This is a genomic window from Delftia sp. 60, assembly GCF_002754395.1.
Classification (GTDB): Bacteria; Pseudomonadota; Gammaproteobacteria; order Burkholderiales; family Burkholderiaceae_C; genus Comamonas; species Comamonas acidovorans.
The window spans coordinates 350,996-405,631 of record NZ_PEFD01000001.1 but is presented as its reverse complement, the minus strand read 5'-3'; the positions used below and the strand labels follow the sequence as shown (position 1 = coordinate 405,631).

The following is a 54,636-nucleotide window of genomic DNA, read 5'->3' as shown; positions in this document are numbered from 1 at the left end:
TCGTGCGCTGCTGGGGCTGGCCGCCCCGCGTGTCACTGTGGAAGTGCATCTGGCCAACGGCCTGCCGTCGTTCACGCTGGTGGGTCTGGCCGATGTCGAGGTCAAGGAAGCGCGTGAACGCGTGCGCTCGGCGCTGCTGAATTCCGGGCTGGAGTTCCCGAGCAACAAACGCATCATCGTCAACCTGGCACCCGCCGACCTGCCCAAGGATTCGGGGCGCTTCGACCTGCCGATTGCGCTGGGCATTCTCGCGGCCAGCGGCCAGATCAATGGCGATGCACTGGCCGAGTATGAATTCGCAGGCGAGCTGTCGCTGTCGGGCGCGCTGCGGCCCGTGCGCGGCGCGCTGGCCACGGCCCTGGCCCTGCACCGCCAGCAGGACGGCGCCCGCCTGGTGCTGCCGCCGGGCAGCGCGCAGGAGGCGGCCTTCGTGCCATCAGCCCAGGTGTTCTGCGCGCACCACCTGCTGGACGTGGTGCGCCGCTTCATCACTCGCTCGGCCAATGCCCTGGTGCAGGCGGAGCAGGACACGGACGGTGCCTGCTGCAGCGACGAAAGCGAGGACACCGGCGAGACCGACGAAACCGACGCCTTGCCGGCAGCAGGCGACACCCAGACATGCTCCGGCCCGGGCTGGCATGCGGTGCAGCCGCAGCCCGCTGCCCCAGTGCGCAGCAGCCTGGACCTGGCCGAGGTGCGCGGCCAGGCGCAGGCGCGGCGCGCGCTGGAAATTGCTGCGGCCGGAGGCCACGGCCTGCTGCTGGTGGGGCCGCCGGGCTCGGGCAAGTCCATGCTGGCCCAGCGCTTTGCCGACCTGCTGCCGCCCATGAGCGATGACGAGGCGCTGGAGGCCGCCGCCATCGCCAGCCTGGCCGGCCGCTTCACGCCCGAGCGCTGGCGCCAGCGCCCCACGGCCAGCCCGCATCACACGGCCAGCGCCGTGGCCCTGGTCGGAGGAGGCTCGCCACCGCGTCCTGGCGAAATCTCACAGTCCCACCACGGCGTGCTCTTCCTCGATGAATTCCCCGAGTTCGCGCGCAGTGCGCTGGAGGCGCTGCGCGAGCCGCTGGAGACCGGCCAGATCACCATCGCCAGAGCCGCCCAGCGCTGCGAATTTCCCGCGCGCTTTCAGCTCGTCGCGGCCATGAATCCCTGCCCCTGCGGTCACTGGGGGTCGACGGTGCAGCGCTGCCGCTGCACGCCCGACAAGGTGGCGCGCTACCAGGCGCGCATCAGCGGCCCGCTGCTGGATCGCATCGACCTGCATGTGGAAGTCGGCGCCCTGCCCCCGCAGGAGCTGCTGGCCGCGCGCTCGGGCGAAACCAGCGAGGCCGTGCGCGAGCGCGTGATCCAGGCCCGCGCGCTGGCCGTGCAGCGCCAGGGCAGCGCCAACCACCAGCTCCAGGGCCAGGCCCTGGACGACCACCTGGGCCTATCGCCCGAGGCCCTGACCTTCGCCCACAAGGCCGCCGCACGCCTGGGCTGGTCGGCCCGCAGCACCCACCGCGCGCTCAAGGTAGCGCGCACCATTGCCGACCTGGCCGGCAGCGCGGCAGTGGAGACGGGGCATGTGGCCGAGGCCATGCAGTATCGGAGGGTGTTGCGGCTGCCGTCATGAGCCGGCAGGCACCAGGCCTTGCGCATCGACAGCCGCAACATCCTGGTCGATCCCCAACACCTCCACGCAGGCATGCAGCGCAGGCGACCAGCCCTGGCGCGCGGGCACGACGAACCAGGTTTCCACGCGGGCGACTTCCTGGGCGAGTGCGCCGGGCAGGGCCGTGATGTGCACGCCGAAGCGGTGCTGCTGGGCCTGGACCACGCTGCGCGGCAGCAGGCCGTAGCCCATGCCGGCGGCCACGCAGCCGAGGATGGCATCCAGCGATCCCATTTCCATGATGCGTGCGGCCACGCCGCGCGCGGCCAGCAGCAGTTCGATGCGCTGGCGGTAGCTGCAGCCCTGGCGGAAGGCCAGGAAGGGCACGGCGCTGAGCTGGGCGGCATCGGGAAAGCGCGGCAGCGCGAAAGCCGTGACCAGGACCAGTTCTTCCTCGAAGACGCGCCAGCCCTGCAGGCGGGACTGGGGCGGCATGCCGGAGACGAAGGCGCAGTCCAGCCGCCCGGCAAGCAGGTCGGCCAGCAGCTCGGCCGTGGTGGCCGTGCGCAGCTCCAGGTCCAGGCCGGGCTGGGCCTGGTGCAGGCGCGCCAGCAGCGGCGGCAGGCGCAGCGCGGCCGTGGTTTCCATGGAGCCTATGCGCAGCGCGCCGGCGGCCCGGGAGCTGCCCTGCAGCAGCGCCAGCGCCTCGTCATGGTCGGCCAGCATGCGCCGCGCGTATTGCTCCAGCAGGCGGCCGGCAGGCGTGGCGTGCACGGGTGCGCTGCGCTCCAGCAGTTGCACGCCGGCCTCGTCCTCGAGCTTTTTCACATGGGCCGTCACGTTGGACTGCACGGTGTGCAGTTGCTGCGCGGCAGCGCCGAAGCTGCCGCTGTCGCAGACGGCCAGGAACATGCGCAGGGACTTCAGTTGCATCGCGGCTCCAGTGACATCCATCTTCAATCGAGATCAACGCCATCATTTTGAATCATTGGACATGATGGGCGGCAGCGCCTAATGTATGCCCATCCTCCCCGCATGGCGCCCACTCCCGTGATCCAACGCAACGAAACTTCCCTGCTGCTGACCGGCTTCATGGCCACGCTCAGCGGTGTCGGCCTGGCGCGCTTTGCCTACACGGCGCTGATGCCGCAGATGGTGCATGCCGGCTGGTTCAGCGGCGAGCAGGTGGCCTACCTGGGTGCGGCCAACCTGCTGGGCTATCTGATCGGGGCGCTGGCCGCCGCGCCGCTGGCCGAACGCCTGGGCGCGCTGCGCGTGCTGCTGTGGTGCTGGGTGGCCCTGGCGCTGAGCTTTGCGGCCTGCGCCTGGCCGCTGCCCATGCCCTGGTTCTTTGCCTGGCGCTGTATCTCGGGCATTGGCGGCGCCATCCTGATGGTGCTGGGCCCCTCGGTGGCCCTGGCGGCCACGCCCCTGCTGCGGCGTGCGGCCCTGGGACCGCTGATGTTCTGCGGCATAGGTGCCGGCGCCCTGCTGTCGGCCACGCTGATACCGCTGCTGGCGCGCCAGAGCCTGGGCGCCGTCTGGTGGGCGCTGGCGGCGGTCTGCGCCTGGGCCGGTTGGCTGGGCTGGCGCCATGTGCGGCGGCTGCCGGTGCCTGCGCCCATTGCCATCACGCCCCATGCCCGGCCCGTGCCCGCCGCGCCCCTGTGGACGCTGCCCGTGGTGCTGGTGATGCTGGCCTATATGACGGACGCCTTCGGCTTTGTGCCGCACACGGTGTTCTGGGTGGACTACCTGGCGCGCGAGCTGCAGTTGGGCGATGCCTATGCCTCCACGCAGTGGGCCGTGTTCGGCCTGGGAGCCATTGCCGGGCCGCTGGTGGCCTCGCTGTGCGCCACGCGCTTTGGCTGGTGGGGCACGACCACGGGCGCCTATGCGGTCAAGACACTGGCCATTGCCATGCCGCTGTTCTGGGTGGGATTTGCGGGGCATGCGACCTCGTCCTTTCTGGTGGGCGCGCTGTCGCCGGGCATGGCGGCCATCACCTCGGGCTACCTGATGCAGCTGATCGGCCCCGTGCAGCACAAGCGCATGTGGGGCTATGCCACGGCGGCCTTTGCGCTGATGCAGGCCGTGTCGGGGTATTTCATGGCCTGGAGCTATGCGGGCCTGGGCTCGTACCAGCGCCTGTTCGTCATCGGCAGCGTGTCGCTGCTGCTGGGCACGCTCATGATCGCCGCCAGCCGCGCCAGCGCGCGCCGGCAGGCCGCCGCATGAGTGCGCGGATTCGAGACAGGAAACAAGGAGTCGTATGAGCACCGCAAAGACCGCGTGGATGGCCCGACTGGGCATGCGCCATCCCATCATCCAGGCCCCCATGGCCGGCACGTCCACGCCCGCGCTGGCGGCTGCCGTCACCGAGGCCGGCGGCCTGGGCTCGCTGGGCATTGGCGCCAGCGGAACGGAGCAGGCGCGCCAGCAGATCGTGCAGACGCGCGCGCTGACCTCGGGCGCCTTCAACGTCAACCTGTTCTGCCACCGGCCGGCCCAGGCCGATGCGCAGCGCGAGGCCGCCTGGCTGGCCCATCTGGCGCCCGAGTTCGCGCGCTTCGGCGCCGCGCCGCCTGCCACGCTCAACGAGATCTACGCCACCGCCGTCGGCAACGCGGCGCTGCAGGCCATGCTGCTGCAGGAGCGGCCCGCCGTGGTGAGCTTTCATTTCGGGCTGCCTGAGCAGGGCTTCATCGACGCGCTGCGCGCGGCCGGCGTCGTGACCCTGGCCAGCGCCACGTCGCTGGACGAGGCGCGCCAAGTGGAGCAGGCCGGTGTCGATGCCATCGTGGCCCAGGGCGTGGAGGCCGGGGGGCACCGCGGCACGTTCGATCCCGCGCAGGACCGCATGATGGGCACCTTCGCCCTGGTGCGCGTACTGGCCCGCAACACGGCCCTGCCGGTGATCGCGGCGGGCGGCATCATGGATGGCGAGGGCATTGCGGCCGCGCTGGGCCTGGGCGCCTGTGCGGCGCAGCTGGGCACGGCCTTCATCCTCTGCCCTGAATCGGCCGCCAGCCCGGCCTTCCGTGCCGAGCTGCGCAGCGAACGCGCCCACCACACGGGCATCACCGCCGCCATCTCGGGCCGGCCGGCGCGCGGCATGGTCAACCGACTGCATGCGCTGGGCGCCAGCCATGGCCAGCCCCTGCCCGACTACCCGCGCGTCTACGACGCAGGCAAGGCGCTGCACCAGGCGGCGTCCGCCCAAGGCAGCTCCGACTACGCAGCCCACTGGGCCGGCCAGGGTGCGCCGCTGGCGCGCGAGATGCCGGCCGCTGCGCTGGTGCAGACGCTGGCCGGCGAATTGGCGCGCGCTCAGAGGGCCTGATCGCTCAGGCAGGCATGTCCAGCGCCGCCAACCCCTGCTCCAGGTCGGCGATGAGGTCGCGCGGCGACTCCAGGCCGATGTGCAGGCGCACCACGGGCCCGCGCGCACTCCAGTCGGTGACGCTGCGCGCCTGCGCCATGTGCGCGGCCGTCGCCAGGCTCTCGTAGCCGCCCCAGGAGGCGCCGATGCCGAAGAGGCGCAGGCCGTCGATGAAGCGGTCCACGGCGGCCTCAGCGGTGCCTGGCTGCAGCTCCAGCGACACCAGGCCGTTGGTGCCCTGGCAGTCGCGCAGCCACAGCGCATGGCCGGGGTGCGTGGGCAGCGCGGGGCAGAACACGGTGGCCACGGCCGGGTGCTGCTGCAGCCAGTGCGCCACCTCCAGCGCATGCGCCTCGTGCATCTGCAGCCGTGCGGCCAGCGAGCGCATGCCGCGCAGCACCAGCCAGGCATCGTCGGGGCTGACCGCCATGCCGAAGGCATCGCAGCGCGCGGCCAGCGGCTCCCAGGCGGCCTCGGTGGTGGCCACGGTGCCCATCATCACGTCGGAGTGGCCCGACAGGTACTTGGTGGCTGCCATCACCGAGACATCGGCCCCCAGCGCCAGCGGCCGGTACTGGCAGCCCGATCCCCAGGTGTTGTCGGCCACGACCAGGGCGCCGCGCGCATGGGCCATGGCCGCCAGCGCGGGCAGGTCGCACATCTCGTAGACCAGCGATCCCGGGCATTCGGCATAGACCATGCGGGTGTTGGGGCGCATGCGCGCCTGGGCGTCGCTGCCATCGGCCGCGAAGAAGTCGTACTCGATGCCGTAGGGCCGCAGCCATTGCCCGGCCAGGTGGCGCACGGGCTGGTAGGCGCTGTCGGTCAGCAGCACATGGTCGCCGGGGCGCAGGTAGCTGAGCAGGGCCATGCCGATGGCCGCCAGGCCGGTGGGCAGCAGCCGCGTGCGGTGGGCTCCTTCCAGCTCGCTGACGGCGTCTTCCAGCGCAAAGCCGGTGGGTGTTCCGCGCGCGCCGTAGCTGAAGATGCGCTCGCCGGCGCGGCGCTCGCGCATCTCGCGCTGCTGTGCCGTGCTCTCGAACAGCACGGTGCTGGCGCGCACCAGGGGCGGGTTGACGGCCGTGCCGCCCGCATAGGCCGGGCGCTTGCCCGCATGCAGCAGCCGGGTCTGCAGGTCCAGCGCGGGGGCGCCAGGCACGGGGGCGTGTTCGGCAGCCATCAGTCGATCTTCGCGCCCGAGAGCTTGACCACGCGCGACCAGCGCTCCATGTCCTGGCGCAGCTGGGCGGCAAAGGCCTCGGGCGTATTGGCCACGACTTCGCTGCCGCCATCGACGACGAGCTTGGTCACTTCCGGCAGTTGCAGGGTGCGCACGATGGCGTCGTGCAGATAGGCCACGCGCTCGGGCGGCGTGCCGGCGGGGGCGAAGAAGCCGTACCAGTCCTCGAAGCGCGCATTGCGCAGGCCCAGTTCTTCCAGCGTGGGCACCTTGCCGAACACGCCGATGCGGCGCGGGCTGGTGACGGCCAGCGCACGCACCTGGCCCGCCTGGATCATGCCGGCCACGGACGAGGTGGAGGTGATCAGCACATCGACCTGCTGGCCCAGCAGATCGTTGATGGCCGGTCCCGCGCCCTTGTAGGGCACATGGGTCATGGGCACGCCGTTTTCCTTGGACAGCACCACGCCCACCAGGTGCGACAGCGTGCCGTTGCCGGGCGTGGCATAGGTGACGCGGCCCGGCTCGCCCTTGCTGCGCGCCACCAGGTCGGCAAAGCTCTTGAGGGGCGAGGCCGAGGCGACCACGATGGCCAGCGGCGCCGCGTTGATCTGCGTGATGGGCACGAAGTTCTTGAGCGGATCGAAGCCCGGCGCGCTGTAGAGCGCGGGGTTCACCGCCATCAGCGAGACCTGGCCCGTGAGCACGGTGTAGCCATCGGGCTTGGCCTCAGCTACGGCCTTGGCGCCGATGTTGCCGCCCGCACCGCCCCGGTTTTCCACCACGGAGGGCTGGCCCGTGGCCTCGGTCAGGCGCGTGGTGACCCAGCGTGTGCTGGCGTCGTTGCCGCCGCCCGGCGGGAAGGGCGAGATGAAGCGGATCGGCTGGGCCGGATAGCCGTTGCGCGCAGCCAGCGGCTCGGCCGTGGCCTGCGAGAGCATGGCCAGGGCCGCGAGGCCGGCGGCCAGCATCCTGGCCAGGGTGGGGATTGCGAACATGTCTTGTCTCCTGTCGTTATGTGATCTGATTTATGTCGCTCTACGGCAAGTCAGCGATATATGGCGCTGCCTTTGCAACTGACGTGACTTTGGCCAGGGGCACCAAGCAAGGGCCGCCCCCGCAGCGAGGGTGCCGTCCCCCTCCCGCGCAGCGAGAGAGGGGGAAGCGGCGAAGCCGCTCAGGGGGAGCTTCATGCACTCGGCAGGCGGAAGGCGGCCAGTTCCTGCGCGTCCAGTTGGGGCACCAGGCCCGTCTCCCAGGCCAGGTAGCGGCGTGCCGCTTCCTTGTTGCCGTCGTGGCGGTCGTGCACGAAGAACAGGTAGTCGATGCACTCGGCGTCGGTGGGGCTGTCGGGCGTGGCCTCGACGGGCAGGCCGGCCTGCTGCCATGCGGCCAGGCCGCCTTCGAGCAGCAGCGGCGCGGCGCCCTGCAGTTCCAGCGCGGCCCATTGCGCCATGCCGGGCTCGTCGGCCACCAGCACGATCTGGCGCGTCTCGCCGGCCAGATCGCTGGCAAGGCACGGGCGGATGGACCAGCGGGCCCCGGCGATGTGGCCTGCGCGGTACTTCATGCCCGCGCGCAGATCGACCACGGCCACCTCGCCCTGGCGCATGCGTTCGTGCAGGGCCTGCGCCGTGATGCCTGCCAGTGCGGGGACCTGGGGCGGCTGGGCCGGTGCCAGGTCCAGGCCGCTTTGCAGGCCGCCCCGCAGCACGCAGGCGTCATGGCCGAGCTGGCGCAGCCAGCTGGCCACCACGGGGGCGCGCACGCCATCGCTGTCGAACAGCACCAGGCGCGCACCGCGCACGCCCACGTACTGGTCGCCGGCCTGCATGAGCTGGCCGCCGGGCGTGTGCTGGGCACCGGGCAGCGAACCGGCCTTGAATTCCTCGGGCGTGCGCACATCGCACAGGAACAGCGTGCGCGCAGCATCCTGGCTCCAGGCGCGCACGGTGTCGGCATCGACCTCGGGCACGTCGAAGCGTTCGGCCAGGGCGCGGGCCTGGGCTTGCAGCGCGCTGCTGGCCGAGTCGTCGCCATAGCGCTGCGTGCCGCCGTGCTCCAGCGGCAGGTCGGCCAGGTACCAGCCCTGGGTGCCGTTCTCCAGCGCGTAGACGGGGTTGGGAATGCCCAGGTTGATCAAGGTCTGCGCGCCGATGATGGAGCGCGTGCGGCCCGCGCAATTGACCACGATGGGCGTGGCCGCATCGGGCACCAGGCGGCTCACGCGCAGCGCCAGCTCGCCATTGGGGCAGCAGATGGCGCCGGGGATGTTCATCTTGTGGAACTCGGAGACGGGCCGGCCGTCCAGCACCACCAGGGGCAGGCCCGCCGCCTGGCGCGCCGCCAGCTGCTGGGCCGTGATGCGCGGCGTGCCATAGGCGTGTTCGGCCAGCTCGCCAAAGGTCTTGGAGGGCAGGTTCACGCCAGCGAACAGCGTGTAGCCCGCAGCGCTCCAGGCCTTGGCACCGCCTTCGAGCACGGCGACCTGGGTATAGCCCAGGGCTTCGAGGCGGCGCGCGGCGCGCTCGGCCACGCCCGCGCTGGCATCGCCCTCGCCACCGTCGTAGGTGACGACGCGCACCTGCCGGCGCGGCACCAGGCGGGGCACATCCAGCTCCAGCCGGCTGTAGGGCAGGGGCGTGGCGTAGAACAGGTGCGATTCGCCGTACTGGCCGTGCTCGCGCACGTCGAGCAGCGCGATCTCCTGGCCGTCGTGCAGCCAGGATTTGAGGGTGTGGGCGTCAATGGATGCGGTCATTGCATGCGGTCCGGGAAAAAGATCGGCAAGGAATTTCGGGCAAAGCCCTGCCACGCGCGCCCCGTGGGGCGCGCTGCGGCATGGACAGTGAAAAGGCAGGAAGCGGGAGATAGCGGCCGGAAGGCCTGGGCTCAGCGGCGCGTCTGCACGCCGATGGCCATGGTCTGGCAGGTGCCGGTGGCCAGGTCGTAGCTGGTGCGCTCGTTGAGCGTCTCCAGCGCGCGGCCGTACATGTGCAGGTGGCGGATGACCTGCTCGCCCTGGATCTCCACGGAGTGGATGTCCTCGGGCATGAGGGCGATGCCCTGGCCTGGCGCCACCACCACGAGATCCGTCTCGCGCAGCGTGCCCTTGCCGGGGACGGAGCCGTCGTCGGTGCGCTCGTAGACGCGGTTGTGTTCCGTGCCTTCCACGGCGGCAATGCAGGCCCAGGTCGTGTGGTTGTGCGGCACGATGCGCTTGCCCGGGCGCATGACGTTGAGGTACAGCGCATAGCTCTGGTCGGCGTCCTCGGCAATCAGGTAGCGCGCCTGGTGCTCGCCCTCTTCGGGCGCAGCGTAGTCGGCCTGCTGCCAGAAGTCGCGGCGCGCGGCCAGGCCCAGCAGTTGCTGGAGCACGGCGTCCAGGCTGGCGCGCGTGGCCGCGTCCTCGCCAATGGCCTGCTTCATGCTGTCGATGGCTGCTGTCACGGCGGCGCTGCGCTGTTCGATGATGGTGTTGTTGTTGGTGGTGGTGTTCAAAGGAGGCTCCTTGTCGTCGTTGAAGTCCACTGTAGTGAGGCGCCCCGCCCGCAACAATCCACGCATGCCCAATAAATACTTCAATAAAATTGAAGTATGGAGACGCTTGACCTGGACCTGCTGCGCACCCTGGCCGCCATTGCCAGCCACGACAGCTTTGCCGCCGCCGCCGTGCAGATGGGGCGCACGCAATCGGCCATCACCCAGCAGATGCAGCGGCTGGAGGAGAAGATCGGCCACGCGCTGTTCGAGAAGCAGGGCCGGCAAAAACGCCTCACCGATCATGGCCAGCGCCTGCTGGGCTATGCGCGCCACATGCTGGCCATCCACGACGAGGCGCTGCGCAACCTGCAGCACCGCCAGGTGCAGGGCCTGGTGCGCATTGGCGCACCCCACGACGCGGCCGACAACATGCTGCCGCCCGTGCTGCAGGAGATCGCGCTGAACTTTCCGGGCATGCAGATCGACATCCATGTGGGGCGCAGCCCGTTCCTGATGGAGTCGCTCAAGCAGGGCGAGCTGGACCTGGCCATCTCCAACCGGGAGGATGAGGGCTTCGAGGGCTTTGCCCTGCGCTCCACACCCACGGTGTGGCTGTGCGGCGCGGGCTATGCCCATGACCCGGGCAAGCCCGTGCCCCTGGTCATGGCCGACGGGCCCAGCATCTTCCGCCGCTTGGGCTGCGATGCGCTGGATGCGGCCGGCATTGCCTGGACGCCGCGCCACACCTGCACCAGCCTGGTGGGCATACGCGCGGCGCTACGCGCCGGCCTGGGCGTGACGGCACGCGGCGTGGAGCAGCTCGACCCGGGCCTGCGCGTGCTGGGCGCGGGCGACGGCATGCCGCCGCTGCCGGACCTGGCCTACCGCCTGTACATCCGCAGCCATGTGATCAGCCCCGTGACACGCCAGATCTTCGAGAACCTGCAGGCCCGCATGCGCCAGCCGGCGGGCTGAGCGCCGGGGCGCTTGGCGCGCGGCAGCGCTGGATGTGGCGGCGCTGGATGTGGCGGCGCACTTGACTGCACCGCTTGTAATGGGACTTATTCTCAAATAACATCCGCGCCACCGCCGCCCCCTCCGGCCGGCGTTTTTCGAGCCTTTCCAGGCCCCGTGCCATGCCATCTCCCACTCTTGCCCGCACCCATGACTGGTTCCGTGACTGGTTCCGTGACTACGGGCCGCTGATCTCCCGCATCCTCGCCGCGCTGTTTGGCGGCTACGCCGTGGCGGCGCTGGCCAGCGTGGCCGTGCTGGCCCTGCCCGCAGACCGCACGCAGGCGGCGATCTCGGGCACCTTGCTGAGCTTTGCCGTCTATGCGGGCGCGGTGATCTGGGTGTTTGCCGTGCGCAGCGCCCGGCGCGCCTGGGCCGGGCTGCTGGTCGCCGCCCTGGTGCTCGCGCCTGCCGCGTGGTGGACCTGGGGCAAGGGGCTGGGCGCATGAACACGAACACCACGAACACGGCCGGCAAGTCTGCCAAGCCCGCGAAAGCCGCCAAGGCGCCCGGCATCCGCCAGACCATGTCCGATCTGCACACCTGGGTCGGCCTGCTCCTGGGCTGGTTCCTCTACGCCATGTTCCTCACGGGCACGGTGAGCTATTTCAGGAACGAGATCACGCAGTGGATGCAGCCCGAGCAGCCGCACCAGAGCCAGGCGAGCGAGCCCGCGCTGGTGGCCCAGCGGATCGGCGACGCCATGGCGCATGTGGCGCCGCAAAGCCCGCAATGGCTGATCAACCTGCCCGATGAACGCAGCACGGTGGCCACGGTGTTCTGGAGCCCGCCGCAGACCGAAAAGGGCGCCAGGCGCCGCTTCGAGAACGGCCGCTTCGACCCGGCCACCGGCACGCGCCTCGAAGGCCCGGTGCGCGAGACGCGCGGCGGCGAGTTCTTCTACCGCTTCCACTTCCAGTTCCACTACATGCCCGTGCTCTGGGGCCGCTATCTGGCGGGGCTGTGCGCCATGTTCATGCTGGTGGCCATCGTCAGCGGGGTGATCACGCACAAGAAGATCTTTGCCGACTTCTTCACCTTCCGCTGGGGCAAGGGCCAGCGCTCCTGGCTGGACGCGCACAACGCGCTGTCCGTGCTGGGCCTGCCCTTTCACCTGATGATCACGTACACCGGCCTGGTGACCCTGGCCCTGATGTACATGCCCTGGGCCAATCTGGCCACGACCATGACGCCCGAGCAGCGCGTGGTGGCCGGCCAGCAGCTCAGTGCCTTTGTTCCCGCTGGCAAGCCCTCGGGCCAGGCCGCGCCCCTGGCACCGCTGGCCGACATGGTCCGCCAGGCCGAGCAGCGCTGGGGCGCGGGCCAGGTGGAACGCCTGAACGTCAACCTGCCCGGCGATGCCAATGCGCGCGTGACCGCCATCCGCGGCGAGAACGGCCGCGTCTCCATCAGCCCGCAGTTCATGATGTTCGACGGCGTCAGCGGCCAGCTGCTGCAGGCACAGGACAGCGTGGGCGCCGCCGCCGAGACGCGCGGCGTGCTCTATGCGCTGCACATGGGCCGCTTCGGCGACCTGCCCACGCGCTGGCTGTACTTCATCGTCAGCCTTGCGGGCACGGCCATGGTCGGCACGGGACTGGTGCTGTGGAACGTGAAGCGGCGCAGCAAGCTGCCCGACCCGGAAAGGCCGCATTTCGGCTTCCGGCTCGTGGAACGGCTGAACATCGCCACCATCGCCGGCCTGTCCATCGGCATGGCCGGCATGCTCTGGGCCAACCGCCTGCTGCCGGTGGAGATGGCGCAGCGCGCCGAGTGGGAGGTGCACGCCATGTTCATCGCCTGGGGCGCCACCCTGTTCTGGGCGATGGGCCGGCCCGCCAAGCGGGCCTGGATCGAGTTGCTGTGGGCCGGCGCCGCCGCCCTGGCCCTGCTGCCCGTGGTCAACGCGCTGACCACGGATCGCGGCCTCTTGGCCAGCCTGCGCGCGGGCGACTGGGTGTTTGCCGGCATGGACCTCATGCTGCTGGCCCTGGCCGCACTGCATGCCCATCTGGCCCTGCGCACCCAGCGCCACCAGCCCAAGGCCAAACCGGTGCGCGCCGCCCGGCCCGCGCCCAAGGCAGCCACTGCAGCAGCGGAGACCAGCGCATGAGCATGGCCCATCTGTTCTGTCAGCTGCTGGCCCTGGGCGCCTTCGCCTGCCTGGCCCTGGCCATGGACCGCCACCAGAGCGACCTGTTCGGCAAGGAACTGCCATCTGCCCACACACGGCGCCTGCGCGCGGCCGGCTGGGTGCTGCTGGCGCTGTCGCTGTGGGCGGCGCTGCAGGTGGAGCCCTGGTCGCTGGGGCTGGTGGCCTGGTTCGGCCACATCGCCGCAGCAGCGGCCATCGTGCTGCTGTCCATGGTGGCGCGCGAGCGCCTGCGCTGACGGCCCTCCCGGCGCCTTCAGAGAAACATGCCCCCCGACGCCTCGATGCGCTGGCCCTGCACCCAGCCCATGCCGGGCTGCAGCAGGGCGGCCATCACGGGGCCGATGTCGTCGGGCTGGCCCACGCGGCCCAGCGCCGTCTGGCTGGCCAGGGCGGCGCCCATCTGCGCATCGTCGCGCACACGGCCACCGCCAAAATCCGTGGCAATCGCGCCCGGCGCCAACGTGTTGACGCGAATGCCGCGCGCCCCCAGCTCGCGCGCCAGGTAGCGCGTCAGCACCTCCACCCCGCCCTTCATGGATGCATAGGCCGCATAGCCCGGCTGGGTGAAGCGCGTGAGCCCGCTGGACAGGTGGATGATGCTGCCGCCGTCGCGCAGCAGGGGCAGCAGGTGCTGGCTCAGGAAGAACGGCGCCTTCAGGTGGATGGCGACCAATTCATCGAACTGCGCCTCGGTGGTGGTGGCGAATGGCGCGTTGATGCCGATGCCGGCGTTGTGCACCAGCGCATCAAGGCGGTCGGCCTGCCAGGTATCGGCCAGCGCCTGGCGCACGCGGGCCGCAAAGTCCGCAAAGCCCGCGCTGCGCGCCACGTCCAGCTGCAGGGCGGCGGCCCGCCCACCCAGCGCCTCGATGGCGGCCACGGCGGCCTGGGCCTCGTCGGCACGCTCACGGTAGGTCAGCACCACGTCCAAGCCCTGGCGCGCCAGGTGCTCGGCCGTATTGCGGCCCAGGCCGCGGCTGCCGCCCGTGACGAGGACGATGCGGCGGACGGCAGGGGAAGAAGCGGTCGAAGGAGAAACTGTCATGGCGGACCTCGTTAGGTGGTTTGCAATGAAAGCGACTGTATTGAAGGTCGATTTTTGGATAAATTGGCTTTTTCTGATTTATTTGTTCGCCCCATGCAAACAATCAAGCTTCTGGAGCAGATGCAGATCTTCAGCCGCGTGGCCGAGATGGCCAGCTTCACGCGTGCGGCCGACAGCATGGGCCTGCCCAAGGCCAGCGTCTCCCAGGCCGTGCAGCAGCTGGAGGCGCGGCTGGGCACGCGGCTGCTGCACCGGACCACGCGGCGCGTGCAATTGACCCAGGACGGCCAGGCCTGCTACGAACGCTGCCAGGACCTGCTGGCCGACGTGGACGAGTTCCAGGGCCAGTTCCAGCAGGCAGGCGACGCGCCGCTGCAAGGCAAGGTCCGGCTGGACATGACCACCGGCCTGGCGCGCCACGTCGTCATGCCCTTGCTGCCGCAACTGCTGCAAAGCCATCCGGCGCTGGAGCTGGAGCTGAGCTGCACCGAGCGCCGCGTGGACCTGGTGCGCGAAGGCTTTGATTGCGTGCTGCGCCTGGGCCCCGTGGACGAGCCCGGCCTGGTGGCACGCCCGCTGGGCCTGGTGGCGCTGGCCACCTGCGCCAGCCCCGGCTATGTCCAGGCCCACGGGCTGCCCGCCACGCTGCAGGATCTGGGCAGTCACCGGCTGGTGCACTACCAGCGCACGCTGGGCGCGCGGCCGCTGGGCTTCGAGTACGAGGAGGATGGCCAGCCCCGGTACCTGCCGATGGCGGGCGCGCTCACCGTGAACAACGCCGAGGCCTATCTCGCGGCCTGCCAGGCCGGCCTGGGGCTGATCCAGGTTCCGCGCCTGGCCGTGCAGCCGCTGCTGGACGCAGGGGAACTGGTCGAGGTGCTGCCCCGCCACCCGCCGCCGCCCATGCCGCTGCACCTGATCTACGCCCAGCGCCGCCAATTGCCGCGCCGCGTGCGCGTGCTCATGGATTGGCTGGCCGAAGCGGTCCTGCCCTGGACGCTTGGCGCTGGCCCGGCCGAAAAGCCCTAGCGAGCGCTGCAGCGATTCAGCCAGCGTCATTTTGCTTATCACTAATCCGTATCAAGACAAAGGTTCGCGCCTGCCCCTTTTGACGCCATTTACCGGACAATAGCGACCTTGCCCCGGTCACCGGCCGCCACGAAGCAGCGGCAACGCGCACACCGCGCCTGCCCCCTGTGCTTCCCGCCACCGCGTGCCTGAATGGCACTGACCTCTCATTGCAACGTCCCGGCGGGCACTGCCTGCCCCGAATTCACCGTATTGCCAACATGAGTGCTTTTCTTGAAGAACGCGTGCTGTCCGTCCACCACTGGACCGACCGCCTTTTCTCCTTCACCACCACCCGTGACACCGCGCTGCGCTTTTCCAACGGCCATTTCACGATGATCGGGCTGAAGGTCGACGGCAAGAACCTGCTGCGTGCCTACTCCATCGCCAGCCCCAACTACGAGGAGCACCTCGAGTTCCTGTCGATCAAGGTGCCCGACGGTCCGCTGACCTCGCGCCTGCAGAACATCCAGGTCGGCGACACCATCCTCGTCGGCAAGAAGCCCACGGGCACGCTGCTGATCGACTACCTGCTGCCCGGCAAGAACCTGTACCTGATCGGCACCGGCACGGGCCTGGCCCCCTGGCTGGCCGTGGCCCGCGACCCCGAGACCTACGAGCGCTACGAGAAGGTCGTCGTCGTGCACGGCGTGCGCCACGCCAGCGAGCTGGCCTACCAGGAGCTGTTCGAGAAGGAACTGCCCGAGCATGAATTCCTCGGCGAGATCGTCAAGGACAAGCTGGTCTACTACCCCACCGTGACGCGCGAGCCCTTCCGCAACCAGGGCCGCATCTCCAACCAGATCACGGCCGGCACCTTCCCGCAGAACATCGGCCTGCCCGAGCTCAACCCCGAGACCGACCGCGTCATGCTGTGCGGCAGCCCCGCCATGCTGAACGAACTCAAGGAGCTGCTGGAGCACCGCGGCTTCAAGGAAGGCAACACCACCACGCCTGGCGACTTCGTGGTCGAGCGCGCCTTCGTCGAGAAGTAAAGCCCACGACACCCCGCGGCGGGGCGGCTGCCGATAATCGGCGCATGCCGCCCTCCCGCACCCCGCCGCCCCAGCCCGGCGACGATGACCGCAACTTCATCGTCGCCCTGGCGCGCGGCCTTGATGTCCTGTCCTGCTTTCGCTCCGGCGAAAAGCTGCTGGGCAACCAGGACATCGCCAGGCGCTGCGGACTGCCCAGGTCCACGGTCTCGCGCCTCACGCACACGCTGACCACGCTGGGCTACCTCATCCACGTGCCCGAAGAGGGCAAATACCGCCTGGGCACAGCCACGCTGGCCCTGGGCAGCGCCATGCTCTCGCGCCTGGACGTGCGCCAGATCGCGCGCCCGCTGATGCAAAAGCTGGCCGCCACCACCGATGCCGAGGTGGCCCTGGCCGCACGCGACCGGCACAACATGGTCTACATCGAGCACTGCCCCAGCGCGCGCTTCACGCACCGCGACCTGGACATGGGCTCGCGCATCCCCCTGGCCACCACGGCCGTGGGCCGCGCCTGGCTGGCCGCCAGCCCCGCATCCGAGCGCCAGCGCGCGCTGGACTACCTGCAATCGCACGCCCCCGAGCAATGGGCCGCCGCCCAGGCCCAGTTGCCGCTATGGCCCGGCGCCAGCACCCATCCGCAACCCTGGCTGTCGTGCTCGTTCGGCGACTGGCAGCCCGAGGTCAACGCCATCGCCCTGGCCTTCTCGCCGGGGCGTGGCCTGCCGCTGATGGCCGTCAGCCTGGGCGGGCCCTCGCGCTTCGTCACGGCCGATGCGCTGCGCCAGGACGGCGTGCCTGCGCTGCAGCGCATGGTGCGGCGGCTGCAGCAGGACATAGACCGCGCCTGACCGCAGACCGGGCCTGGCCGGCTGTCCCGCAGGCGCCCGCACAGTAGCCGCGCATTACCCGCACAGTAGCCAAGACGACAGCGCGCGCCGCCCTGGCGCCCTAGCATGGAGGGCGTTGCTCAACCATCAGGAAACCAAGGCAGGAGACACCCAGCATGAGCGTGAAAGCACTGTTCAACCTCACCGGCAAGACCGCCCTCATCACCGGAGGCTCGCGCGGCCTGGGCCTGCAGATGGCCGAGGCGCTGGGCGAGATGGGCGCCCGCCTCGCCATCACGGCGCGCAAGTCCGATGAACTGGCCGAGGCCAAGGCCCACCTGCAAGGCCTGGGCTACCAGGTCGAGACCTTCACCAACGACCTGCAGAAGTTCGACACCATCCCCGCCCTGGTCGATGACGTGCTGGCGCGCTGCGGCGACATCGACATCCTCGTCAACAACGCCGGCGCCACCTGGGGCGCCAAGGCCGAGGAATACCCGGACGAGGCCTGGAACAAGGTCATGAACCTCAACGTCTCCGCGCCCTTCTTCCTCACCCGCGAAGTGGCCAGGCGCGTGATGATCCCCAAGGGCCAGGGCAACGTGATCATCACGGCCTCGGTCGCGGCCTTCAAGGGCACGCCGCCCGGCATGAACACCGTGGCCTACAACACCTCCAAGGCGGCCGCCGTGCACCTGGCGCGCACCCTGGCCTCGGAATGGGGCCACTACGGCATCCGCGTCAACTCCATCTGCCCGGGCTTCTTCCCCAGCAAGCTGGCCAACGGCCTCATCGACAAGCTCGGCGACCAGCTCATCGCCCGCGCCCCGCTGCGCCGCATCGGCGGCGAGGAGGACCTCAAGGGCGCCGTAGTCTATCTGGCGTCCGATGCATCGCGGCACATGACGGGGCAGGCGTTGGTGCTGGATGGTGGAGCGAGCTTGTTGTAAACAACGCAGCCCTGCAATGAGAAAGGCCCCTGTACCGCGGTGCAGGGGCCTTTCTTACTTGAGCCGCTGCGCAGCGGCTCAGCATGTCTTCTTCAAGCCTGCAGGGCAAAGGGCTCGATGGACTCCAGATCGTCGCCTATGGCCTCGCGCGCGATATCAGCGTCGTACTGGCTTTGCAGATTCATCCAGAACTCCACGGACGTGCCAAAGAAGCGCGCAAGGCGCAGCGCCGTATCCGCGGTGATGGAGCGGCCGTTCTTGACGATGGCCGCGATGCGTGTCTGCGGGACATGGATGGCCTGGGCCAGGCGGTATTGCGTCAGGCCCATGGGCTCCAGGAATTCAGTGGCCAGGATTTCGCCTGGCGTGGGGAGGTTCAAAGGTTTGTTCATGGTCAGCACTCCTGCGCCAGATCCAGGATCAACGCTTTCGCTTCAGTGGTAATCGACGATCTCCAGCTCACTCGGGCCTTCATGGGTCCACACAAAGCACACGCGCCACTGGTCATTGATGCGGATGCTGTGCTGCCCCTTGCGATCCCCCTGTAGCGCCTCCAGCCGGTTTCCGGGCGGGACCCTCAAGTCCTGAAGCACATGAGCGGCATGCAGCATCCGAAGCTTGCGCAGCGCAACCACTTCAATGCTGCTCCACCGACGCACCCGCCTCTGCTGGAACAGTTGCTCGGTGTCGGGGCACTTGAATGACTGGATCGTCATGGAAGCAAATAATAACGCACCGCGTCAGTAACGTCAAACGTAAGTATCAGGCAACTGAGTCCACAAGAAAGCGCCTGGGCCAGATCAAGCTGGCACCAGGCGCTTTCGGTCGAAAAACTGAGCGGCGCTCTACTTGTTCGCCACCGTCATCACCGCCTCAATCTTGCCGTCGCGCACAGCGGCGCCGCGTTCGGTGGTCAGGGTGCCGCCGCGCTCATCGACGCCCTTGACGCCGCCGGGGTTCACGTCGGGGCGCAGGGATTTGTAGGCCTCGTCCAGCTTGGCGTGGATGGCCTTGGTGTCCGAGGCCGAGCCGGCCAACTGCATGGCCTTGACGGTGGCGTGCACGGCCGTGTAGTTCCACTGCGCCTCCGAGCCGGGGATGCGGCCCGGGTAGACCTTGCCGAAGCGTTCGACGAAGGCCTTGTTCTCGGGCTTGGTGTCCTCGGAGACGGGCATGACGCCGATGGCGCCTTCCAGCGGCGCATAGCCGCCGACCACGCGGGCCATTTCGTCGAGCTTGGCCTGGTCCATGACCACGAAGCCGCCCTTGAAGCCCAGCTCGCGCGCCTGCTTGACGACCAGGGCCGTGGGCTCGGAGGCACCGCCCACGAAGAGGACGTCGGGCTTTTCGGCCAGGGCCTTGCTCACGCCGCTGTAGAAGTCGGTGGCGCGGTTGTAGCTCATGGCGTTCTCGGCCACCACGGTGCCGCCCAGCTTTTCCCAGCCGGGCTTGAAGGCGGCGACCCAGGCCTTGGCGTAGTCATGGTCGGCGCCCACCAGGGCCACCTTCTTGCCGAAGCGGCCCATCACGTACTTGGAGAACGGGTCGATGTACGAGGTGAACTCGGGCGGGATGCGCAGGGTCAGCTTGTTGCCCCGGTTGGTGATCTGCGGCACCGAGCTGTAGGCCAGCACGATGAAGTTGCTGCGCTCGTTGGTGGTCTGCAGCGCGAAGATGCCGCCCGAATGCGGCACCAGGATGGCCGCCGTCTTGTGCTGCTGCACCAGGCGCTGGGCGTTGATCGCGGTCTCGGACGGGTTGTACTTGTCGTCCAGCGGAACGATCTCGATCTTGACCTTCTTGCCGCCGATCTCGGGCGCTGCGGCATTGATCTCGGAGACGGCCATCTGCATGCCGTCGAGCACGTTCTTGCCGTACTGGGCAGCGCCGCCCGACAGCGGGCCGGAGTAGCCGATCTTGACCACCTCCTGCGCCAGCGCAGGGCCGGCGGCGGCCACGGCGGCGCAGGCCAGGGCCAGCGTGCCCACTCTGCGGCGGGTCAATGGTGCGAATGCTGTCATGTCTGTCTCCTTGGATAGTGAAGAACGAATCGCTGCTGAAGCAACGCATAAATCCGGCGCAGCCCAGACCAGGGACGCCGAGCAAGGGCCGCCCCGCAGCGAGGGCGTCGTCCCCCTCCCTCGCGAAGCGAGAGAGAGGGGGAAGCCGCGCAGCGGCTCAGGGGGTGCAGTGTCATGTCATGCACCGATGTAGGCTTTTCGGATGGAGTCGTCAGCCAGCAGCTCGGCCGGCTTGCCCTCGCGCACGATGCGGCCGCTTTCCATCACATAGGCGCGGTGCGCGATCTTCAGCGCCGCATAGGCGTTCTGCTCGGCCAGCAGCACGGTGGTGCCGGCCGCGTTGATGCGCTGTATGGCCTCGAACATCTGCTTGATGACCAGGGGCGCCAGGCCCAGCGAGGGCTCGTCCAGCAGCAGGGCCTGGGGCCGGCCCATCATGGCGCGGCCGATGGCCACCATCTGCTGCTGACCGCCCGACAGCGAGCCGGCCGGGTCATGCTGCTTCTCGCGCAGGATGGGAAACAGCTCCATCACCTCCTGCAGCGTCTTCTGGCTGGGGCCGGGATCGCGGCGGTGCACGTAGGCGCCCAGCTGCAGGTTGCGCAGCACCGACATCTGGGGGAACAGCTTGCGCCCTTCGGGGCACTGCACCACGCCGGACTGCACGATGGCCGAGGGCTTGCTGCCGGCCAGCTCCCTGCCATTCCAGACGATGGAGCCGCCAGCGGCCTTGTGGATGCCGCTGGCCGTGAGGAACAGCGAACTCTTGCCCGCTCCGTTGGCGCCCAGCAGCACCACCAGCTCGCCGCGGTCGGCATGCAGGCTGACCCCGTCCAGCGCCAGGAAGCTGCCGTAGCGCAGCGACACGTTCTCAAACTTCAGCATGCTCGCTCCCCAGGTAGGCATCGATGACGGCGGGGTTGCGGCGTATTTCCTCGGGCGTGCCCTCGGCGATCTTCTCGCCGTAGCTGAGCACCAGGATCTTGTCGGCCAGGCTCATGATCATGCCCATCTTGTGCTCGATCAGCGCCACCGTGATGCCGTGGCGCACCAGCTTGCGGATCAGCTCGGCCAGGCCCTCGGTCTCCTCGGGGTTGACGCCGCCGGCAGGCTCGTCGAGCAGCATCAGCTTCGGGTCGGTGGCCAGGGCCAGCGCGAAGGCCACGCGCTTGCGCTCCTCCTGCGTGATGTCGCCCGCAATGCGGCCGGCCACATGCGACAGACCCACGAAGTCCAGCGCGTCGCGCGCCTTTTCACGGCACACGCGCTCTTCCTCGCGCAGGCGGCTGGAGCCGCGCAGCACGTCCCACAGGCCTGAGCGCGTGCGCAGCCGGTGGCCCACGATGAGGTTGTCCAGCACCGTGGCGCGGTCGAACAGCGCCGTGGTCTGGAAGGTGCGCGCCACGCCCAGTTTCGCCACCTGGTCCGTGCGCAGCGAGGTCACGTCCTGGCCGTTGAAGGTGATGGTGCCCGAGGTGGGCTTGTGCACGCAGCTGATCAGGTTGAAGAACGTGGTCTTGCCCGCGCCGTTGGGGCCGATGATGGCGTTGATGCGGCCTTCCTCGATCACGGTGCTGACATCGCTCACGGCGGCCAGCCCGCCGAAGGTCTTGGTCAGGTGGTCAATCTTGAGCATGCGGCTTGCCCTCCTTGGCATTGCGGCGCGCGCGCCATGCGGTGAAGCTGCCCACCACGCCGTAGGGCATGAAGATCACCAGCATCACGAGAATCGGGCCGAAGACGATGAAGCGGTACTCCTGCAGGAACTGCAGGTACTGCGTGATCCAGGGCATGCCGATGGCGCCCAGCAGCGGCCCCAGCACCGTGCCCATGCCGCCGACCATGGCGAAGATCATCATGTCGAAGGTATGGTGCACGCCGGCCATGTCGGGACCGATGAAGCGCACGAAGCCGGCGTATAGGCCGCCGGCCACGCCCGCGTAGACCACGCTCAGCATGAAGGCCAGCACCTTGTTGCGCATGAGGTTGATGCCCAGGGCCTCGGCCAGCTCGTCGCTGTTGCGGATGGCCATGAAGGTGCGGCCCAGCAGCGACCGGACGATGCGCCGCATCACCCAGACCGAGGCCACGAGGAAGGCCAGCACCAGGTAGTACAGCGCCAGCGGCGACTCGAAGCTCAGCGCGCCCAGGGCCTCGGGCGCGGGGATGCCCATGATGCCCACGGTGCCGTGGGTCAGGCCCTCCCACTTCTCGATCACGAGGAACATGATGTATCCCACGCACAGCGTGAAGATCGAGAAGTAATGCCCCTTCAGGCGCAGCGAGACGATGCCGATCAGGTAGCCCAGCACCGCGCACACCACGCCCGACATCACCAGCCCGCCCCAGAACGGCCAGCCATGGTCCACCGTGAGGATGCCCACGGTATAGGCGCCCGCGGCCATGAAGCCCGCATGCGCGAGGTTGAGCTGGCCCGTGTAGCCCGTGATCAGGTTCAGGCCCAGCGTGGCGATGGCGAAGATGTAGGCCGTGCTCATCACCGTGAGGTGGTAGTCATTGCCCGCCAGCCAGGGAAAGGCGATGCCGGCGGCCAGCAGCAGGCCCCAGGCAACGCGGGAGTCGATGAATCCGTTCATTCAATGACTCCTCTTGGCGAACAGGCCCTGCGGGCGCAGCGACAGGATCACCACCAGCAGCACGAAGGCGATGATGTCCTTGTAGTCGGTGGAGATGTAGTAGGCGCCGAAGCTCTCGGCAAAGCCGATGATCAGCCCGCCCAGCACGGCGCCCGGGATGCTGCCCATGCCGCCCAGGATGATGATCACGAAGGCCTTGGTGATGACCAGGTGGCCCATGGCCGGATAGACCAGGTTGATGGGCGCATACAGCGTGGCCGCCACGGCCGCGAGCACGCCCGAGATGGCAAAGGTCAGCATGGACACGCGGTTGGCGTCGATGCCCACCATGGATGCGCCTTCGCGGTTCTGCGCCATGGCGATGATGGTCGCGCCCGTGATGGTGCGCGTCAGGAACAGGTGCAGGGCCACCATCAGCGCAAAGGCCGCGCCGATGATCAGCAGGCGCTGCGCGGGCGCCGTGATGCCGCCCATCTCCACGATGGAGGTGTAGGGCGTGGGCATGCGCTGGAAGTCCGCGCCCCACAGCGCCTGGGCGCCCGCCTCCAGGAACAGCAGCAGCCCGATGGAGGCGATCTTGGGATGCAGGGGCGAGGCCTTGCGCAGCGGATGGAAGATCAGCCGCTCGCTGACGATGCCCAGCACCGCCACCGCGATGGCTGCGGTCAGCATGGCCGCCCAGTAGCCCCAGCTCCAGGCCACCATGGCCTGGAAGGCCACGAAGGCACCGATCATGTAGAAGCCGCCGTGCGCGAAATTGGGCACGTGCAGGATGCCGTAGACCAGGGTCAGGCCCAGGGCCACCAGGCCGTAGATGCCGCCCAGGGTCAGGCCGTTGAGCACTTGCTGCAGAAAAACGTCCATTCAACGCCTCCTGCGGAAAGGCGCGGCTCGGCGCCCGGCCAGGGTCTGTGCTTGCATTGTCTTGTCTCCTTTGCATGGCCGGCCGGCGCGGCGCGACAACGCATGCGGCAGACAGGCAAGGCCAGCTTAGGAGGGGGGCGGCGCCACGATCAACCCGAAGATTCCGCACAGCGGAATTCACCTGGGAAACCCCGAGACCCTCAGGCCCCCGCCAGTAACCTAGATGACAGCCGCGCTCAGATGGACAGGGCCGGCAAGTTGGCGGGCAGGCCCTGCATGGAGCGCTGCGTGTGCTCGGCCACGAAGTCCAGGAAGCTGCGCACGCGCGCCGGCATGAACTTGCGCGTGGGCAAGGTGGCGTAGAGGGTGAAATGGCCCGTGGTCCATTCGGGCAGCACATGGCGCAGGCGGCCCGAACGCAGGTGGCGCGCAATCAGGTCCAGCGGCTGGGTGCTGATGCCCGCGCCGTCCAGCGTGGCACGCAGCAGCGTGCCGGTGTGGTTGGCCACCAGCACGGGCTGCACGGCCACCTCGGCCTCGCCCGCGTTGCCATCGAGCCGGCGCAGGCGCAGCACGTCGGAGCGGCCCTGGGCGCGGCGGCGCAGCAGGCACTGGTGGCCCGCCAGATCCTCGGGCACGGCGGGCACGCCATGGGCGTCCAGGTACTCGGGCGAGGCGCAGGCCAGGCCGCAGGTGGTGACGATGGGCCGCGCCACCACGTTGCCGTCATAGCCCTCCTCGGCGTTGAGGAAGGTGATGTCGTACTCGCCCACGGCGGCCTCGCTGGCCGACTCCACGAAGACCTCGATGCAGATGCGCGGGTGCAGGCGGTGGAAGTCCGCCACCAGCGGCGCCAGCACATGCTCGGCAAACACGGGCGGCGTGAGCACGCGCACGGCGCCCGAAAGCTCCAGCGTGTGTGCCTGCGCCAGGCTGAAGGCATCCTCCACATCGGCCAGGATGCCGCGCACGCGCTCCAGATAGGCCTCGCCGGCCTCGGTCAGCGACACGCTGCGCGTGGTGCGCTGCAGCAGCCTCGTGCCCAGGTGCTGCTCCAGGTCGGCCACCAGGCGCGTGACCGTGGGCACGGACATGTCCAGGCGACGCGCCGCCGCCGAAAACCCGGCCTCGTCGGCCACGGTCTGAAACACCCGCATGGTCTGCAATCGGTCCATGTTGTCCTTGGCCCCGGGCCTCGGTGCCCGGGGACTTTCGCTGCATTGTTCCACTCCCAAACGCCCTGCGCCGCGGCTTTGCGGGCCGCGGCGCAGGCGTTCATCTTCGTCGAAATGCAGCCGCTCAGCCCTTGCCGTCCGAAGTGTCCCTGGCCTGCGCTGGACCGGCGGGCGGCGCCCAGCGGATGGGGTGGGTGAAGCGCACCTCGGCGTCGCTGAAAGCCTTGGCCGTGGCAGCCGACAGCAGCAGGATGGCCGACGAGAAATAGATCCACATCAACAGCACCACCAGCGAACCCGCCGCGCCATAGGCCGAGACCACGGCCGCCGTGGACAGATACCAGGCCAGGGCCTGCTTGCCCAGCGTGAACAGCAGGGCACCGACGATGGCGCCGAAGATGAGATAGCGCAGCCGGGGCTTGGGGCCGCTGCCGATGCGCATCAGCCCCACGAAGAGCAGCACGGCAATGCCGAAGGACACGCATTCGTTGATCAGGCTGATCAGCGGCCCCAGCGGCTGCATCTGCAGCTTGGTGCCGGCCCAGTTGGTGATCAGCTGGATGGCCGTGGACAGGGCCATGGACACCAGCAGCAAGAAGCCCAGCGCCAGCACATAGGTCAGGCCGCGCAGCCGCAGCGCGGCCATGCGCCACCACACGGCCTTGGGCGGCGGTGGCTCGCCGTTCGAGGTCCAGAGCTTTTCCAGCGCGGACTGCAGCTCCACGAACACACCCGTGGCGCCCGACATCAGCAGGATGAAGCCGAACAGCGAGGCCAGCCGCCCCTCGTCGGGCCGCTGGGCACTTTCCAGCGCGCCGCGCACCACCTGGGCACCGCGCTCGCCGATCACGTCCTGCACCTGGTCGATCAACTGGTGCTCCACATAGCTGCGGTCCACCCACCAGCCCAGCAGGCCGACCAGCAGCAGCAGCAGCGGCGCCAGGCTCAGGATGCCGTAGAAGGACATGGCCGCGCTCATGCGCAGGCCATCGGCGTCCAGCCACAGCTGCACGGCATTCCACATGGCGCGCAGCGGGTTCAGCTCCATCAGGCGCTGCAGGCGTGCGGACCAGGACGAGGCGGGGGGAGTTTCCGGGGTATCTGAGGGCATGGCCCCCATTGTGCTCAGCGGCGCACCAGCGCCCTGTCAGCCTGTGCCGACAGGGGCCTGTGTGCGCGGCTCAGGTCACGGGCGCTGGATTGAACAGCACCAGGGCGTTGTGCAGCTTCCACTGCTCCGCCCAGGTCTTCTTGCGGCCGCTGGCCACGTCCAGCATCAGGCGGAACATCTCCCAGCCCACGTCCTCGATGCTGGCCTGGCCTTCGGCGATGCGGCCCGCGTTCACGTCCATCAGGTCATGCCAGCGCCGCGCCAGATCGCTGCGCGTGGCCACCTTGATCACGGGCACCTGGGCCAGGCCGTAGGGCGTGCCCCGGCCCGTGGTGAACACATGCAGGTTCATGCCGGCGGCCAGTTGCAGCGTGCCGCAGATGAAATCGCTGGCCGGCGTGGCCGCATAGACCAGGCCGCTTTGGATGCCCCGGTCGGCCAGCCGCTGGCCCGGCGACAGCACGCCGGTGATGGGCGCCGTGCCACTCTTGATGATGGAGCCCATGGCCTTCTCGACGATGTTGGACAGGCCGCCCTTCTTGTTGCCCGGCGTGGTGTTGGCGCTGCGGTCCACGCGGCCCTTGTCCAGGTAGGCGTCGTACCAGGCCATCTCCTCGATCATGGCTTCGGCCACCTCGGGGCTGGAGGCGCGCGAGGTGAGCTGGTCGATGCCGTCGCGCACCTCGGTCACCTCGCTGAACATCACGGTGGCGCCTGCGCGCACCAGCAAATCGGTGCAAAAGCCCACGGCCGGATTGGCCGTGACGCCGCTGAACGCATCGCTGCCGCCGCACTGCACGCCCACCACCAGGGCGCTGGCCGGCACGGTCTCGCGCCGGCGCGCGTTCAGCCGCTCCAGATGCACCCTGGCGTTGCCCATGATGGAGTCCACCATGGACATGAAGCCCACATGCGCCTCGTCCTGCAGGCAGACCACGTCCAGCGCGGGTTCTCGCTCATCGACGATGGGGAAGGACCCCGGCGGCAGCAGCCGCTCGGGCTGCAGCTTCTCGCAGCCCAGGCTCACCACCATCACCTCGCCGCCAAAATTCGGGTTGTGGCTGATGTTGCGCAGCGTGCGCTGCGGAATCTCGGCGCCCACGGCATCGATGGCCACGCCGCAGCCATAGCTGTGCTCCAGGCCCACCACATCGTCCACATTCGGATAGCGCGGCAGCAGCTCGGCCTTGATGCGGCCCACCGCGAAATCCAGCACCCCGGCCACGCACTGCACCGTGGTGGTGATGGCCAGGATATTGCGCGTGCCCACCGTGCCATCGGCATTGCGGTAGCCCTCGAAGGTGTAGCCCGTCAGCGGCGGCAGCTCGGGCGGCTGCACCGTGGCGATCGGCAACCCCTCAAGAGACAGCGCCCCCGGCATGCGCAGCAGCCGCTCATGCACCCAGCTGCCCGCGGCAATGGCCTGCAGCGCATAGCCGATCACCACGTTGTAGCGGCGCACCTCGCCGCCCTCGGCAATGTCCACCAGCGCCACCTTGTGCGCCTGCGGCACCTTGTCGACCAGCACCAGCCCCCCGGGCATCACCGTGCCCGCAGGCAACCCCCCGTCATTGGCCACGATGGCCACGTTGTCGGCCGGATGCATGCTGATGGAAAGAGGAAGTGGGGTACTCATGGCAATGTCTTTTCAGTTTCTTGTCGCTGTCCGCTGGGCACAGCGCGCCCAAGCAAGCGGCACAGCCCACGCAACCGGCGCGGCCCAAAGCGAGGGACACCAAGCAAGGGCCGCCCCGCAGCGACGGTGTCGTCCCCCTCCCTTGCGAAGCAAGTAGAGAGGGGGAAGCGGCGCTAGCCGCTCAGGGGGTGCTTTATTTACTCTGCTTTAATTCCAGCAGCCTTGATCACCTTCCCCCACTTGACCACCTCGGCCTTCTGGTACTCGCCCAGCTCGGCCGGCGTCATCTGCGAGGGCAGCATGCCGAAGTTCTTCAGGCGCGCCTGCACCTCGGGCGTGGCGACGATCTTCATGATCTCCGCATGCAGCCGGTCCACGATGGGCTTGGGCGTGCCTGCGGGCGCGAACACGGCCTGCCAGGAGCCCATGTCGAAGCCTTTCTCGCCCGCCTCGGCAATGGTGGGCACATCGGGCAGGGACTCCAGGCGCCGCGAGCTGGTCACGGCGATGGGACGCAGCTTGCCGGCCTGCACGTGGGGGCCGACGACCAGGGCGGTGTCGAACATCATGTCCACCTGGCCGCCGATCACGTCCTGCACGGCCGGGCCGCTGCCCTTGTAGGGCACGTGGGTGAACTTCACGCCCGTCTGGTAGCCCAGCAGCTCCAGCGCCATGTGGTTGGAGGTGCCGCTGCCCGGCGAGGCCGAGGTCAGTCCGCCCGCCGCTGCCTTGGCCTTGCTGGCGGCCAGCACGTCGGCCAGCGTCTTGTAGGGGCTGGAGGCCGGCACCACCAGCACCAGCGGGCCCGAGCCCAGCATGGCCACCGGCGTGAAGGACTTGACCGGGTCGTAGTCCAGCTTGGCGTACAGGCTCACATTGATGGCGTGCGAGCTGATGGTGCCGCCCAGGATGGTGTAGCCATCGGCCGGTGCGCGCGCCGCAATGGCCGAGCCCACGCTGCCGCCCGCGCCGCCCTTGTTCTCGATCACCACGGGCGTGCCCAGGGCCTTGCTCAGCGGCTGGGCGATCACGCGCGCCAGCGTATCGGTATTGCCGCCAGGCGGGAACGGCACCAGGTAGGTGATGGGCTTGCCCGTGGGCCAGTTGCCCTGCGCGGCGGCGGGCATGGCGGCCAGGGCCGTGCCCAGCAGCAGGGCGCTGGCGAGGGAATGTTGGATGAGTGTGCGGCGTTGCATGGTGCTTGTCTCCGGGAAGGGCTTGTCGTTGGAATGGTGTGAAAGCGGGTTCAGAAGCGCGGCTGGTGGCCGGTGAACGCGGGGTCGTACTTGCGCATCTGCCCCAGGTCGTCGCGGTTGCGGATGCCGCAGTGCAGGTAGTTGTCGTGCAGGCGGGCCAGGGCCTCGCGGTCCAGCCGCACACCCAGGCCGGGCGCCGTGGGCACGCGCAGGCTGCCCTGCTCGAACTGCAGCCGGCCGCCCTCGACGACTTCCTCGTCCTGCCAGGGGTAGTGCGTGTCGCAGGCATAGGTCAGCAGGGGCACGCTGGCGCACAGGTGCGTCATGGCCACCAGGCTCACGCCCAGGTGCGAGTTGCTGTGCATGGACAAGCCCAGGTCGAAGGTGCGGCACAGCGTGGACAGGCGCTGCGTGGCGCGCAGCCCGCCCCAGTAGTGGTGGTCGCTGAGCACGATCTTCACGGGGCAGCCCATGTCGGCGTTGCGGCGGAATTCGGCAAAGTCCGTCACCACCATGTTGGTGGCCAGCGGCACATCGCACTCGCGTGCCACGGCGGCCATGCCGTCCAGGCCGGGCGCCGGGTCCTCGTAGTACTCGAGCACGCCCTGCAGCTGCTGCACGATCTTCAGGCTGGTCTCCACCGTCCAGTTGCCATTGGGATCGATGCGCAGCGGCGTGCCCGGAAAGGCATCGGCCAGCGCCAAGATACCGGCCGCCTCCTGCTCGGGCGGCAGCGCGCCGGCCTTGAGCTTGATGCTCTGGAAGCCGTACTGCGCAATCATGCGCCGCGCCTGCTCCACCAGCTGCTGCGGCGCCAGGGCCTCGCCCCAGGCGTCGCGCGAAAAATCTGGTCCATAGGGCCTGTCGATGTGCTCGGCGTACTTATAGAACAGGTAGGCAGAGAACGGCACGCTGTCGCGCGCCGCGCCGCCCAGCAGGTCCACGATGGGCGCCCCGGCCATCTGGCCCTGCAGGTCCAGCATGGCGACCTCGAAGGCGCTGACCACCTTGGCCACCGTCTTGGACACATGCGTGCCCGGCGCCAGCGACACCTGCTGGCCCAGGAATTCGGAGGCCGTCAGCGCAGGCGGCGCCACCAGGGCCGCGACGCGGACCTCCATCTCGTTGAGCGCCCAGGGCGACAGCCCCACCAGCGCGGGCGCGGCCTTGGCCAGCGCATCGAGCATGGGCTGGTCGCCATAGCTTTCGTTGATGCCGACCAGGCCCGATGCCGTCTCGATCTCGATGATGGAGCGCAGCGCCCAGGGCTCGTGGATGCCGGCCGCATTGAGCAACGGCGGATCGCGGAAGGCAATGGGCGTGATGCGTATATGGCGGATCGCGTGGGTCGCGTGGGTGGTGCTCATCTGGAATGCGGGCTCAGGAGGATCAGAAAAAACTCGATGGCGTGGACGTCTTGTGATACGTTGTCGTACAACTTGGAGCGATTATGATCAGCACCATGGAAAGTTCGGCAAAGGGATTTCCCGCATCACCCCCAACGATCGAGCTTCCCCTGCGAGGAAAGTCCGGTCGCAGCGGCCGCAATCTGGCCGCCCTGCTGTTCGACGAGTTCGCGAGCAAGATCCGCAACGGCCTGCTGGCCGAAGGCGAGAAGCTGCCCACGGAGTCGTCGCTGGTGCAGACCTACGAAGTCAGCCGCACCGTGGTGCGCGAGGCGCTGTCGCGCCTGCAGGCATCGGGCCTGGTGGAGACGCGCCACGGCATAGGCACCTTCGTGCGCGCCGCCCAGCCCGCATCCACGCTGATGCTCAATGCCGACGAGCTGACGGCCGCCGTGGACGTGATGGCCGTGCTGGAGCTGCGCATCAGCCTGGAGACCGAAAGCGCCGGCCTGGCCGCGCTGCGCCGCAGCCCCGATCAGCTGCAGGGCATACGCATGGCGCTGCAGGCCTTCGAGATCGCCTTTGCGCGCGGCGAGGACACGGTGGCCCATGACCTGGCCTTCCACACCCAGATCGCCGAGGCCACGGGCAACCGCTACTTCGGCGACATCCTGCGGCACTTTGGCGCGCAGCTGATTCCGCGCACGCGCATCGCCTCCATCCACCAGCCCCAGCGCGACCCCGATTACCTGCGCCGCGTCAACCGCGAGCATGAGGAAATCCTCGCCGCCATCGAGCGCCAGGATGCCGACTCGGCCCGCGCGGCCATGCGCATCCACCTGACCAACAGCCGCGAACGCCTGCGCCTGGCGCAAAAGACCAGCGCTGCCTGAGTGCTCCCATGGGCCTTTCGGGGCCCATGGCTTTGTCACGGGAATTCAGACAACCAAGGGAAAACCCTTTATCACTGCTTGCAGATCTCGGTTAAAAATCGGCTTCAGTTGTACGACAACTGACAACATAAAACCCGGAGACAAGAGCATGACCCTGAGCCGAAAGCAGTTCCTGCGCGCCGCTGGCGCCACCGCCCTCGTAGCCACCGGCGCCGGTGCGCTGGCCCAGAGCAACTGGCCCACGCGGCCGCTGCGCCTGGTGGTGCCCTACCCGCCGGGCGGCAGCTCGGACATCATTGCGCGCGCCATCGGCCCGCTGCTGTCGGCAGAACTCAAGCAGCCCGTGGTCATCGAGAACAAGCCCGGCGCCAACGGCAACCTGGGCGCCGACATGGTGGCCAAGGCCCAGCCCGACGGCCACACGCTGATGCTGTGCGACCTGGGTGCGCTGGCCATCTCGCCCTCGCTCTACACCAAGCTGTCCTTCGACCTGTCCCGGGACCTGCGCGGCACGGCCATGCTGGCCTACTCGCCCCACCTGCTGGTGGTCCACCCCTCGGTGCCGGCCAACAACCTGCAGGAGCTGGTGGCCCTGTCCAAGAAGGAAGACCTGAGCTTTGCCGTCACCGCCACGGGCAGCGCCCCGCACCTGGCCGGCGTGGAACTGGCGCGCGCCACGGGCGCCCGCTGGGAATACGTGCCCTACAAGGGCGGCGTGCAGTCCATCCAGGACACGGTGGCAGGCCAGACCCAGGTGCTGATGAACGGCATGCTGGCCACCTACCCCCATGTGCAAAGCGGCAAGCTCAAGCTGCTGGGCCTTTCCAAAGGCACGCGCATGCCGCTGGCCGCCAACGTGCCCACCATCGCCGAGCAGGGCGTGCCCGGCTTCGAGACCGGCACCTGGCAAGGCGTGGTCGTTCCGGCCAAGACACCCGAGGCCGTGGTCCAGCGCCTGCATGAGGCCCTGATCACCGCCATCCGCTCGCCCGAGGTGCGCGCCCGCCTCACGGGCCAGGGCGCCGAGGTCGTGACCATGAACCCCGCCGAGACCGCGCGCTTCCTGACCACCGAGCGCCAGCGCTGGCAAAAAGTGGTTCAAACAGCCGGTTTGAAGCTCGACTGATTCCACCCTTTTTTCTTTCTTCCCCACCCTTATTCCCGAGAGCACCATGACCCCCCAAGACCTCAAAGACGTGATGAGTTCCGGCCTGCTGTCCTTCCCCGTGACGGACTTCGACAGCAACGGCAACTTCAATGCCAAGGGCTATGCGGCCCGCCTCGAATGGCTGGCCCCCTACGGCGCCAGCGCGCTGTTCGCGGCCGGCGGCACGGGCGAGTACTTCTCGCTGTACGGCGAGGAATACGGCCAGATCATCAAGACCGCCGTGGACACCTGCCGCGGCAAGGTGCCCATCATCGCGGGCGCCGGCGGCCCCACGCGCACGGCCATTGCCCATGCCCAGGAAGCGGAGCGCCTGGGCGCCCACGGCGTCCTGCTGCTGCCCCACTACCTGACCGAAGCCGGCCAGGAAGGCCTGATCGCCCATGTGGAGCAGGTCTGCAAGAGCGTGAAGTTCGGCGTCATCGTCTACAACCGCGACCGCACCCGCTTCACGCCCGAATCGCTGGCCATCCTGGCCGAGCGCTGCCCCAACCTGGTGGGCTTCAAGGACGGCATGGGCAACATCGAGACCATGTCCGCCATCTTCATGAAGATGGGCGACCGCTTCGCCTACCTGGGCGGCCTGCCCACGGCCGAGGTCTATGCGGCCGCCTACAAGGCCCTGGGCACGCCGGTGTACTCCTCGGCCGTCTTCAACTTCATCCCCAAGACGGCGATGGCGTTCTACGAAGCCGTGCGCACCGATGACACGGCCACGCAGCACAAGCTGCTCAAGGAATTCTTCATGCCCTACCTGAAGATCCGCAACCGCGTCGAAGGCTACGGCGTGAGCATCATCAAGGCCGGCGCCAAGCTGGTCGGCCACGACGCAGGCCCCGTGCGCGCCCCGCTGACGGACCTCAAGCCCTCCGAGCTGGAAGAGCTCAAGGCCCTGATCGACAAGCTCGGCCCGCAATAAGCCACAAGACCGGACGCAGGGGCCAGTCCGGCCCTTGCGCCCCCCAGGAGACAAGAACATGAAGAAGATTCTGATCACGCTGGGTGCCGCACTGGCCCTCACGGCGCAGGCGGCCGGCAGCTTTCCGGACAAGGCCGTCAACATCATCGTGCCCTTCCCGGCCGGAGGCTCCACCGACACCGTGGCGCGCGCCATGGCCCTGAGCATGGGCGAGCAGCTGGGCAAGCCCTTCGTGGTGGAAAACCGACCGGGCGCCACGGGCACCATCGGCGCGGGCGCCGTCAAGCGCGCACCGGCCGATGGCTACACGCTGCTGGTGGCCTCGCTGGGCCCCTTCGTGGTCACGCCGCACCTGGTCAAGAACGTGCCCTATGACGCAGGCAAGGACTTCGACTACATCACCATCCCCGTGCAGGCGCCCAACGTGCTCGTGGCCAGCCCCGCGCAGAAGGCCCGCACCGTGGCCGAGGTCATCGCCGCGCTCAAGGCCAACCCCGGCAAGATCAGTTTCGCGAGTTCGGGCAACGGCTCATCGGACCATCTGTCGGCCGAGCTGTTCTGGCAGCAAAGCGGCACCGAAGGCATGCACGTTCCCTACAAGGGCGGCGCCCCGGCCATCACCGACCTGATCGGTGGCCAGGTGGACTTCTCGTTCCAGAACGTCAACGCCGTGCTGCCCCATCTGCGCAGCGGCAAGCTGCATGCGATCGCCGTGACCGGCAGCCAGCGCTCGCCCGTGCTGCCCGATGTGCCCACGCTGGCCGAGGCCGGCGTCAAGGGTGCCGAGGTCTACTCCTGGCAAGGCCTGGCAGCCCCCAAGGGACTGCCCGCCGATGTGAAGGCCAAGCTGGCCAAGGCCGCCATCGCCTCCGTGCAGCAGCCCGACATCCGCAAGCGCTTCGTGGAGCAGGGCCTGGAGATCGTGGGCAACACGCCCGAGGAATTCACGCGCTACCAGGCCCAGGAGTCGGAGCGCTGGAAGCAGCTGATCCAGACCCGAAAAATCACTGCTGATTGAGCTAGAAACAACGGGCCGGCCCCAGGGCCGTTCCCGCTGGCCTGCGCACCGCAGGCCCTTTTCACCGGGGCTTCCAGCCCCCGCAAGTTCCAAGGATTCCAAGGCATGGCGACCTCCCGTCCACGCGTTCTCCAGTTCGGCAAGATGCCACTCCCCCAGCTCGATGCCGAACTGGCCCAGGCCTATGAGGTGACGCTGCTGTCCGAGCAGCCCGACCGCGAGCGCTTCCTCGCCGAGCACGGCGCGCAGTTCGAATACCTGGTCACCTCGGCCGCCATGGGCGTGCCCGCGAGCGTGGTGGAGGCCCTGCCCAGGCTGCGCTTCGTGAGCAGCTTCGGCGTGGGCTTTGACGCGCTGGACCGCGAGTCCCTGCTGCGCCAGGGCGCGCGCGTGGGCTACACGCCCGGCGTGCTCGACGACTGCGTGGCCGACATGGCCTTTGCCCTGCTGCTGGATGCGGCGCGTGGCCTGAGCGAGTCCGACCGCTTCGTGCGCCGGGGCGACTGGAGCCAGGGCCGCTTCGGCATCCGCACGCGCGCCAGCGGCAAGCGCCTGGGCATCTTCGGCATGGGCCGCATCGGCTCCACCGTGGCGCGCCGCGCGGCCGGTTTCGACATGGAGGTGGCCTATCACAACCGCCGCCCGGTCGAGGGATCGCCCCACCTCTACCAGCCCTCGCTGCTGGAGCTGGCGCGCTGGGCCGACTTCCTCGTCATCACGGCCGCAGGCGGCGACGGCACGCAGCACCTGGTCAACGCAGAGGTGCTGGACGCGCTGGGCCCGCAGGGCTTTCTGATCAACGTGGCGCGCGGCAGCGTGGTCGACGAGGCCGCCCTGGTCCAGGCCCTGCAGCAGGGCCGCATCTCGGGCGCGGGCCTGGATGTGTTCGAGGACGAGCCCCGCCCCCATGCCGAGCTGCTGTCGCTGGACAACGTGGTGCTTGCGCCCCACATCGCCAGCGGCACGCATGAAACCCGCCGCGCCATGGCCGACCTCGTGCTGCGCAACCTGGCGCAGTTCATCGCCACGGGCCGGCCCGAGGCCGAGGTGCCGTGGTCCGCCGCGCAGCAGGCGGCCACCGCCGCCGCATAGCCGTTTTTTCCCAGAGACCGATCCAAACGATCCAAGAGCACGCCATGTCCTCCACCCCGACCATCACCGAGATCGAAGTCATTCCCGTCGCCGGCCGCGACGGCATGCTCATGAACCTCAGCGGCGCGCATGCGCCCTACTTCACGCGCAACATCGTGCTCGTCCACGACAGCGCGGGCCACACCGGTGTGGGCGAAGTGCCTGGCGGCGAAGGCATACGCCAGGCGCTGGAGGACAGCAAGGCGCTGCTCATCGGCCAGTCCGTGGGCAACCACCTCAAGCTGCTGCAGAACCTGCAGCAGGCCCTGGCCGGGCGCGACACGGGCGGGCGCGGCCTGCAGACCTTCGATCTGCGCATCGCCGTGCATGCCGTCACCGCCGTGGAGTCGGCCCTGCTGGATCTGCTGGGCCAGCATCTGGGCGTGCCCGTGGCAGCCCTGCTGGGCGAAGGCCAGCAGCGCGACCGCGTGGAGATGCTGGGCTACCTGTTCTTCACCGGCCCCACCGACAAGACCGACCTGCCCTACGTCAGGCCCGGCGAAGACCAAAGCGGCAGCGACGACTGGACGCAGGTGCGCCACATGACCGCCATGGACCCGGCCGCCATCGTGCGCCAGGCCGAGGCGGCGCACGCGCGCTACGGCTTCAACGACTTCAAGCTCAAGGGTGGCGTGCTGGCCGGCGAGCAGGAAGTGGAGGCCGTCACCGCGCTGGCCAGGCGCTTTCCGCAGGCGCGCGTCACGCTGGACCCCAACGGCGGCTGGCTGCTCAAGGACGCCATCCGCCTCATGCGCGACATGCACGGCGTGCTCGCCTATGCCGAAGACCCCTGCGGCGCCGAGAACGGCTTCTCGGGCCGCGAAGTCATGGCCGAATTCCGCCGCGCCACCGGCCTGCCCACGGCCACCAACATGATCGCCACCGACTGGCGCCAGATGGTGCATGCGCTGTCGCTGCAGTCCGTGGACATCCCCCTGGCCGACCCGCATTTCTGGACCATGGCCGGCTCCGTGCGCGTGGGCCAGACCTGCCGCGACTGGGGCCTGACCTGGGGCTCGCACTCCAACAACCACTTCGACATCTCGCTGGCCATGTTCACCCACGTGGCCGCCGCCGTGCCCGGCAAGGTCACGGCCATCGACACGCACTGGATCTGGCAGGACGGCCAGTACCTCACCCAGAACCCGCTGCAGATCAAGGGCGGCTTCGTCGAGGTGCCCAAGACCCCGGGCCTGGGTGTCACCGTGGACCGCGCCGCGCTGCAGCGCGCCAACGCCCTCTACCTGGAGCACGGCCTGGGCGCGCGCAATGACGCCATGGCCATGCAATACCTGATCCCGGGCTGGACCTTCGACAACAAGCGCCCCTGCATGGTCCGCTGACCCCTTCCTTCCGTTACCCCTTTCCCGGAGCACCTCATGTCCCGCTACGACAACCTCATCAACGGCCAATGGAAGCCTGCCGACGGCTACAGCGCCAACACCAACCCCAGCGACCTGTCCGATGTGATCGGCGAGTACGCCCAGGGCAATGCCGCCGATGTGGAAGCCGCCATCGCCGCGGCGGCCGCGGCCTTTCCCGCCTGGAGCACCTCGGGCATCCAGGCCCGCCACGACGCCCTGGACAAGATCGGCAACGAAATCCTGGCCCGCAAGGAAGAGCTGGGCGACCTGCTGGCGCGCGAGGAAGGCAAGACCCGCCCCGAAGCCATCGGCGAAGTCGGCCGCGCAGGCCAGATCTTCAAGTTCTTCGCGGGTGAATGCCTGCGCCTGGCCGGCGAGACCCTGCCCTCCGTGCGCCCCGGCATCGGCGTGGAAATCACGCGCGAGCCCGTCGGCGTGGTGGGCCTGATCACGCCGTGGAACTTCCCCATCGCCATTCCCGCCTGGAAGATCGCCCCGGCCCTGGCCTTCGGCAACTGCGTGGTCCTGAAGCCTGCCGACCTCGTGCCCGGCAGCGCCTGGGCGCTGGCCGACATCATTCACCGCTCGGGCATTCCGGCCGGCGTGTTCAACCTCGTCATGGGCCCGGGCCGCGTCATCGGTGATGCCCTGGTGCGCCACAGCGACGTGGCCGCCATCAGCTTCACCGGCTCCGTCGGCGTGGGCCGCGGCATTGCCCGCGCCTGCGTGGAAAGCGGCAAGAAGGTGCAGCTGGAGATGGGCGGCAAGAACCCGCAGATCGTGCTGGACGACGCCGACCTCACCCAGGCCGTGGAGCTGTCCGCGCAAAGCGGCTTCTACTCCACGGGCCAGCGCTGCACGGCATCGAGCCGCCTCATCGTCACCGACAGGATCTACCCCGCCTTCATCGAGGCCCTGCAGTCCCGCATGGCCAGGATCAAGGTGGGCGACGCCCGCGCCGCAGGCACCGACATGGGCCCCGTGGTCAGCCAGGCCCAGCTGGAGCAGGACCTGAGCTACGTGGAAATCGCCAAGGCCGAAGGCGCCGTGCTGGCTGCGGGCGGCGCAGCCGCCGCCTGCCACACCGGCAGCGGCAACAAGGGCTACTACATGGCGCCCACCCTGTTCGTAGACACCCAGGCCGCCATGCGCATCAACCGCGAGGAAGTCTTCGGCCCCGTGGCCAGCGTCATCCGCGTGAAGGACTACGAGGAAGCCCTGGCCGTAGCCAACGACACCCCCTTCGGCCTGGCCGCAGGCATTGCCACCACCAGCCTCAAGCACGCCACCCACTTCAAGCGCCACAGCCAGGCCGGCATGGTCATGGTCAACCTGCCCACGGCCGGCGTGGACTACCACGTGCCCTTCGGCGGCCGCAAGGGCAGCAGCTACGGCCCGCGCGAACAGGGCCGCTATGCGCAGGAGTTCTATACGACGGTTAAGACCGCCTACACGCTGGCCTGAACAGCATCCGGCTGACGAGAAAAAAGCACCTTTCGAGGTGCTTTTTCATTGGGCGGATTCCGGGAGTCAACAGCCCGGGGCGCCCTGGCAAGCGGACCAGCGAATCAGCGCTGGAACGCCGCCGCAGCAGCTGCCATCCGCCGCAGATACGCCGGGTCTTCCTGCAGGCAATGCACGTAGTTGACCTCGTCCTCCACCAGCTCCTCCATCCGCTGCGCGGCCCCGCAAATGGCCTGCAGCGCATTGGCCACCACCTCCAGATTGCGGTAGCCCTCGGGCCGCTCCAGCCAGGCCAGCGCCAGCTGGCCCAGCGAGTACACCTCGCTGCTGCCCTGCAGCGTCAGCCGGCCGATTTCGGTCACGGCATGGCTCAACTGCTGCGATGTGGCCTGGGTGGGGATTGTGGATGCGGTATTCATGGCGCGACCTCTCTCATGGCAGGCACGCCTGGACGGCGCGCACACTGGATGGAGAAGGCCGAGAGAAAAACGGCGTACATGGTTTCGTGCTCCTTGCTGAGATCGAACCCACCGACCCGTGTTCTTACGCACAGACAGGTGGACGGGATGTTAAGAACACAGAGCAAGCCGTGCGGACGCCCTTGCGGGTAGCCCCATCCCGCCCAAAACCGCATGGACGAGCGGGCGCTATGCCCACTCTTTCCGAGTGATCAGACGTGACAAGGCCTCGCTAACGGGGAGGCAGCGCCGCTTACTCTAAAGGTGTTCTTACGCACCAGCCCCTGAACAGGGGGCCGCCGCAATGATAGAGGCATTCAGGACCGCAAGCGCCCGAAGCCCCAGGCCGAGCGCAGCGAAGGCCCGCACCCACTCCCCGTATGTCCGCGCCTGCGCCGTGGCGGTTGCGGGGTTGCAGTCCTGCCGCAGGACAGGACTGCTTCGTCATCTGACTCGCCGTGATTGTTTGAACGTAGCTCGCAGAGCGAAGTGAGTTTCACGGCGAACCCCGCAACCGCCACGGCGCAGGTGGCCCCGCAGCGCAGCGAAGGGGTCGCGGACATTCGGGCGCTTTTCTTTGCTCACTTTCTTGTAGCGAGACAAGAAAGTGAGTCGGCTGCCGGGCCGAGACCCGGCCTCGAAAAACAACCACCCGGCAGGGGCAAAAGATTGCACCTAAGCCAAAAGCAAACAAGGTGGGCGGGAGTCAAGACCATGTGCAAGGCATGCGAACGCCCTCACGGGCAGCCCCATCCCGCCCCAAACCCAAAGACAGCCAGGCCCCAAAAGCCCCAGCCATCAACCCCCGGCCAAGGATGGCAGCTCCCGCATCACTTCAGAAAATCACTTCAGAAAAACAGCACCCTCACCCAAGGCGCCACCACCACATTCAACGCCCCCGCAATCATCATCACCAACGAAGCAACCACCGCCTGCACATCCCCGAACTGCCGCGCCTTCGCCACCCCGCTGCCATGCGCGGCACCACCCAGAATGGCGCCCGCAGCCAGCTTGCTGCGCACGTGCGGCAGCAGCCGCAGGATGGTCTCGCCCATGAGCATGCCGCTGACGCCCGTGAGCAGCACGAACAGCGCGGCCAGGTCGGTGGGCCCGCCCAGCACGCGCTCGGCCTCGATGGCGAAGGGGGTGGTCACCGAGCGCACGGCCAGGCCCTTTTGCAGGTCCACGGGCAGTCCGAAGGCCTGTGCGAACCAGATGGTGGTGGCAATGGACACGCCACTGGCCACGAGCACGCCGGTGGCGATCGACATCCAGTGCTTGCGCAGCAAGTGGCGGTTTTCGTGCAGGGGCAGCGCAAAGGCCACCGTGGTGGGGCCCAGCAGCCAGACCAGCCAGTGTGTCTGGGCGATGTACTGCGGGTAGCGCACATGGGTCAGCAGCGCCAGCGCGATCAGCACCATGGGCGTGGCGACGATGGGCATGAGCAGCGGATGCGGATGGCGGCGGTACACGCGCTTGTTGGCCGCATAGCAGGCCAGCGTGGCCAGCAGCGACAGCAGGCCTATGGCCTGGTCGGACATGGCGTTCACTCCTGCTTCCTGTGCAGCCCGGCGCGCGTGGAGCGGCGCCGGGCAAGCCACAGCTCCAGCCGGTAGACGCGGTCCACGGCCAGCGCCGTGGCGGCCATCACGCAGGCCGTGCTGGCCACGATGACGCCCAGGATGCGCAGGCCCTGGTGCTGGATCAGCTCGGTGTATTCGGTGACGACCAGCATGGCGGGCACGAAGAACAGCAGCATCTCGGCCAGCAGCCAGTTGGTGCCGCCCTGCAGCCAGCGGGCCTTGACCAGCCCGCTGAACAGGCCCACGGCCAGCAGCGCGAAGCCGATCAGCCCGGCCGGCATGCCCCAGCCGAAATGGGCGCGCACGGCCTCCATGGCCACCCACAGCGCACTGAGCAGCCCCACCTGCAGCACGCCGCGCAGCAGCGGCCAGCAGCGGTGCAGCAGGCCCTGAAACACCTGTGGCCGCAGGACGGGCATGGCGGAAATCTTTGACATGGGGCAATCCTAGGGTTTGCACTCAGATTCGTAAAATGAATAATCTCCATTTTTTTCATGCACAAAAGGAATTCTCATGGACCTGCGCGCGCTGCGCTACTTTGTCGAGGTGGTGCGCTGCAACAGCTTCACGCGTGCGGCCGAGGCGCTGCATGTGACCCAGCCCACCATAAGCAAGATGGTGCGGGCGCTGGAGGAGGAGCTGGGCGGCCCGCTGCTGCTGCGCGAGGGGCGCGGTGTGCAACTGACCGACGCAGGCCAGGTGGTCCATGCGCGCGGCCTGCAGGTGCTGGAGCAGTCACGCCAGCTGCTGCAGGAGGTGGCCGAGGTGGACGGCATTGCGCGCGGCAGCCTGAGCGTGGGCATCATGCCCACGGCCGGGCACTACATGGCGCCCGTGATCGCGCGCTTTCAGCAACTGCATCCGGGTGTGGAACTGCATGTGCAGGAGCAGGGCGCACGCGCCCAGCGCCAGCTGCTGCTGGACGGCAAGCTGGACATGGCGCTGGGCCTGCACGGCGCAGGGGAGGCGGGTGGCGACATGGCCGGAGAGGGCCTGGAGTACTGCACCATCGCCCACCAGAAGACACGCGTGGCCTTTGCCGCGCACGAGGTGCCCGATCCGGACGCACCCGTGCACTGGAGCGAGCTGGCCCGGCGGCCCTTTGTGTTCTACACCTCGGACTTCGCCCTGCACCAGGCCGTGCTGGAGCATTGCGCGGCGGCAGGCTTCAGCCCACAGGTGCGGCTGCAGACGCGCTACTGGGACTTCATCGGCGACCTGGTGGCAGAAGGCGTGGGCGTGGCCGTGATGTTCGAGCATGTGATCGCGCGGTTCGACCCCCGGCGCGTGTCCAGCCGCCCGCTGGTGGGGCCTGAACTGCACTGGGACGTGGTGCAGCTGTGGCGCAGCGGCTATCTGTCACGCGCGGCGAGGGCCTGGCTGGAGTGCGTGCGTGCGGTCTATCCCGACGACAATCGCTGAGTCCATGCAACCCAGAAAACGCCCACCCTTGCGCCCTTTTGCAGGCCCGGCCCTGCGCGCACGGCCCGCCTTCGCCGACCGGCCCGACACCGGCCCCTCACGCCTGCTGTGCTTCAACAAGCCCTACGGCGTACTCAGCCAGTTCACCCCCGAGGGTCGCTGGCGTGGCCTCAAGGAATACATCGACGTGCCGGGCGTGCATGCGGCAGGCCGGCTCGACGCCGACAGCGAAGGACTGCTGCTGCTGACCAATGACGGCCCGCTGCAGGCGCGCATCGCCGATCCGCGCTTCAAGATGGAGAAGACCTACTGGGTACAGGTCGAGGGCCTGCCCGACGAGGCCGCGCTGCAGGCCCTGCGCCAGGGCGTGCAGCTCAACGACGGCATGACGCTGCCCGCGCAGGCGCGCCGGCTGGAGCCGCCGCCCGTGCTGTGGCAGCGCGACCCGCCCATCCGCGTACGCCAGAACATTCCCGACTGCTGGATCGAACTGGTCATCCGCGAAGGCCGCAACCGCCAGGTGCGCCGCATGACGGCGGCCATTGGCCACCCCACGCTGCGGCTGGTGCGCGCAGCCATCGGGCCCTACACGCTGGACGGCCTGGAGCCCGGCCAGTGGAAGGACGTGGAGCCCGCCTAGGGTTCCGGATTGTCGGTAGGTGCCACAGCCTGCCAGCGCTGCAGGCCGAGCCACGGATGAAAGCGCCGCGCCTCGCCCACCTCCACGCGCTCCACGCTGCCGGCCAGCAGCGGCCACAGGCGCTGCAATTGCGCCGAGCGCTGCTGCGTGCAGCGCCGCGCGCGGGCCAGCAGCTCGCTGCCCTGGCCCAGCAGGCGCGACAGCTCGCGCAGGCGCGGTGGCGGCAGGCATTGGGCGCTGGCCAGCATCAGCCAGGACGGTGCCTGGCCCGCCTGGGCGGGGCCGCTGGCGGCGAACTGCTCCAGCAAAGCGACATGGGCACTGAGCAGGGGCGCGGGTGGCTTCTCGGCCAGCATGATCTCCAGCAGCCTGCCATCGATGCGCCAGCGGGCGGGCACCACGGCGTGCTCTACCGAGTTGCCGAAGCGGGTGGACTGGCGATAACTGACGGCACGGCTGCCCTGCTCCAGCAAGGGCTGCAGCAGTTCGGCCAGGGCCTGCTCGCGCTGCGCCGTGGGCGCTTCGGCCAGCGTGATGCGCAGCGGCACGGCCTCGTAGCCGCGCAGCTGGTCGCGCCAGGCCATCCAGCCCGCCGTGTCGGGGCCGCCCAGCAGCAGGGCGAGGAAGGCGCCCAATCCGGCCAGGGCCGATCCGGTCCACCAGGACACCTGCACAGGCTGCCGCCCGGCGATCAGCCAGCCCGTCAACCAGACCAGCGCCCCCGCGCAGGTGGCCGCCAGCAGGCCCATGCCGAAGGCGAGGAAGGGCGCGCCATCGAGCCGGTCGGGCAGCAGCACCAGCATGGCCACGCAGGCCGCGCCGGCGCACAGCGCAACGGCCCACCAGCCCGCCACGGGCAGGGTGCGCGCGGAGCGGCCCGTGAGACCCGTACGGCCGGCCAGTGTCAGCAGCATGAGGGCCACCACCGCGCCAGAGGTCAGCGCAAGGAACAGGGGCGCAAACACCCACAGCGCCAGCAGCCCGAGGACCGCCGATACCGCAAGCGACAGCGCCAGCATGCTCAGGCCTTCTTGAGGAACTCCGACTTGAGCAGCATGGAGCCCAGTTCGGTCTTGCAGTCCACGTTGTGGCCGTCGGCGCCATCGACCAGGCGGATGCCCTTGATCTTGCTGCCCTTCTTGAGCACGGTGGACGAGCCCTTGACCTTGAGGTCCTTCACCAGGATCACGGCATCGCCGTCGGCCAGCGCATTGCCGTTGGCGTCGCGCACGATGCCGTCGCCAGCGGCGGCTTCGCCGGACTCTTCTTCGGCCTGCATGGGCCATTCGAAGGCGCAGTCGGGGCAGATGTAGCTGGTGGCGTCGGGATAGGTGTTTTCAAGGCCGCACTGGGGGCAGGCGGGAGTGGTCTGGGGCATGGGATTGAACAGATTCGGTGAAGACAAAGAGGCGCGGCGGGCGCGCCGTACCTGGCGATTGTCGCCCCTGCCCCCGCAGGCATGCCCCGGCAAACCCGAGCGGCCTGCTACGCTGCGCGCCACTCTTTGCTTTTTCCCCATGGATACGCTGACCCCCTTGCGCGCCTTCCGGCGCATCGTAGAACTGGGCTCCATCGCCAAGGCGGCCGACGCGCTGGACCTGTCCTCGGCCGCGCTGAGCAAGCAGCTGCGCGCGCTCGAAGCCCATCTGGGCGCCGTGCTGCTGCAGCGCACCACGCGCCGCATGAGCCTGACCGACACGGGCCAGGCCTACTACGCAGAGTGCTGCCGCCTGCTTGATGAATTCGATGCGCTGGAGCAGTCGGTGCGCGCGCAGTCGCAGCAGGTGGCCGGCCGGCTGCGCGTGAATGCACCGCTGTCGTTTGCGCTGAGCACGCTGTCGCCGCTGCTGGCGCGCTTCATGCAGCGCCATCCGCAGCTGCAGATCGACCTGTCCATGGAGGACCGGTTGGTGGACGCGGTGGGCCAGGGCTTCGATGTGTCCATCCGCCTGAGCGCGGAGCTGGCGGACTCCTCGCTGATCGCGCGGCGCCTGGCCTCGCTGTCGCAGATGCTGTGCGCGGCCCCGTCCTATCTGCAGGCGCATGGCCGCCCGGCCAGTGCCGCCGGGCTGCGCGGCCATGCGCTGCTGAACTACAGCCTGGCGCATGCGCCCCGCGAAGCGGGCGAGAGCCCCCAGGCGCCGTCCGAGGCGCGCGCCAACGTCAACAACAGCCTGATGCTGCGCGACCTGCTGGTGGCGGGCCTGGGCATTGGCGCCCTGCCCTCGTTCCTGGCGCGGCCGGCGATTGCGGCAGGCCAGCTGGTCGCACTGGACCTTGCGGACCAGGCCGCGCAGGCCCGCCATGTCTACGCGGTCTATCCCACGCAGCGCCACCTGCTGCCCAAGGTGCGCGCCTTCGTGGACTTTCTGGCCGAGGAACTGCCTGCCGCCATGGGCGAGGATTGTTGACGCCGCGTTAAGAGTTCCTCAAGCGCACGCCCCTTTTTCGCGCCGGGCCTGCGGCCTACGCTTGCCGTCCATCACAGCCATGAAGGACACAAGCATGACGCAATGCAATGATTTTTCCTGCGCCCTGCCCGCGCAGGATGCGGCGCCCGCGGTCGCCCCCGCCATCGACTTCTTCCATGACGTGGTCTGCGGCTGGTGCTACGTGATGTCGCCACGCCTGCGCCAGGTGGCGCGCGAGCTGGGCCTGCGCGTGCGCCACCGCAGCTTCGTGCTGCAGGCCTCGCGCGCCGAGATGGTGGCGGCCTTCGGCTCCATGGAGCGCGCCAAGCAGGTCATCCTGGAGCACTGGCAGGCCTGCGCGGAGCATGACGACGAGGACCGCATCGACATCGAGGGCATGCGCCGCGAGGCCTTCGAGTACCCCAGCGGCATGGCCGGCGCACTGGCCTGCCAGGCGGCCCAGATCCTGGGCGGCGATGACGCGCACTGGGATCTGTTTGACGCCATCCAACACGCCCACATGAGCGAGCACCGCAACATCGGCGACGCCGAAGTGCTGCTGGACATCGCCACGCGCACGGGCTTCGAGCGCAATGCCTTCGCGGGCTGCATGGAAGGCGCCCAGGCGCTGGAGCAGGTGCGCCAGGACCGCGCGCTGGCGCAGCGCATGGGCCTGCGCTCCATTCCCACGCTGATCGCGCCGCGCCTGCCGCCGCTGCAGACCCAGTCGCTGGCTGCGCTGCGCGAACGGCTGCACTTCCTGGCGGCCTGAGCGCCCCCGTCTTTGCTTTTTTCATCGGCGTTTTTTCGCCTCCCTCGCGCGCGGCATGCGCGCCCTCTTTCAGCAGACCAAGGACTCTTGCATGACTCTCCAACGCTTCGCTCGCCGCATGGCGCTGCCCTCTCTCGTGATCGCCCTGGCCGCCGCCTTCGCGGGCACCGCGGCCCAGGCCCATGGCGGCCACGAGCCCCCGGCCGGCGCACGCCAGGACGTGGGCACCAGCCCCTGGGGGCCGGCCGACGAGATCGGCCGCCTGAACCTGATCACGCCGGCCTCGCGCGCGGCCATCCTGCAGCGCATCACGGGCGGGCAGGTCTATGACCTGGCCACCGAGTACTACGTGGGCATGCCCAGCTGGCAGGACGCGGGCGATCCGCACTACCAGTTCTGGATGACGCACACGCCGCGCGGCACCGTGGTGGACGATCCCATGAACGTGGGCAAGGACATGAACGCCACGCGCAGCTACACGGGCACGGCGTTTTCCATGTACAGCCACACGGGCACGCACATCGATGCGCTCAACCACTTCGGCATACGCGGCAGGATCTGGAACGGCTTCAGCGCCGACCAGCATCTGGGCGACCGGGGCTGGCAGCGCACGGGCATAGAGAAATTCCCGCCGCTGGTGGCGCGCGGCGTGCTGATTGACGTGGCGGCCGCCAAGGGCCTGGAGATGCTGCCCGACCAGTACCGCATCACGCGCCAGGACCTCAAGGACGCGCTGGCACGCCAGAAGGTGACGCTGCAGGAGGGCGACATCGTGCTGGTGCGCACGGGCCGCATGAAGCTGTACGGCCAGCCCCAGGCCTACATGGCCAAGCCGCCGGGCCTGGGCCTGGATGCCGCGCGCTTTCTGGTGGAGGAAGGCGGCGCCATGATCGTGGGCGCCGACAACCTGAGCCTGGAGACGTTCCCGTCCGAGGTGGACGACGACTACGTCCCGCTGCACAGCTACCTGCTGGCGCAAAAGGGCGTGCCCATCATGGAGCTGGTGGCGCTGGACGATCTGTCGCGCGACAAGGTCTACGAGTTCGCCTTCATCGGCGGCCCGCTCAAGATCCGCGGCGGCGACGCCGCGCCGCTGCGGCCCATCGCCATCCCGGTGCGCTGAGCGGGGCGCGCCCCGCCCTGGCTCAGAGCGACCGGCCCATTTTGCTGAGGAAGCGCTCGCAGGCGTCGAGCTGGGCCAGCTCGACGAACTCGTCGGGCTTGTGCGCCTGCTCGATGGAACCGGGGCCGCAGACCACGGTGGGAATGCCGGCGTTGTGGAACAGGCCGGCCTCGGTGCCGTAGGCCACCTTGCGCTTTTCCTGGTCGGCGGTCAGCGCGCGCACCAGCTGGGTGATGGCGGCTTCTTCCGAGGCTTCCAGCGCGGGCGCGCTGGCGCCGGTCTCGATCTCGATGCGCGCGTCGGCGAACTCGGCGCGCATGCGCGGCAGCAGTTCGTCGCGCACATAGGACTCGACCTGGGCCTGGATGCCATCCACCGACATGCCGGGCAGGTTGCGGAATTCATAGGCGAATTCGCACAGCTCGGGGATGGTGTTGACCGCGATGCCACCCTGGATCTGGTTGGTGGTCATGGTGGTGAAGGGCACGTCGAAGAATTCGTCGTAGGGGCCGTGCGCCTTGAAGTGGTCGGCGATGTCCCGGATGCGACAGATCAGCCGCGCCGCGTATTCGATGGCATTGCTGCCGCGCGGCGTGAGCGACGAATGCGCGGCCTTGCCGTGCACGCGGCAGCGGTAGAGGTTGATGCCCTTGTGCGCCACCACGACCTGCATGCTGGTGGGCTCGCCGACCACGCAGCCGTCGAAGCGCGCGCCCTCGGCCTTGAGCTGGTTGATCATCACGGGCGCGCCCGCGCAGCCGATTTCCTCGTCGTACGAGAAGGCCAGGTGCACGGGCCTGGCGCGCTGCGTGGCCAGGAATTCGGGCACCAGCGCCAGCGAGGCGGCGATGAAGCCCTTCATGTCGCAGCTGCCGCGCCCATACAGGCGCCCGCCCTTTTCGGTGAGCGCAAAGGGGTTGGTGCTCCACTGCTGGCCATCGACCGGGACCACGTCGGTATGGCCGGACAGCACGATGCCACCCTGCGTTTCGCCGTTGTGGGCCGGCAAAGTGGCGAAGAGATTGGCCTTGGCGCCGTCCGGAGAGTGGAACAATCGGGCACTCACGCCCAGCGTGGCCAACTCATCGCGTACACACTCGATCAGCGCCAGGTTGGAGTTGCGGCTGGTGGTGTCGAATGCGACCAGTGTTTCCAGCCAGTCGCGGGTGTTTTTCCAGGTAGTCATGTGGTTCCATCTGCGCCATGGCCTGCGCCGCCCTTCGTGGACGACGCAGGCCATGGCATAGGCATTGCATATGGCGAAGCAGTGTACGCCCGGGTTGCGGCCCGGGCAGGCACGCCGACCCATGCCCCGGGCGTGACTGCCGTCTTTTCAATCCCTTTTCGGAAATGGACCCTGCTTTGACCAAGCAAACCGTCTCGACCCGCAACATCGTGGCTGCCGTCATCGGCAACGCGCTGGAGTGGTATGACTTCCTGGTGTTCGCCTTCATGACACCCATCGTCGCCAAGCTGTTCTTCCCCAGCAATCCCGACAATCCGGACGACAACATCAACCGCATCCTGATGACCACGGCCGTGTTCGGCGTGGGCTTCTTCATGCGGCCCGTGGGCGGCATCCTGCTGGGCCTGTACGGGGACCGCAAGGGCCGCAAGGCGGCCATGGTGATGGTGACGGGCCTGATGGCCGTGGCGATCGCGCTGATCACGCTGGCGCCCACCTATGCGGCGGTGGGCATCCTGGCGCCGCTGTTCATCGTGCTGGCACGGCTGCTGCAGGGCTTTGCGGCCGGCGGCGAGTTCGGCACGTCCACGGCACTGCTGATCGAGCTGGCACCGCCCGGCAAGCGCGGCTTCTATGGTTCCTGGCAGATGGCCGGCCAGATGCTGGCCCTGCTGATCGGCGCGGCCACGGGCACGCTGATCACCGAGATCTTCACCGAGGAGGAACTGATGGCCTGGGCCTGGCGCGTGCCCTTCGCCGTGGGCCTGCTGATCGTTCCCGTGGCGCTGTACATCCGCCGCCATGTGGAGGAGCCCGAGGTCTTCAAGGAAATGCAGGCCGCGCAGGCCAGCGGCAAGGCGCGCCAGATCGGCATCATGGAGATGCTGCGCACGCATGCGCGCGAGACGCTGGTGGGCATGGGCCTGGTGGTCACGGCCACGGTGTCCATCTACATCACCTTCACCTATCTGGTGACCTATGCCACGGTGACGCTGAAGCTGCCCATGCGCGATGCCTTCATGGTGCAGATGGCCGGCGCCGCGCTGATGGTGGTGATCATGCCGTTCTTCGGTGCCCTGTCGGACCGCGTGGGCCGCCGCATGCTGACCATCGGCTCGCTGATCGGCTACCTGGTGGTGCTCTACCCGCTGTATGCCTGGCTGACCGACGGCCCCACGGTGCAGAAGCTGCTGATCACCCAGCTGGTGGTCTGCGTGTTCGTGGCCGTGTTCTTCGGCGTGTTCAGCACGGTGATGGCCGAGCTGTTCCCGCCCCAGGTGCGTTCGGCCGGCATGTCCATGGCCTACAACGTGGCGGTGATGATCTTCGGCGGCTTCGCGCAGTTCATCGTGACCTGGCTGATCCGCTCCACGGGCTCGCCCATGGCGCCGGCCTTCTATGTGATGTTCGGCGTGACGCTGGGCCTGTTCGCGGCCTTCTTCATCAAGGACCGCGCTCTGGAGCGCAACCTGCGCTGATCCCGGTGCGGTGCGCAAGGCACCGCGCCCGCGCATGCCGCGCATGCCCCGCCACGGGGCCTGCGCCCCGCCCGCGCACCCGCCTGCGCACCATGCGCGGGCATGACGGCCACCCGCCCTGCACCACGGCGGGGAGGCCCGCCCGCATCGGCGGATTTCATGCAGAAAAAGTCAGGGCTGATGCTCTCTGGAGTGCCGCAAATCTGCAGGGAATACCCTCTGCTGGCACGCGTTTCGCTTGTCTACATTCTTGCATGCAAGTTGTAAATCCACTTGCATACAAGATTCCACAACTTGCGAAAGACGACTATGCGCCGCTTTGCCAGATCACTGTTCGGACAGGTGGTGATCGCACTCATCCTGGGTGTGCTCGCCGGAATATTGGCCCCTGAATGGGCCGTGAAGCTCAAGCCCCTGGGCGATGGCTTCATCAAGCTCATCAAGATGATCATTCCCGTGCTGGTGTTCTGCGTGGTGGTGCACGGCATCGCGGGCGCAGGCGACCTCAAGCGCGTGGGCCGGGTCGGCGTCAAGTCGCTGATCTACTTCGAGGTGCTGACCACCATCGCCCTGGTGCTGGGCCTGGTGCTGGCCTTCGTGTTCCAGCCCGGCGCGGGCATGAACGTGGACCCGAGCAAGCTCGACGCCTCGGCCATGAGCGCCTACGCCAGCAACGCCGACAAGCTGACCAGCGGCGGCACGGTGGACTTCCTGATGAAGCTCATCCCCACCACCGTGGTGCAGGCCTTTGCCACGGGCGACGTGCTGCAGGTGCTGCTGTTCGCCGTGCTGTTCGGCTGCGCGCTGACCATGCTGGGCGAGCGCGGCGCGCCCGTGCATGCGCTGATCGACACGCTGTCGAACGTGCTGTTCAAGATCATGGGCATCCTCATCAAGCTGGCCCCGCTGGGCGTGCTGGGTGCGATCTCGTTCACCGTGGGCCAGTACGGCATCGGCTCGCTCAAGCAGCTCGGCATGCTGGTGCTGCTGTTCTACGTGGCCGTGATCTTCTTCGTCTTCGTGGTGCTGGGGCTGGTGATGCGCTTTTCGGGCTTCAGCCTGATCAAGCTGCTGCGCTACCTGCGCGAGGAGCTGATGGTGGTCTTCGCCACCACCTCCTCGGACAGCGTGCTGCCCCAGATCATGGCCAAGCTGCGCAACATGGGCGTGCGCGACTCCACCGTGGGCCTGGTGATTCCCACGGGCTACTCGTTCAACCTGGACGCCTTCTCCATCTACATCACGCTGGCGGCCGTGTTCATCGCCCAGGCCACGAACACGCCCATCGGCATGGCCGACCTGCTGACCATCCTGGCGATTGCGCTGGTGACCTCCAAGGGCGCCCACGGCGTGCCGGGCTCGGCCATCGTGGTGCTGGCGGCCACGCTGCATGCGATTCCGGCCATCCCCGCCATCGGCCTGGTGCTGGTGCTGTCGGTGGACTGGTTCATGGGCATTGCCCGCGCGCTGGGCAACCTGATCGGCAACTGCGTGGCCACCGTGGCCATCGCCGCCTGGGAAGGTGACATCGACCGCGAGCGCGCCCATGCCGTGCTCAACGGCCTGGCCGACAATCAGGGGCCCGACGCCGAGCCCTCCGGCGCCGCCGCCGTCCCCGCAACCGTGACTCCTGCCCACCCTGCAACGCAATGACACCTGTAAGCCCCCAGCACATCGCCGAGCGCGTCGTCGAAGCCATCCTGGCCCAGAAACTGGCGCCCGGCGAACGGCTGGGGGAGCAGGAGCTGGCCGACAACTTCGCGGTCAGCCGCACCATGGTGCGCGAGGCGCTGATGCAACTGCAGGCGCGCGGCTTCGTGCAGGTGCAGCCCCGGCGCGGCTGGTACGTGGTCCAGCCCTCGGCCGAGGAGGCGCAGGACGCCTTCGCGGCGCGCCGCATCATCGAGACCGGCATCCTGGGCGAGGCCGGCCGCCCGCTGCAAAGCGTGATCGGCCAGCTGCGCCGCCACATCGCCCAGGAGCAGGAAGCCATTGCCGGCGCCGACGCGGCCACGCGCGCCTTCCTGCTGGCCGACTTCCACGTCTGCCTGGCCGAGCAGATGGGCCACCGCCTGCTGGCGCTTACCCTGCGCGACCTCACGGCGCGCACCACGCTGGCGGCCACATTGTTCCAGTCCACCCACAGCGCCAGCCAGTCCTGCGCCGAGCACGAACGCATCGTCGAGGCGCTGGAGCGCGGCGACACCGAGGGCGCCAAGGCCCTGCTGCTGGAGCACATCGGCACGGTGGAACGCTCGCTGGAGATCCGCCCGAGCGAGGCGCCCGACGCCAGCGACCGCCTGCGCGCCACGCTGGCGCCCCTGTTCGGGGGATAACCCTGTGTCGGAGGGTCGGCAAATTTCCGTCGACCGTCGCTAAAACGCCAATCTGGGCCATACGGGACGCACTGTCATGGTGCCGACACGGCTGACTGCATACGCTGCTGAGTTGGCGCATTGCGCGCCGTTCATCAACCCACCACTGCTTCGGATATGACCCAACGTCCTATGTCCTTTTCCCGCACTCCCCTGCTCGCGTCCCTGTGCGCGGCTGCAGTCCTCACGGCCTGCGGCGGTGACGGCGGCTCGTTCTACCTCACGCTCGACGGAAAGCAGCCCCAGGTGATCGCCCACCGCGGCTTCTCGGGCAAGTTCCCGGAGCAGACGCGCATGGCCTACGAGGCCGCCGCCGATGCAGGCGCGGACATGCTCGAACTCGACATGCACATGACGAAGGACTGCCAGCTGGTCGCCCGCCACAACGCCTGGCTCAGCGACAGCACCAACGTGGCCGACGTGGCCAAGACCAATGCCGAAGTGGCGCGCCGCCAGCGCACTGCGGCCGGCGTGCTGGTCAACGTGAAGTACCCCGCCGTGCCTGCCAACGGCCCCTCGCAATACCTGAGCGACCAGCTCGATGCCAACGATCCCAAGTCCGTGCTCAAGGCCCTGGTGGTCGATGGCGAGGACCATCGCAACGACTGGTCCATCAGCGACTTCACGCTGCAGGAGCTGCGCAGCTGGCTGACCGGCACGATCCTGGACAACCGCAGCGAGCGCCCCACCGAGTGGAACGGCAAGCTGCCCCTGATCAGCGCCCAGGACGTGCTGGACATCGCCGCCGCCAAGGGCAAGGCCCTGGGCCGCACCATCCCCGTCTACGCCGAGACCAAGAACCCCTACTGGAACAACCAGCAGGCGATCGCCAACGGCTGCGGCGCACCCGGCTCGCGCCCCTTCGAAGATGCGGTGATCAAGCTGCTGGACCAGAACAAGCTCAACGCCAAGGATTCGCCCATCTACATCCAGAGCTTCGACCCGGCCAGCCTCAAGTACCTGCGCCAGGCCGGCATGAAGGCCAAGGGCGTGCAGCTGATCGACGGCAACGACTTCAGCCTGCGCGACGGCTCCATGGTCTACATCACCAACGATGAATGGACCTTCATCAGCGGCCGCCCCTACAGCTGGACCCTGGCCGGCGACGCCCGCACCTTCGCCGCCATGCTCACGCCCGCAGGCCTGGCCGACATCAAGACCTATGCCGACGGCATCGGCCCCTGGAAGCCCCAGGTCCTGGCCCACTCCGTCGTGCCCTACAAGGACGGCGCCGGCCTCAAGGACGTGAACACCGTCAAGGACACGGGCCTGATCCGCGACGCCCACAAGGCCGGCCTGATCGTGCACAGCTTCACCTTCCGCAACGAGCCGGGCCGCCTGGCCGGCCTGTACAAGGGCGACCCCGTGCAGGAATACCTGACCTACTACCGCCTGGGCATCGACGGCGTGTTCACCGACTTCACGGACACGGCCGTGACGGCGCGCAAGGCGTACAACAAGGAAATCGGGCTCTGATCGAGCGCTGAATGCCGCTGCGGCGGCGTCCATAAAAAAGCCAGGGCATGCCCTGGCTTTTTTCTTGCAACGCGCGGCACCAGTCCGCGCGGACAAGCGTTCTCACCCCAGATTCGGCGCCAACAGCCTGCGCAGTTCCTCGATGTCCGTGCCCCGGCGCGCGGCCATGTCGGCGAGCTGGTCCTCGCCGATCTCGCCGACGTTGAAGTAGACGGAGTCGGGGTGGCCGATGTAGAAGCCGCTGACGCTGGAGGCCGGGTTCATGGCCAGGCTTTCGGTCAGCGTCATGCCGATCTCGTCTGCCTTGAGCACGGCGAACAGGTCGGTCTTGGCGCTGTGGTCGGGGCAGGCCGGGTAGCCGGGCGCGGGGCGCACGCCCTTGTACTGTTCCTTGATCAGCGCTTCGTTGCTGAGGTCCTCGTCGGGCGCATAGCCCCACAGGTCCTTTCGCACGCGCTGGTGCAGGCATTCGGCGAAGGCCTCGGCCAGGCGGTCGGCCAGGGCCTTGAACATGATGCCGGAGTAGTCGTCCAGCGCGTCGTCGAACTCCTTGTCCTTCTTCTCGGCGCCGATGCCGGCCGTGACGGCGAACAGGCCAGCGTAGTCCTGGATGCCCGATTCCTTGGTGGCCACGAAGTCGGACAGGCAGCGGCTGGGGCGCATCACGGGCTGGCCATCCGGGCCTTCCACCATCTGCTTTTCGGTCTGCTGGCGCATGCCGTACCAGGTCATCAGCACCTGGCTGCGGGACTCGTCGGCATAGAACTCGATGTCATCGCCCACGCGGTTGGCAGGGAACAGGCCGATGGCGCCGTTGGCCTGCAGCCAGCGGCCTTCGATGATTTTCTTGAGCATGGCCTGGCCGTCGGCCAGCACCTTGCGCGCCTCGACGCCGACGATCTCGTCGTCGAGGATGGCCGGATAGGGGCCGGCCAGGTCCCAGGTCTGGAAGAACGGGCCCCAGTCGATGTATTCGGCGATCTCGGCCAGGTCGAAGTTGCGGAACACGCGCCGGCCCAGGGCGCGCGGCGCCACGGGGGCCTGGGAAAAGTCCACGGGCGTGGCGTTGGCGCGGGCCTTTGCCAGAGGCCACAGCGGCGTCTTCTTCTTGTTGGCGTGCTGGGTGCGGACCTTGTCGTAGTCGGCCTGGATCTCGGCCAGGTAGTTGCCCTTGTTCTCGCCCAGCAGGCTCTGGGCCACGCTGACGCTGCGCGAGGCATCGGGCACGTAGACCACGGGGCCTTCGTACTTGGGCGCGATCTTGACGGCGGTGTGCACGCGCGAGCAGGTGGCGCCGCCGATCAGCAGCGGAATCTTCTTGATGCGGAAGTAGTCGTCCTTGTGCATCTCGCCGGCGACGTATTGCATCTCTTCGAGGCTGGGCGTGATCAGGCCCGACAGGCCGATGATGTCCGCGCCCTCGGCCTTGGCCCGGGCCAGGATCTCATGGCAGGGCACCATCACGCCCATGTTGATGACCTCGAAGTTGTTGCACTGCAGGACCACGGTGACGATGTTCTTGCCGATGTCGTGCACGTCGCCCTTGACGGTGGCGATGACGATCTTGCCCTTGCTGGACACGTCCAGGCCCGCCGCTTCCTGCTGGCGCTTTTCCTCTTCGATGTAGGGCACGAGGTGGGCCACGGCCTGCTTCATCACGCGCGCCGACTTGACCACCTGGGGCAGGAACATCTTGCCGGCGCCGAACAGGTCGCCCACGATGTTCATGCCGTCCATGAGCGGGCCTTCGATCACGTGCAGCGGGCGGCCGCCGCCCTGCACCACGATCTGCTGGTAGGCCTCTTCGGTGTCGACGACGATGAAGTCGGTGATGCCGTGCACCAGGGCGTGCGACAGGCGCTCGCCCACGGTCTTCGGGTTCTCGGGCGTGCCGCGCCATTCGAGCTTCTTGCTGTCGTCCTTGGCGGCGCCCTTGGCGGCGTCGGCAATCTCCAGCAGGCGCTCGGCGGCGTCAGGGCGGCGGTTGAGCACCACGTCTTCCACGCGCTCGCGCAGCTGGGGCTCCAGGTCGTCATAGACGCCGACCATGCCGGCGTTGACGATGCCCATGTCCATGCCCGCCGAGATGGCGTGGTACAGGAACACGGTGTGG

At 68.5% G+C, this 54,636-nt stretch carries 52 protein-coding genes (2 of these 52 only partly in view); 27 read left to right on the top strand and 25 right to left on the bottom strand.

What is annotated here, in order from left to right; translation table 11 throughout:
* A protein-coding gene (locus CLV01_RS01800) for a YifB family Mg chelatase-like AAA ATPase (protein WP_099732495.1) crosses the window boundary here: on the top strand, positions 1–1,618 show its 3' portion. Its footprint begins 23 nt before the window's first position; only the last 1,618 of its 1,641 coding nucleotides appear in the window; its start codon lies beyond the left edge, outside the window; its stop codon occupies positions 1,616–1,618.
* On the opposite strand, the gene CLV01_RS01795 is transcribed toward CLV01_RS01800, so the two are convergent.
* Entirely contained in the window at positions 1,613–2,530 is a 918-nt protein-coding gene (locus CLV01_RS01795) for a LysR family transcriptional regulator (protein WP_099732496.1), read from the bottom strand. The genes CLV01_RS01800 and CLV01_RS01795 overlap by 6 nt on opposite strands.
* 102 nt (positions 2,531–2,632) lie before the next feature.
* On the opposite strand from CLV01_RS01795, the gene CLV01_RS01790 reads away from it, so the two are divergent.
* Together CLV01_RS01790 and CLV01_RS01785 are read left to right on the top strand one after the other, a co-directional pair.
* Positions 2,633–3,835, top strand: coding sequence for a YbfB/YjiJ family MFS transporter (locus CLV01_RS01790; protein ID WP_099735009.1), 1,203 nt, complete (start codon positions 2,633–2,635; stop codon positions 3,833–3,835).
* 34 nt (positions 3,836–3,869) lie between these two features.
* A complete protein-coding gene (locus CLV01_RS01785; protein ID WP_099732497.1) occupies positions 3,870–4,940 on the top strand; it encodes an NAD(P)H-dependent flavin oxidoreductase in 1,071 nt (356 codons plus the stop codon).
* A 4-nt stretch (positions 4,941–4,944) separates the two neighbouring features.
* Here the strand turns inward: CLV01_RS01785 and metC are convergent, their stop codons facing one another.
* From metC to CLV01_RS01765, 4 genes are all read right to left on the bottom strand, one after another.
* Complete coding sequence (metC, locus tag CLV01_RS01780) at positions 4,945–6,159, bottom strand: cystathionine beta-lyase (RefSeq protein ID WP_099732498.1); 1,215 nt, start codon at positions 6,157–6,159, stop codon at positions 4,945–4,947.
* Positions 6,159–7,157, bottom strand: a complete 999-nt coding sequence (locus CLV01_RS01775) for a Bug family tripartite tricarboxylate transporter substrate binding protein (RefSeq protein ID WP_063327748.1) — start codon at positions 7,155–7,157, stop codon at positions 6,159–6,161. Before CLV01_RS01775 ends, metC begins: the two co-directional genes overlap by 1 nt.
* A 191-nt stretch (positions 7,158–7,348) precedes the next feature.
* Positions 7,349–8,920 carry a rhodanese-like domain-containing protein gene (locus tag CLV01_RS01770; RefSeq protein ID WP_099732499.1) on the bottom strand — a complete coding sequence of 524 codons (1,572 nt, stop codon included), beginning with the start codon at positions 8,918–8,920 and terminating at the stop codon, positions 7,349–7,351.
* Positions 8,921–9,051: 131 nt separating this feature from the next.
* On the bottom strand, positions 9,052–9,588 hold the full coding sequence (locus CLV01_RS01765) for a cysteine dioxygenase family protein (RefSeq protein ID WP_099735012.1): 537 nt from the start codon (positions 9,586–9,588) through the stop codon (positions 9,052–9,054).
* Positions 9,589–9,756: 168 nt separating this feature from the next.
* On the opposite strand from CLV01_RS01765, the gene CLV01_RS01760 reads away from it, so the two are divergent.
* The 4 genes from CLV01_RS01760 to CLV01_RS01745 all read left to right on the top strand — a co-directional run bounded on the left by CLV01_RS01760 (position 9,757) and on the right by CLV01_RS01745 (position 13,047).
* On the top strand, positions 9,757–10,617 hold the full coding sequence (locus CLV01_RS01760) for a LysR substrate-binding domain-containing protein (protein WP_013800147.1): 861 nt from the start codon (positions 9,757–9,759) through the stop codon (positions 10,615–10,617).
* A 161-nt stretch (positions 10,618–10,778) separates the two neighbouring features.
* On the top strand, positions 10,779–11,105 hold the full coding sequence (locus CLV01_RS01755) for a DUF3649 domain-containing protein (RefSeq protein WP_047218570.1): 327 nt from the start codon (positions 10,779–10,781) through the stop codon (positions 11,103–11,105).
* On the top strand, positions 11,102–12,769 hold the full coding sequence (locus tag CLV01_RS01750) for a PepSY-associated TM helix domain-containing protein (protein ID WP_099732500.1): 1,668 nt from the start codon (positions 11,102–11,104) through the stop codon (positions 12,767–12,769). The genes CLV01_RS01755 and CLV01_RS01750 overlap by 4 nt, the downstream gene beginning before the upstream one ends.
* The gene (locus CLV01_RS01745; RefSeq protein ID WP_013800144.1) at positions 12,766–13,047 is read left to right on the top strand and encodes a DUF3325 domain-containing protein; all 282 of its coding nucleotides are present in this window, start codon (positions 12,766–12,768) and stop codon (positions 13,045–13,047) included. Before CLV01_RS01750 ends, CLV01_RS01745 begins: the two co-directional genes overlap by 4 nt.
* Positions 13,048–13,064: 17 nt before the next feature.
* On the opposite strand, the gene CLV01_RS01740 is transcribed toward CLV01_RS01745, so the two are convergent.
* Complete coding sequence (locus CLV01_RS01740; RefSeq protein ID WP_099732501.1) at positions 13,065–13,856, bottom strand: SDR family NAD(P)-dependent oxidoreductase; 792 nt, start codon at positions 13,854–13,856, stop codon at positions 13,065–13,067.
* Between the two features lie 93 nt (positions 13,857–13,949).
* Between CLV01_RS01740 and CLV01_RS01735 the strand changes: the two genes are divergently transcribed.
* The 4 genes from CLV01_RS01735 to CLV01_RS01720 all read left to right on the top strand — a co-directional run bounded on the left by CLV01_RS01735 (position 13,950) and on the right by CLV01_RS01720 (position 17,699).
* Complete coding sequence (locus CLV01_RS01735) at positions 13,950–14,885, top strand: LysR family transcriptional regulator (protein ID WP_099732502.1); 936 nt, start codon at positions 13,950–13,952, stop codon at positions 14,883–14,885.
* Positions 14,886–15,145: 260 nt separating this feature from the next.
* Positions 15,146–15,919, top strand: coding sequence for a ferredoxin--NADP reductase (locus CLV01_RS01730; protein ID WP_012202207.1), 774 nt, complete (start codon positions 15,146–15,148; stop codon positions 15,917–15,919).
* 44 nt (positions 15,920–15,963) lie between these two features.
* Entirely contained in the window at positions 15,964–16,770 is an 807-nt protein-coding gene (locus CLV01_RS01725) for an IclR family transcriptional regulator (RefSeq protein WP_012202206.1), read from the top strand.
* 155 nt (positions 16,771–16,925) lie between these two features.
* Positions 16,926–17,699, top strand: coding sequence for an SDR family oxidoreductase (locus tag CLV01_RS01720; RefSeq protein ID WP_034397748.1), 774 nt, complete (start codon positions 16,926–16,928; stop codon positions 17,697–17,699).
* 92 nt (positions 17,700–17,791) lie between these two features.
* On the opposite strand, the gene CLV01_RS01715 is transcribed toward CLV01_RS01720, so the two are convergent.
* From CLV01_RS01715 to CLV01_RS01660, 12 genes are all read right to left on the bottom strand, one after another.
* Positions 17,792–18,091: a HigA family addiction module antitoxin gene (locus CLV01_RS01715; protein ID WP_013800141.1), complete on the bottom strand. Its 300-nt coding sequence runs from the start codon at positions 18,089–18,091 to the stop codon at positions 17,792–17,794.
* Between the two features lie 42 nt (positions 18,092–18,133).
* Positions 18,134–18,415: a type II toxin-antitoxin system RelE/ParE family toxin gene (locus tag CLV01_RS01710; protein ID WP_099732503.1), complete on the bottom strand. Its 282-nt coding sequence runs from the start codon at positions 18,413–18,415 to the stop codon at positions 18,134–18,136.
* A gap of 129 nt (positions 18,416–18,544) precedes the next feature.
* Positions 18,545–19,720 carry an ABC transporter substrate-binding protein gene (locus CLV01_RS01705; RefSeq protein ID WP_013800139.1) on the bottom strand — a complete coding sequence of 392 codons (1,176 nt, stop codon included), beginning with the start codon at positions 19,718–19,720 and terminating at the stop codon, positions 18,545–18,547.
* Positions 19,721–19,897: 177 nt separating this feature from the next.
* A complete protein-coding gene (locus CLV01_RS01700) occupies positions 19,898–20,605 on the bottom strand; it encodes an ABC transporter ATP-binding protein (RefSeq protein WP_012202202.1) in 708 nt (235 codons plus the stop codon).
* Positions 20,592–21,356: an ABC transporter ATP-binding protein gene (locus CLV01_RS01695; RefSeq protein ID WP_012202201.1), complete on the bottom strand. Its 765-nt coding sequence runs from the start codon at positions 21,354–21,356 to the stop codon at positions 20,592–20,594. Before CLV01_RS01695 ends, CLV01_RS01700 begins: the two co-directional genes overlap by 14 nt.
* On the bottom strand, positions 21,343–22,317 hold the full coding sequence (locus CLV01_RS01690; RefSeq protein WP_012202200.1) for a branched-chain amino acid ABC transporter permease: 975 nt from the start codon (positions 22,315–22,317) through the stop codon (positions 21,343–21,345). Before CLV01_RS01690 ends, CLV01_RS01695 begins: the two co-directional genes overlap by 14 nt.
* Positions 22,318–23,181, bottom strand: a complete 864-nt coding sequence (locus CLV01_RS01685; RefSeq protein WP_043823209.1) for a branched-chain amino acid ABC transporter permease — start codon at positions 23,179–23,181, stop codon at positions 22,318–22,320. It lies immediately after the preceding gene.
* A 236-nt stretch (positions 23,182–23,417) separates the two neighbouring features.
* Positions 23,418–24,356 carry a LysR family transcriptional regulator gene (locus tag CLV01_RS01680; RefSeq protein WP_043780296.1) on the bottom strand — a complete coding sequence of 313 codons (939 nt, stop codon included), beginning with the start codon at positions 24,354–24,356 and terminating at the stop codon, positions 23,418–23,420.
* Between the two features lie 124 nt (positions 24,357–24,480).
* Positions 24,481–25,467, bottom strand: coding sequence for a YihY/virulence factor BrkB family protein (locus tag CLV01_RS01675; protein WP_034397739.1), 987 nt, complete (start codon positions 25,465–25,467; stop codon positions 24,481–24,483).
* A 70-nt stretch (positions 25,468–25,537) separates the two neighbouring features.
* A complete protein-coding gene (garD, locus tag CLV01_RS01670; RefSeq protein WP_099732504.1) occupies positions 25,538–27,103 on the bottom strand; it encodes a galactarate dehydratase in 1,566 nt (521 codons plus the stop codon).
* Positions 27,104–27,300: 197 nt separating this feature from the next.
* A complete protein-coding gene (locus tag CLV01_RS01665; protein ID WP_063327751.1) occupies positions 27,301–28,299 on the bottom strand; it encodes a Bug family tripartite tricarboxylate transporter substrate binding protein in 999 nt (332 codons plus the stop codon).
* A 50-nt stretch (positions 28,300–28,349) separates the two neighbouring features.
* Positions 28,350–29,666 carry a glucarate dehydratase family protein gene (locus tag CLV01_RS01660; protein ID WP_099732505.1) on the bottom strand — a complete coding sequence of 439 codons (1,317 nt, stop codon included), beginning with the start codon at positions 29,664–29,666 and terminating at the stop codon, positions 28,350–28,352.
* Between the two features lie 83 nt (positions 29,667–29,749).
* On the opposite strand from CLV01_RS01660, the gene CLV01_RS01655 reads away from it, so the two are divergent.
* The 7 genes from CLV01_RS01655 to CLV01_RS01625 all read left to right on the top strand — a co-directional run bounded on the left by CLV01_RS01655 (position 29,750) and on the right by CLV01_RS01625 (position 37,599).
* Positions 29,750–30,538 (top strand): FadR/GntR family transcriptional regulator, encoded by a 789-nt coding sequence (locus CLV01_RS01655; RefSeq protein WP_099732506.1) that lies wholly within the window; start codon positions 29,750–29,752, stop codon positions 30,536–30,538.
* A 148-nt stretch (positions 30,539–30,686) separates the two neighbouring features.
* A complete protein-coding gene (locus CLV01_RS01650; protein WP_013800130.1) occupies positions 30,687–31,664 on the top strand; it encodes a Bug family tripartite tricarboxylate transporter substrate binding protein in 978 nt (325 codons plus the stop codon).
* Between the two features lie 46 nt (positions 31,665–31,710).
* On the top strand, positions 31,711–32,622 hold the full coding sequence (kdgD, locus tag CLV01_RS01645) for a 5-dehydro-4-deoxyglucarate dehydratase (RefSeq protein WP_034397728.1): 912 nt from the start codon (positions 31,711–31,713) through the stop codon (positions 32,620–32,622).
* Positions 32,623–32,680: 58 nt separating this feature from the next.
* Entirely contained in the window at positions 32,681–33,640 is a 960-nt protein-coding gene (locus CLV01_RS01640) for a Bug family tripartite tricarboxylate transporter substrate binding protein (protein WP_012202189.1), read from the top strand.
* Positions 33,641–33,745: 105 nt separating this feature from the next.
* Positions 33,746–34,732 (top strand): 2-hydroxyacid dehydrogenase, encoded by a 987-nt coding sequence (locus tag CLV01_RS01635; RefSeq protein WP_099732507.1) that lies wholly within the window; start codon positions 33,746–33,748, stop codon positions 34,730–34,732.
* Positions 34,733–34,776: 44 nt separating this feature from the next.
* Positions 34,777–36,114 carry an enolase C-terminal domain-like protein gene (locus tag CLV01_RS01630; protein ID WP_099732508.1) on the top strand — a complete coding sequence of 446 codons (1,338 nt, stop codon included), beginning with the start codon at positions 34,777–34,779 and terminating at the stop codon, positions 36,112–36,114.
* A 36-nt stretch (positions 36,115–36,150) separates the two neighbouring features.
* On the top strand, positions 36,151–37,599 hold the full coding sequence (locus CLV01_RS01625) for an aldehyde dehydrogenase family protein (protein ID WP_099732509.1): 1,449 nt from the start codon (positions 36,151–36,153) through the stop codon (positions 37,597–37,599).
* 104 nt (positions 37,600–37,703) lie between these two features.
* Here the strand turns inward: CLV01_RS01625 and CLV01_RS01620 are convergent, their stop codons facing one another.
* From CLV01_RS01620 to CLV01_RS01610, 3 genes are all read right to left on the bottom strand, one after another.
* The gene (locus CLV01_RS01620) at positions 37,704–38,018 is read right to left on the bottom strand and encodes a hypothetical protein (RefSeq protein ID WP_099732510.1); all 315 of its coding nucleotides are present in this window, start codon (positions 38,016–38,018) and stop codon (positions 37,704–37,706) included.
* An 887-nt stretch (positions 38,019–38,905) separates the two neighbouring features.
* Complete coding sequence (locus CLV01_RS01615) at positions 38,906–39,598, bottom strand: LrgB family protein (RefSeq protein WP_013800125.1); 693 nt, start codon at positions 39,596–39,598, stop codon at positions 38,906–38,908.
* Positions 39,599–39,603: 5 nt separating this feature from the next.
* Positions 39,604–40,077 (bottom strand): CidA/LrgA family protein, encoded by a 474-nt coding sequence (locus tag CLV01_RS01610; protein WP_099732511.1) that lies wholly within the window; start codon positions 40,075–40,077, stop codon positions 39,604–39,606.
* Between the two features lie 76 nt (positions 40,078–40,153).
* Between CLV01_RS01610 and CLV01_RS01605 the strand changes: the two genes are divergently transcribed.
* The gene (locus CLV01_RS01605) at positions 40,154–41,062 is read left to right on the top strand and encodes a LysR family transcriptional regulator (RefSeq protein ID WP_099732512.1); all 909 of its coding nucleotides are present in this window, start codon (positions 40,154–40,156) and stop codon (positions 41,060–41,062) included.
* Positions 41,063–41,066: 4 nt separating this feature from the next.
* On the top strand, positions 41,067–41,702 hold the full coding sequence (locus CLV01_RS01600) for a pseudouridine synthase (RefSeq protein ID WP_013800122.1): 636 nt from the start codon (positions 41,067–41,069) through the stop codon (positions 41,700–41,702).
* Here CLV01_RS01600 and CLV01_RS01595 read toward each other — a convergent pair.
* Together CLV01_RS01595 and CLV01_RS01590 are read right to left on the bottom strand one after the other, a co-directional pair.
* Positions 41,699–42,721: a hypothetical protein gene (locus CLV01_RS01595; protein WP_099732513.1), complete on the bottom strand. Its 1,023-nt coding sequence runs from the start codon at positions 42,719–42,721 to the stop codon at positions 41,699–41,701. The two genes, CLV01_RS01600 and CLV01_RS01595, sit on opposite strands and share 4 nt — an antisense overlap.
* Positions 42,722–42,723: 2 nt before the next feature.
* Positions 42,724–43,080: a zinc ribbon domain-containing protein YjdM gene (locus CLV01_RS01590; RefSeq protein ID WP_013800120.1), complete on the bottom strand. Its 357-nt coding sequence runs from the start codon at positions 43,078–43,080 to the stop codon at positions 42,724–42,726.
* A 139-nt stretch (positions 43,081–43,219) separates the two neighbouring features.
* Between CLV01_RS01590 and CLV01_RS01585 the strand changes: the two genes are divergently transcribed.
* From CLV01_RS01585 to CLV01_RS01575, 3 genes are all read left to right on the top strand, one after another.
* Positions 43,220–44,113 carry a LysR family transcriptional regulator gene (locus tag CLV01_RS01585; protein WP_046984421.1) on the top strand — a complete coding sequence of 298 codons (894 nt, stop codon included), beginning with the start codon at positions 43,220–43,222 and terminating at the stop codon, positions 44,111–44,113.
* A 94-nt stretch (positions 44,114–44,207) separates the two neighbouring features.
* On the top strand, positions 44,208–44,885 hold the full coding sequence (locus CLV01_RS01580) for a DsbA family oxidoreductase (RefSeq protein ID WP_099735013.1): 678 nt from the start codon (positions 44,208–44,210) through the stop codon (positions 44,883–44,885).
* A gap of 91 nt (positions 44,886–44,976) precedes the next feature.
* Positions 44,977–46,008, top strand: coding sequence for a cyclase family protein (locus tag CLV01_RS01575; protein ID WP_016448695.1), 1,032 nt, complete (start codon positions 44,977–44,979; stop codon positions 46,006–46,008).
* 22 nt (positions 46,009–46,030) lie between these two features.
* Here the strand turns inward: CLV01_RS01575 and argE are convergent, their stop codons facing one another.
* Positions 46,031–47,194, bottom strand: coding sequence for an acetylornithine deacetylase (gene argE / locus CLV01_RS01570; RefSeq protein ID WP_063327759.1), 1,164 nt, complete (start codon positions 47,192–47,194; stop codon positions 46,031–46,033).
* Between the two features lie 164 nt (positions 47,195–47,358).
* On the opposite strand from argE, the gene CLV01_RS01565 reads away from it, so the two are divergent.
* The 4 genes from CLV01_RS01565 (at position 47,359) to CLV01_RS01550 (ending at position 52,523) form a co-directional block, all read left to right on the top strand.
* Positions 47,359–48,672 (top strand): MFS transporter, encoded by a 1,314-nt coding sequence (locus tag CLV01_RS01565; RefSeq protein WP_071953865.1) that lies wholly within the window; start codon positions 47,359–47,361, stop codon positions 48,670–48,672.
* A 309-nt stretch (positions 48,673–48,981) separates the two neighbouring features.
* Positions 48,982–50,325, top strand: coding sequence for a C4-dicarboxylate transporter DctA (locus tag CLV01_RS01560; RefSeq protein ID WP_043823239.1), 1,344 nt, complete (start codon positions 48,982–48,984; stop codon positions 50,323–50,325).
* Positions 50,322–51,008: a GntR family transcriptional regulator gene (locus CLV01_RS01555; protein WP_099732514.1), complete on the top strand. Its 687-nt coding sequence runs from the start codon at positions 50,322–50,324 to the stop codon at positions 51,006–51,008. Before CLV01_RS01560 ends, CLV01_RS01555 begins: the two co-directional genes overlap by 4 nt.
* A 171-nt stretch (positions 51,009–51,179) precedes the next feature.
* Entirely contained in the window at positions 51,180–52,523 is a 1,344-nt protein-coding gene (locus CLV01_RS01550; RefSeq protein WP_099732515.1) for a glycerophosphodiester phosphodiesterase family protein, read from the top strand.
* A gap of 102 nt (positions 52,524–52,625) precedes the next feature.
* Here the strand turns inward: CLV01_RS01550 and metH are convergent, their stop codons facing one another.
* Positions 52,626–54,636, bottom strand: partial view of a methionine synthase gene (gene metH, locus CLV01_RS01545; RefSeq protein ID WP_099732516.1) — the 3' portion only. It continues 719 nt past the right edge of the window; 2,011 of the gene's 2,730 nt are visible here — the last part of the coding sequence; the start codon falls outside the window, past its right edge; its stop codon occupies positions 52,626–52,628.

What these genes read in the sequence shown, in the direction of transcription:
- CLV01_RS01795 (WP_099732496.1), bottom strand. Translation starts at nt 2,530, where the DNA reads ATGCAACTGAAGTCCCTGCGCATGTTCCTGGCCGTCTGCGACAGCGGC.
- CLV01_RS01790 (WP_099735009.1), top strand. Translation starts at nt 2,633, where the DNA reads ATGGCGCCCACTCCCGTGATCCAACGCAACGAAACTTCCCTGCTGCTG.
- CLV01_RS01785 (WP_099732497.1), top strand. Translation starts at nt 3,870, where the DNA reads ATGAGCACCGCAAAGACCGCGTGGATGGCCCGACTGGGCATGCGCCAT.
- metC (WP_099732498.1), bottom strand. Translation starts at nt 6,159, where the DNA reads ATGGCTGCCGAACACGCCCCCGTGCCTGGCGCCCCCGCGCTGGACCTG.
- CLV01_RS01775 (WP_063327748.1), bottom strand. Translation starts at nt 7,157, where the DNA reads ATGTTCGCAATCCCCACCCTGGCCAGGATGCTGGCCGCCGGCCTCGCG.
- CLV01_RS01770 (WP_099732499.1), bottom strand. Translation starts at nt 8,920, where the DNA reads ATGACCGCATCCATTGACGCCCACACCCTCAAATCCTGGCTGCACGAC.
- CLV01_RS01765 (WP_099735012.1), bottom strand. Translation starts at nt 9,588, where the DNA reads ATGAAGCAGGCCATTGGCGAGGACGCGGCCACGCGCGCCAGCCTGGAC.
- CLV01_RS01760 (WP_013800147.1), top strand. Translation starts at nt 9,757, where the DNA reads ATGGAGACGCTTGACCTGGACCTGCTGCGCACCCTGGCCGCCATTGCC.
- CLV01_RS01755 (WP_047218570.1), top strand. Translation starts at nt 10,779, where the DNA reads ATGCCATCTCCCACTCTTGCCCGCACCCATGACTGGTTCCGTGACTGG.
- CLV01_RS01750 (WP_099732500.1), top strand. Translation starts at nt 11,102, where the DNA reads ATGAACACGAACACCACGAACACGGCCGGCAAGTCTGCCAAGCCCGCG.
- CLV01_RS01745 (WP_013800144.1), top strand. Translation starts at nt 12,766, where the DNA reads ATGAGCATGGCCCATCTGTTCTGTCAGCTGCTGGCCCTGGGCGCCTTC.
- CLV01_RS01740 (WP_099732501.1), bottom strand. Translation starts at nt 13,856, where the DNA reads ATGACAGTTTCTCCTTCGACCGCTTCTTCCCCTGCCGTCCGCCGCATC.
- CLV01_RS01735 (WP_099732502.1), top strand. Translation starts at nt 13,950, where the DNA reads ATGCAAACAATCAAGCTTCTGGAGCAGATGCAGATCTTCAGCCGCGTG.
- CLV01_RS01730 (WP_012202207.1), top strand. Translation starts at nt 15,146, where the DNA reads ATGAGTGCTTTTCTTGAAGAACGCGTGCTGTCCGTCCACCACTGGACC.
- CLV01_RS01725 (WP_012202206.1), top strand. Translation starts at nt 15,964, where the DNA reads ATGCCGCCCTCCCGCACCCCGCCGCCCCAGCCCGGCGACGATGACCGC.
- CLV01_RS01720 (WP_034397748.1), top strand. Translation starts at nt 16,926, where the DNA reads ATGAGCGTGAAAGCACTGTTCAACCTCACCGGCAAGACCGCCCTCATC.
- CLV01_RS01715 (WP_013800141.1), bottom strand. Translation starts at nt 18,091, where the DNA reads ATGAACAAACCTTTGAACCTCCCCACGCCAGGCGAAATCCTGGCCACT.
- CLV01_RS01710 (WP_099732503.1), bottom strand. Translation starts at nt 18,415, where the DNA reads ATGACGATCCAGTCATTCAAGTGCCCCGACACCGAGCAACTGTTCCAG.
- CLV01_RS01705 (WP_013800139.1), bottom strand. Translation starts at nt 19,720, where the DNA reads ATGACAGCATTCGCACCATTGACCCGCCGCAGAGTGGGCACGCTGGCC.
- CLV01_RS01700 (WP_012202202.1), bottom strand. Translation starts at nt 20,605, where the DNA reads ATGCTGAAGTTTGAGAACGTGTCGCTGCGCTACGGCAGCTTCCTGGCG.
- CLV01_RS01695 (WP_012202201.1), bottom strand. Translation starts at nt 21,356, where the DNA reads ATGCTCAAGATTGACCACCTGACCAAGACCTTCGGCGGGCTGGCCGCC.
- CLV01_RS01690 (WP_012202200.1), bottom strand. Translation starts at nt 22,317, where the DNA reads ATGAACGGATTCATCGACTCCCGCGTTGCCTGGGGCCTGCTGCTGGCC.
- CLV01_RS01685 (WP_043823209.1), bottom strand. Translation starts at nt 23,181, where the DNA reads ATGGACGTTTTTCTGCAGCAAGTGCTCAACGGCCTGACCCTGGGCGGC.
- CLV01_RS01680 (WP_043780296.1), bottom strand. Translation starts at nt 24,356, where the DNA reads ATGGACCGATTGCAGACCATGCGGGTGTTTCAGACCGTGGCCGACGAG.
- CLV01_RS01675 (WP_034397739.1), bottom strand. Translation starts at nt 25,467, where the DNA reads ATGCCCTCAGATACCCCGGAAACTCCCCCCGCCTCGTCCTGGTCCGCA.
- garD (WP_099732504.1), bottom strand. Translation starts at nt 27,103, where the DNA reads ATGAGTACCCCACTTCCTCTTTCCATCAGCATGCATCCGGCCGACAAC.
- CLV01_RS01665 (WP_063327751.1), bottom strand. Translation starts at nt 28,299, where the DNA reads ATGCAACGCCGCACACTCATCCAACATTCCCTCGCCAGCGCCCTGCTG.
- CLV01_RS01660 (WP_099732505.1), bottom strand. Translation starts at nt 29,666, where the DNA reads ATGAGCACCACCCACGCGACCCACGCGATCCGCCATATACGCATCACG.
- CLV01_RS01655 (WP_099732506.1), top strand. Translation starts at nt 29,750, where the DNA reads ATGATCAGCACCATGGAAAGTTCGGCAAAGGGATTTCCCGCATCACCC.
- CLV01_RS01650 (WP_013800130.1), top strand. Translation starts at nt 30,687, where the DNA reads ATGACCCTGAGCCGAAAGCAGTTCCTGCGCGCCGCTGGCGCCACCGCC.
- kdgD (WP_034397728.1), top strand. Translation starts at nt 31,711, where the DNA reads ATGACCCCCCAAGACCTCAAAGACGTGATGAGTTCCGGCCTGCTGTCC.
- CLV01_RS01640 (WP_012202189.1), top strand. Translation starts at nt 32,681, where the DNA reads ATGAAGAAGATTCTGATCACGCTGGGTGCCGCACTGGCCCTCACGGCG.
- CLV01_RS01635 (WP_099732507.1), top strand. Translation starts at nt 33,746, where the DNA reads ATGGCGACCTCCCGTCCACGCGTTCTCCAGTTCGGCAAGATGCCACTC.
- CLV01_RS01630 (WP_099732508.1), top strand. Translation starts at nt 34,777, where the DNA reads ATGTCCTCCACCCCGACCATCACCGAGATCGAAGTCATTCCCGTCGCC.
- CLV01_RS01625 (WP_099732509.1), top strand. Translation starts at nt 36,151, where the DNA reads ATGTCCCGCTACGACAACCTCATCAACGGCCAATGGAAGCCTGCCGAC.
- CLV01_RS01620 (WP_099732510.1), bottom strand. Translation starts at nt 38,018, where the DNA reads ATGAATACCGCATCCACAATCCCCACCCAGGCCACATCGCAGCAGTTG.
- CLV01_RS01615 (WP_013800125.1), bottom strand. Translation starts at nt 39,598, where the DNA reads ATGTCCGACCAGGCCATAGGCCTGCTGTCGCTGCTGGCCACGCTGGCC.
- CLV01_RS01610 (WP_099732511.1), bottom strand. Translation starts at nt 40,077, where the DNA reads ATGTCAAAGATTTCCGCCATGCCCGTCCTGCGGCCACAGGTGTTTCAG.
- CLV01_RS01605 (WP_099732512.1), top strand. Translation starts at nt 40,154, where the DNA reads ATGGACCTGCGCGCGCTGCGCTACTTTGTCGAGGTGGTGCGCTGCAAC.
- CLV01_RS01600 (WP_013800122.1), top strand. Translation starts at nt 41,067, where the DNA reads ATGCAACCCAGAAAACGCCCACCCTTGCGCCCTTTTGCAGGCCCGGCC.
- CLV01_RS01595 (WP_099732513.1), bottom strand. Translation starts at nt 42,721, where the DNA reads ATGCTGGCGCTGTCGCTTGCGGTATCGGCGGTCCTCGGGCTGCTGGCG.
- CLV01_RS01590 (WP_013800120.1), bottom strand. Translation starts at nt 43,080, where the DNA reads ATGCCCCAGACCACTCCCGCCTGCCCCCAGTGCGGCCTTGAAAACACC.
- CLV01_RS01585 (WP_046984421.1), top strand. Translation starts at nt 43,220, where the DNA reads ATGGATACGCTGACCCCCTTGCGCGCCTTCCGGCGCATCGTAGAACTG.
- CLV01_RS01580 (WP_099735013.1), top strand. Translation starts at nt 44,208, where the DNA reads ATGACGCAATGCAATGATTTTTCCTGCGCCCTGCCCGCGCAGGATGCG.
- CLV01_RS01575 (WP_016448695.1), top strand. Translation starts at nt 44,977, where the DNA reads ATGACTCTCCAACGCTTCGCTCGCCGCATGGCGCTGCCCTCTCTCGTG.
- argE (WP_063327759.1), bottom strand. Translation starts at nt 47,194, where the DNA reads ATGACTACCTGGAAAAACACCCGCGACTGGCTGGAAACACTGGTCGCA.
- CLV01_RS01565 (WP_071953865.1), top strand. Translation starts at nt 47,359, where the DNA reads ATGGACCCTGCTTTGACCAAGCAAACCGTCTCGACCCGCAACATCGTG.
- CLV01_RS01560 (WP_043823239.1), top strand. Translation starts at nt 48,982, where the DNA reads ATGCGCCGCTTTGCCAGATCACTGTTCGGACAGGTGGTGATCGCACTC.
- CLV01_RS01555 (WP_099732514.1), top strand. Translation starts at nt 50,322, where the DNA reads ATGACACCTGTAAGCCCCCAGCACATCGCCGAGCGCGTCGTCGAAGCC.
- CLV01_RS01550 (WP_099732515.1), top strand. Translation starts at nt 51,180, where the DNA reads ATGTCCTTTTCCCGCACTCCCCTGCTCGCGTCCCTGTGCGCGGCTGCA.